This window comes from Peribacillus sp. NPDC006672 (assembly GCF_050274955.1).
GTDB lineage: Bacteria > Bacillota > Bacilli > Bacillales > DSM-1321 > Peribacillus.
The window spans coordinates 1-56,616 of record NZ_JBNNOR010000001.1; the positions used below are offsets into that span (position 1 = coordinate 1).

General features: G+C 39.5%; 63 protein-coding genes, 1 pseudogene and 3 riboswitches (1 of these 67 only partly in view). Of the genes and pseudogenes, 36 read left to right on the top strand and 28 right to left on the bottom strand.

Annotated elements, in window-relative coordinates; all coding sequences use genetic code 11:
• Nucleotides 1-380 precede the first annotated feature (380 nt).
• Entirely contained in the window at nt 381-1,352 is a 972-nt protein-coding gene (locus tag ACQKKK_RS00005) for a DMT family transporter (RefSeq protein ID WP_427613119.1), read from the bottom strand.
• Nucleotides 1,353-1,885: 533 nt separating this feature from the next.
• Here ACQKKK_RS00005 and ACQKKK_RS00010 point away from each other — a divergent pair.
• Nucleotides 1,886-2,170 (top strand): AbrB/MazE/SpoVT family DNA-binding domain-containing protein, encoded by a 285-nt coding sequence (locus tag ACQKKK_RS00010; RefSeq protein ID WP_427613120.1) that lies wholly within the window; start codon nt 1,886-1,888, stop codon nt 2,168-2,170.
• Nucleotides 2,171-2,234: 64 nt separating this feature from the next.
• Here ACQKKK_RS00010 and ACQKKK_RS00015 read toward each other — a convergent pair whose 3' ends face one another.
• Complete coding sequence (locus ACQKKK_RS00015) at nt 2,235-2,672, bottom strand: GNAT family N-acetyltransferase (RefSeq protein ID WP_427613122.1); 438 nt, start codon at nt 2,670-2,672, stop codon at nt 2,235-2,237.
• A gap of 904 nt (nt 2,673-3,576) precedes the next feature.
• Here ACQKKK_RS00015 and ACQKKK_RS00020 point away from each other — a divergent pair.
• From ACQKKK_RS00020 to ACQKKK_RS00030, 3 genes are read left to right on the top strand one after another with little or no spacing between them, the layout of a single operon-like run.
• Nucleotides 3,577-4,095 carry a YfiT family bacillithiol transferase gene (locus tag ACQKKK_RS00020; protein ID WP_427613123.1) on the top strand — a complete coding sequence of 173 codons (519 nt, stop codon included), beginning with the start codon at nt 3,577-3,579 and terminating at the stop codon, nt 4,093-4,095.
• 22 nt (nt 4,096-4,117) lie between these two features.
• Complete coding sequence (locus ACQKKK_RS00025) at nt 4,118-4,630, top strand: N-acetyltransferase family protein (protein WP_427613125.1); 513 nt, start codon at nt 4,118-4,120, stop codon at nt 4,628-4,630.
• Between the two features lie 39 nt (nt 4,631-4,669).
• Complete coding sequence (locus tag ACQKKK_RS00030) at nt 4,670-5,155, top strand: SRPBCC family protein (RefSeq protein WP_427613127.1); 486 nt, start codon at nt 4,670-4,672, stop codon at nt 5,153-5,155.
• 149 nt (nt 5,156-5,304) lie between these two features.
• Here ACQKKK_RS00030 and ACQKKK_RS00035 read toward each other — a convergent pair whose 3' ends face one another.
• Entirely contained in the window at nt 5,305-5,700 is a 396-nt protein-coding gene (locus ACQKKK_RS00035; protein WP_427613129.1) for a winged helix-turn-helix transcriptional regulator, read from the bottom strand.
• A gap of 137 nt (nt 5,701-5,837) precedes the next feature.
• Here ACQKKK_RS00035 and ACQKKK_RS00040 point away from each other — a divergent pair, with 137 nt between their 5' ends.
• From ACQKKK_RS00040 to ACQKKK_RS00060, 5 genes are all read left to right on the top strand, one after another.
• Nucleotides 5,838-6,356 carry a DJ-1/PfpI family protein gene (locus ACQKKK_RS00040; protein ID WP_427613130.1) on the top strand — a complete coding sequence of 173 codons (519 nt, stop codon included), beginning with the start codon at nt 5,838-5,840 and terminating at the stop codon, nt 6,354-6,356.
• Nucleotides 6,357-6,825: 469 nt separating this feature from the next.
• A complete protein-coding gene (locus ACQKKK_RS00045) occupies nt 6,826-8,907 on the top strand; it encodes a methyl-accepting chemotaxis protein (protein WP_427613131.1) in 2,082 nt (693 codons plus the stop codon).
• A gap of 277 nt (nt 8,908-9,184) precedes the next feature.
• On the top strand, nt 9,185-10,540 hold the full coding sequence (locus ACQKKK_RS00050; RefSeq protein WP_427613132.1) for an arsenic transporter: 1,356 nt from the start codon (nt 9,185-9,187) through the stop codon (nt 10,538-10,540).
• A gap of 24 nt (nt 10,541-10,564) precedes the next feature.
• Nucleotides 10,565-11,230: a DUF2642 domain-containing protein gene (locus ACQKKK_RS00055; protein ID WP_427613134.1), complete on the top strand. Its 666-nt coding sequence runs from the start codon at nt 10,565-10,567 to the stop codon at nt 11,228-11,230.
• Nucleotides 11,231-12,010: 780 nt separating this feature from the next.
• On the top strand, nt 12,011-13,213 hold the full coding sequence (locus ACQKKK_RS00060) for an NlpC/P60 family protein (protein WP_427613135.1): 1,203 nt from the start codon (nt 12,011-12,013) through the stop codon (nt 13,211-13,213).
• A gap of 63 nt (nt 13,214-13,276) precedes the next feature.
• On the opposite strand, the gene ACQKKK_RS00065 is transcribed toward ACQKKK_RS00060, so the two are convergent.
• The 8 genes from ACQKKK_RS00065 to ACQKKK_RS00100 form a co-directional block, all read right to left on the bottom strand.
• The gene (locus ACQKKK_RS00065) at nt 13,277-13,900 is read right to left on the bottom strand and encodes a poly-gamma-glutamate hydrolase family protein (protein ID WP_427613137.1); all 624 of its coding nucleotides are present in this window, start codon (nt 13,898-13,900) and stop codon (nt 13,277-13,279) included.
• Between the two features lie 85 nt (nt 13,901-13,985).
• Nucleotides 13,986-14,135 carry a CapE family protein gene (locus ACQKKK_RS00070; RefSeq protein WP_427613139.1) on the bottom strand — a complete coding sequence of 50 codons (150 nt, stop codon included), beginning with the start codon at nt 14,133-14,135 and terminating at the stop codon, nt 13,986-13,988.
• 70 nt (nt 14,136-14,205) lie between these two features.
• Nucleotides 14,206-15,786, bottom strand: coding sequence for a gamma-glutamyltransferase family protein (locus tag ACQKKK_RS00075; RefSeq protein WP_427613141.1), 1,581 nt, complete (start codon nt 15,784-15,786; stop codon nt 14,206-14,208).
• A 70-nt stretch (nt 15,787-15,856) separates the two neighbouring features.
• Nucleotides 15,857-17,158: a CapA family protein gene (locus ACQKKK_RS00080; RefSeq protein WP_427613142.1), complete on the bottom strand. Its 1,302-nt coding sequence runs from the start codon at nt 17,156-17,158 to the stop codon at nt 15,857-15,859.
• Between the two features lie 10 nt (nt 17,159-17,168).
• The gene (pgsC, locus tag ACQKKK_RS00085; protein ID WP_427613144.1) at nt 17,169-17,618 is read right to left on the bottom strand and encodes a poly-gamma-glutamate biosynthesis protein PgsC; all 450 of its coding nucleotides are present in this window, start codon (nt 17,616-17,618) and stop codon (nt 17,169-17,171) included.
• 15 nt (nt 17,619-17,633) lie between these two features.
• Nucleotides 17,634-18,815 (bottom strand): poly-gamma-glutamate synthase PgsB, encoded by a 1,182-nt coding sequence (gene pgsB / locus ACQKKK_RS00090; protein WP_427613146.1) that lies wholly within the window; start codon nt 18,813-18,815, stop codon nt 17,634-17,636.
• Between the two features lie 794 nt (nt 18,816-19,609).
• Nucleotides 19,610-19,822, bottom strand: coding sequence for a hypothetical protein (locus ACQKKK_RS00095; RefSeq protein ID WP_427613147.1), 213 nt, complete (start codon nt 19,820-19,822; stop codon nt 19,610-19,612).
• A 490-nt stretch (nt 19,823-20,312) separates the two neighbouring features.
• Nucleotides 20,313-21,992: a methyl-accepting chemotaxis protein gene (locus tag ACQKKK_RS00100; RefSeq protein WP_427613149.1), complete on the bottom strand. Its 1,680-nt coding sequence runs from the start codon at nt 21,990-21,992 to the stop codon at nt 20,313-20,315.
• 172 nt (nt 21,993-22,164) lie between these two features.
• A riboswitch (PreQ1 riboswitch) is annotated at nt 22,165-22,207 on the top strand.
• Between the two features lie 55 nt (nt 22,208-22,262).
• Here ACQKKK_RS00100 and queC point away from each other — a divergent pair.
• The 3 genes from queC to queE are packed head-to-tail and all read left to right on the top strand — an operon-like array spanning nt 22,263 to nt 24,119.
• The gene (queC, locus tag ACQKKK_RS00105; RefSeq protein ID WP_427614025.1) at nt 22,263-22,928 is read left to right on the top strand and encodes a 7-cyano-7-deazaguanine synthase QueC; all 666 of its coding nucleotides are present in this window, start codon (nt 22,263-22,265) and stop codon (nt 22,926-22,928) included.
• Complete coding sequence (gene queD, locus ACQKKK_RS00110) at nt 22,928-23,398, top strand: 6-carboxytetrahydropterin synthase QueD (RefSeq protein WP_427613151.1); 471 nt, start codon at nt 22,928-22,930, stop codon at nt 23,396-23,398. Before queC ends, queD begins: the two co-directional genes overlap by 1 nt.
• Nucleotides 23,391-24,119, top strand: a complete 729-nt coding sequence (queE, locus tag ACQKKK_RS00115; protein WP_427613153.1) for a 7-carboxy-7-deazaguanine synthase QueE — start codon at nt 23,391-23,393, stop codon at nt 24,117-24,119. Before queD ends, queE begins: the two co-directional genes overlap by 8 nt.
• Before the next feature lie 53 nt (nt 24,120-24,172).
• Here queE and ACQKKK_RS00120 read toward each other — a convergent pair whose 3' ends face one another.
• Together ACQKKK_RS00120 and ACQKKK_RS00125 are read right to left on the bottom strand one after the other, a co-directional pair.
• Nucleotides 24,173-24,520: a DUF4260 domain-containing protein gene (locus ACQKKK_RS00120; RefSeq protein WP_427613155.1), complete on the bottom strand. Its 348-nt coding sequence runs from the start codon at nt 24,518-24,520 to the stop codon at nt 24,173-24,175.
• A 53-nt stretch (nt 24,521-24,573) separates the two neighbouring features.
• Nucleotides 24,574-25,146, bottom strand: coding sequence for a TetR/AcrR family transcriptional regulator (locus tag ACQKKK_RS00125; protein WP_427613156.1), 573 nt, complete (start codon nt 25,144-25,146; stop codon nt 24,574-24,576).
• Between the two features lie 161 nt (nt 25,147-25,307).
• Between ACQKKK_RS00125 and ACQKKK_RS00130 the strand changes: the two genes are divergently transcribed.
• The 3 genes from ACQKKK_RS00130 to ACQKKK_RS00140 are packed head-to-tail and all read left to right on the top strand — an operon-like array spanning nt 25,308 to nt 27,237.
• The gene (locus ACQKKK_RS00130; protein ID WP_427613158.1) at nt 25,308-25,910 is read left to right on the top strand and encodes a hypothetical protein; all 603 of its coding nucleotides are present in this window, start codon (nt 25,308-25,310) and stop codon (nt 25,908-25,910) included.
• Between the two features lie 38 nt (nt 25,911-25,948).
• Nucleotides 25,949-26,233, top strand: coding sequence for a hypothetical protein (locus ACQKKK_RS00135; protein ID WP_427613160.1), 285 nt, complete (start codon nt 25,949-25,951; stop codon nt 26,231-26,233).
• 32 nt (nt 26,234-26,265) lie between these two features.
• Nucleotides 26,266-27,237, top strand: a complete 972-nt coding sequence (locus ACQKKK_RS00140; protein WP_427613162.1) for an HD domain-containing protein — start codon at nt 26,266-26,268, stop codon at nt 27,235-27,237.
• Nucleotides 27,238-27,484: 247 nt separating this feature from the next.
• Here ACQKKK_RS00140 and ACQKKK_RS00145 read toward each other — a convergent pair whose 3' ends face one another.
• Nucleotides 27,485-27,925 (bottom strand): SRPBCC family protein, encoded by a 441-nt coding sequence (locus ACQKKK_RS00145; protein WP_427613164.1) that lies wholly within the window; start codon nt 27,923-27,925, stop codon nt 27,485-27,487.
• A gap of 1 nt (nt 27,926) precedes the next feature.
• On the bottom strand, nt 27,927-28,259 hold the full coding sequence (locus tag ACQKKK_RS00150; RefSeq protein WP_427613166.1) for an SRPBCC domain-containing protein: 333 nt from the start codon (nt 28,257-28,259) through the stop codon (nt 27,927-27,929).
• A 448-nt stretch (nt 28,260-28,707) separates the two neighbouring features.
• Nucleotides 28,708-28,750, top strand: a riboswitch (PreQ1 riboswitch).
• A 51-nt stretch (nt 28,751-28,801) separates the two neighbouring features.
• Here ACQKKK_RS00150 and ACQKKK_RS00155 point away from each other — a divergent pair.
• Entirely contained in the window at nt 28,802-29,344 is a 543-nt protein-coding gene (locus tag ACQKKK_RS00155; RefSeq protein ID WP_427613168.1) for a VUT family protein, read from the top strand.
• A gap of 20 nt (nt 29,345-29,364) precedes the next feature.
• Nucleotides 29,365-29,520 carry a hypothetical protein gene (locus tag ACQKKK_RS00160; RefSeq protein WP_427613170.1) on the top strand — a complete coding sequence of 52 codons (156 nt, stop codon included), beginning with the start codon at nt 29,365-29,367 and terminating at the stop codon, nt 29,518-29,520.
• Between the two features lie 149 nt (nt 29,521-29,669).
• Here the strand turns inward: ACQKKK_RS00160 and ACQKKK_RS00165 are convergent, their stop codons facing one another.
• The 4 genes from ACQKKK_RS00165 to ACQKKK_RS00180 all read right to left on the bottom strand — a co-directional run bounded on the left by ACQKKK_RS00165 (nt 29,670) and on the right by ACQKKK_RS00180 (nt 32,232).
• Nucleotides 29,670-29,810, bottom strand: coding sequence for a hypothetical protein (locus tag ACQKKK_RS00165; RefSeq protein WP_427613172.1), 141 nt, complete (start codon nt 29,808-29,810; stop codon nt 29,670-29,672).
• Between the two features lie 194 nt (nt 29,811-30,004).
• On the bottom strand, nt 30,005-31,036 hold the full coding sequence (locus tag ACQKKK_RS00170; RefSeq protein ID WP_427613173.1) for a TolB family protein: 1,032 nt from the start codon (nt 31,034-31,036) through the stop codon (nt 30,005-30,007).
• A gap of 12 nt (nt 31,037-31,048) precedes the next feature.
• Nucleotides 31,049-31,912 carry a permease prefix domain 1-containing protein gene (locus ACQKKK_RS00175; protein WP_427613174.1) on the bottom strand — a complete coding sequence of 288 codons (864 nt, stop codon included), beginning with the start codon at nt 31,910-31,912 and terminating at the stop codon, nt 31,049-31,051.
• Nucleotides 31,912-32,232, bottom strand: coding sequence for a PadR family transcriptional regulator (locus ACQKKK_RS00180; protein WP_427613175.1), 321 nt, complete (start codon nt 32,230-32,232; stop codon nt 31,912-31,914). Before ACQKKK_RS00180 ends, ACQKKK_RS00175 begins: the two co-directional genes overlap by 1 nt.
• Nucleotides 32,233-32,542: 310 nt before the next feature.
• Here ACQKKK_RS00180 and ACQKKK_RS00185 point away from each other — a divergent pair, with 310 nt between their 5' ends.
• Nucleotides 32,543-33,289: an alpha/beta hydrolase gene (locus ACQKKK_RS00185; RefSeq protein ID WP_427613177.1), complete on the top strand. Its 747-nt coding sequence runs from the start codon at nt 32,543-32,545 to the stop codon at nt 33,287-33,289.
• Nucleotides 33,290-33,491: 202 nt separating this feature from the next.
• On the opposite strand, the gene ACQKKK_RS00190 is transcribed toward ACQKKK_RS00185, so the two are convergent.
• Entirely contained in the window at nt 33,492-34,196 is a 705-nt protein-coding gene (locus ACQKKK_RS00190) for a DUF421 domain-containing protein (RefSeq protein WP_427613179.1), read from the bottom strand.
• Between the two features lie 345 nt (nt 34,197-34,541).
• A riboswitch (purine riboswitch) is annotated at nt 34,542-34,646 on the top strand.
• A gap of 173 nt (nt 34,647-34,819) precedes the next feature.
• On the opposite strand from ACQKKK_RS00190, the gene ACQKKK_RS00195 reads away from it, so the two are divergent.
• A complete protein-coding gene (locus ACQKKK_RS00195) occupies nt 34,820-36,013 on the top strand; it encodes a NupC/NupG family nucleoside CNT transporter (RefSeq protein WP_427613181.1) in 1,194 nt (397 codons plus the stop codon).
• Nucleotides 36,014-36,104: 91 nt separating this feature from the next.
• Here the strand turns inward: ACQKKK_RS00195 and ACQKKK_RS00200 are convergent, their stop codons facing one another.
• The gene (locus ACQKKK_RS00200) at nt 36,105-37,244 is read right to left on the bottom strand and encodes a CAP domain-containing protein (protein WP_427613183.1); all 1,140 of its coding nucleotides are present in this window, start codon (nt 37,242-37,244) and stop codon (nt 36,105-36,107) included.
• A 39-nt stretch (nt 37,245-37,283) separates the two neighbouring features.
• The gene (locus ACQKKK_RS00205; protein ID WP_427613185.1) at nt 37,284-37,595 is read right to left on the bottom strand and encodes a hypothetical protein; all 312 of its coding nucleotides are present in this window, start codon (nt 37,593-37,595) and stop codon (nt 37,284-37,286) included.
• Between the two features lie 257 nt (nt 37,596-37,852).
• Between ACQKKK_RS00205 and ACQKKK_RS00210 the strand changes: the two genes are divergently transcribed.
• On the top strand, nt 37,853-38,059 hold the full coding sequence (locus tag ACQKKK_RS00210) for a hypothetical protein (protein ID WP_427613187.1): 207 nt from the start codon (nt 37,853-37,855) through the stop codon (nt 38,057-38,059).
• A 105-nt stretch (nt 38,060-38,164) separates the two neighbouring features.
• Here ACQKKK_RS00210 and ACQKKK_RS00215 read toward each other — a convergent pair whose 3' ends face one another.
• Nucleotides 38,165-38,536 carry a winged helix-turn-helix transcriptional regulator gene (locus tag ACQKKK_RS00215; RefSeq protein WP_427613188.1) on the bottom strand — a complete coding sequence of 124 codons (372 nt, stop codon included), beginning with the start codon at nt 38,534-38,536 and terminating at the stop codon, nt 38,165-38,167.
• A 188-nt stretch (nt 38,537-38,724) separates the two neighbouring features.
• Between ACQKKK_RS00215 and ACQKKK_RS00220 the strand changes: the two genes are divergently transcribed.
• The gene (locus ACQKKK_RS00220) at nt 38,725-39,942 is read left to right on the top strand and encodes an MFS transporter (RefSeq protein ID WP_427613190.1); all 1,218 of its coding nucleotides are present in this window, start codon (nt 38,725-38,727) and stop codon (nt 39,940-39,942) included.
• 121 nt (nt 39,943-40,063) lie between these two features.
• Nucleotides 40,064-40,906, top strand: a complete 843-nt coding sequence (locus ACQKKK_RS00225) for an aldo/keto reductase (protein ID WP_427614027.1) — start codon at nt 40,064-40,066, stop codon at nt 40,904-40,906.
• A 178-nt stretch (nt 40,907-41,084) separates the two neighbouring features.
• Here the strand turns inward: ACQKKK_RS00225 and ACQKKK_RS00230 are convergent, their stop codons facing one another.
• A complete protein-coding gene (locus ACQKKK_RS00230; protein ID WP_427613192.1) occupies nt 41,085-41,528 on the bottom strand; it encodes a MarR family winged helix-turn-helix transcriptional regulator in 444 nt (147 codons plus the stop codon).
• 193 nt (nt 41,529-41,721) lie between these two features.
• Between ACQKKK_RS00230 and ACQKKK_RS00235 the strand changes: the two genes are divergently transcribed.
• From ACQKKK_RS00235 to ACQKKK_RS00250, 4 genes are all read left to right on the top strand, one after another.
• Nucleotides 41,722-42,750, top strand: coding sequence for an NADH:flavin oxidoreductase/NADH oxidase (locus ACQKKK_RS00235; protein WP_427613193.1), 1,029 nt, complete (start codon nt 41,722-41,724; stop codon nt 42,748-42,750).
• A 236-nt stretch (nt 42,751-42,986) separates the two neighbouring features.
• Complete coding sequence (locus tag ACQKKK_RS00240; protein WP_427613195.1) at nt 42,987-43,298, top strand: rhodanese-like domain-containing protein; 312 nt, start codon at nt 42,987-42,989, stop codon at nt 43,296-43,298.
• A 299-nt stretch (nt 43,299-43,597) separates the two neighbouring features.
• Entirely contained in the window at nt 43,598-44,680 is a 1,083-nt protein-coding gene (locus tag ACQKKK_RS00245) for a tartrate dehydrogenase (protein ID WP_427614029.1), read from the top strand.
• A gap of 66 nt (nt 44,681-44,746) precedes the next feature.
• Nucleotides 44,747-44,932 carry a sporulation protein Cse60 gene (locus ACQKKK_RS00250; protein WP_057913195.1) on the top strand — a complete coding sequence of 62 codons (186 nt, stop codon included), beginning with the start codon at nt 44,747-44,749 and terminating at the stop codon, nt 44,930-44,932.
• Nucleotides 44,933-45,095: 163 nt separating this feature from the next.
• Here ACQKKK_RS00250 and ACQKKK_RS00255 read toward each other — a convergent pair.
• Nucleotides 45,096-45,239 (bottom strand): annotated as a pseudogene (locus ACQKKK_RS00255) (SDR family oxidoreductase); the annotation flags it as partial.
• A gap of 93 nt (nt 45,240-45,332) precedes the next feature.
• On the opposite strand from ACQKKK_RS00255, the gene ACQKKK_RS00260 reads away from it, so the two are divergent.
• Nucleotides 45,333-45,635, top strand: coding sequence for a hypothetical protein (locus ACQKKK_RS00260; RefSeq protein ID WP_427613197.1), 303 nt, complete (start codon nt 45,333-45,335; stop codon nt 45,633-45,635).
• 74 nt (nt 45,636-45,709) lie between these two features.
• Complete coding sequence (locus tag ACQKKK_RS00265) at nt 45,710-46,039, top strand: MGMT family protein (protein ID WP_427613198.1); 330 nt, start codon at nt 45,710-45,712, stop codon at nt 46,037-46,039.
• A 231-nt stretch (nt 46,040-46,270) separates the two neighbouring features.
• Here ACQKKK_RS00265 and ACQKKK_RS00270 read toward each other — a convergent pair whose 3' ends face one another.
• Nucleotides 46,271-47,536 carry an NAD(P)/FAD-dependent oxidoreductase gene (locus ACQKKK_RS00270; protein ID WP_427613200.1) on the bottom strand — a complete coding sequence of 422 codons (1,266 nt, stop codon included), beginning with the start codon at nt 47,534-47,536 and terminating at the stop codon, nt 46,271-46,273.
• 205 nt (nt 47,537-47,741) lie between these two features.
• Between ACQKKK_RS00270 and ACQKKK_RS00275 the strand changes: the two genes are divergently transcribed.
• Both ACQKKK_RS00275 and ACQKKK_RS00280 read left to right on the top strand, forming a co-directional pair.
• Nucleotides 47,742-49,343 carry a putative polysaccharide biosynthesis protein gene (locus ACQKKK_RS00275; protein ID WP_427613201.1) on the top strand — a complete coding sequence of 534 codons (1,602 nt, stop codon included), beginning with the start codon at nt 47,742-47,744 and terminating at the stop codon, nt 49,341-49,343.
• A 123-nt stretch (nt 49,344-49,466) separates the two neighbouring features.
• On the top strand, nt 49,467-50,189 hold the full coding sequence (locus tag ACQKKK_RS00280) for a pseudouridine synthase (protein WP_427614031.1): 723 nt from the start codon (nt 49,467-49,469) through the stop codon (nt 50,187-50,189).
• Between the two features lie 89 nt (nt 50,190-50,278).
• Here ACQKKK_RS00280 and ACQKKK_RS00285 read toward each other — a convergent pair whose 3' ends face one another.
• The gene (locus ACQKKK_RS00285; RefSeq protein WP_034309346.1) at nt 50,279-50,500 is read right to left on the bottom strand and encodes a DeoR family transcriptional regulator; all 222 of its coding nucleotides are present in this window, start codon (nt 50,498-50,500) and stop codon (nt 50,279-50,281) included.
• Between the two features lie 539 nt (nt 50,501-51,039).
• Here ACQKKK_RS00285 and ACQKKK_RS00290 point away from each other — a divergent pair.
• A complete protein-coding gene (locus tag ACQKKK_RS00290) occupies nt 51,040-51,390 on the top strand; it encodes a hypothetical protein (protein ID WP_427613202.1) in 351 nt (116 codons plus the stop codon).
• A 169-nt stretch (nt 51,391-51,559) separates the two neighbouring features.
• Complete coding sequence (locus tag ACQKKK_RS00295; RefSeq protein ID WP_427613203.1) at nt 51,560-51,952, top strand: hypothetical protein; 393 nt, start codon at nt 51,560-51,562, stop codon at nt 51,950-51,952.
• A 179-nt stretch (nt 51,953-52,131) separates the two neighbouring features.
• On the opposite strand, the gene ACQKKK_RS00300 is transcribed toward ACQKKK_RS00295, so the two are convergent.
• Nucleotides 52,132-52,890: a DeoR/GlpR family DNA-binding transcription regulator gene (locus ACQKKK_RS00300; RefSeq protein WP_427613205.1), complete on the bottom strand. Its 759-nt coding sequence runs from the start codon at nt 52,888-52,890 to the stop codon at nt 52,132-52,134.
• A 238-nt stretch (nt 52,891-53,128) separates the two neighbouring features.
• Here ACQKKK_RS00300 and ACQKKK_RS00305 point away from each other — a divergent pair, with 238 nt between their 5' ends.
• The 4 genes in view from ACQKKK_RS00305 to phnW are tightly spaced (at most 21 nt apart) and all read left to right on the top strand, a layout consistent with a single transcriptional unit that may run on beyond the window.
• Nucleotides 53,129-53,881, top strand: coding sequence for an ABC transporter ATP-binding protein (locus ACQKKK_RS00305; RefSeq protein ID WP_427613207.1), 753 nt, complete (start codon nt 53,129-53,131; stop codon nt 53,879-53,881).
• Nucleotides 53,874-55,490 carry an ABC transporter permease subunit gene (locus ACQKKK_RS00310; protein ID WP_427613208.1) on the top strand — a complete coding sequence of 539 codons (1,617 nt, stop codon included), beginning with the start codon at nt 53,874-53,876 and terminating at the stop codon, nt 55,488-55,490. The genes ACQKKK_RS00305 and ACQKKK_RS00310 overlap by 8 nt, the downstream gene beginning before the upstream one ends.
• Nucleotides 55,491-55,503: 13 nt before the next feature.
• Entirely contained in the window at nt 55,504-56,493 is a 990-nt protein-coding gene (locus tag ACQKKK_RS00315; RefSeq protein ID WP_427613210.1) for an extracellular solute-binding protein, read from the top strand.
• A gap of 21 nt (nt 56,494-56,514) precedes the next feature.
• Nucleotides 56,515-56,616, top strand: partial view of a 2-aminoethylphosphonate--pyruvate transaminase gene (gene phnW / locus ACQKKK_RS00320; RefSeq protein ID WP_427613212.1) — the beginning only. 993 nt of this gene lie beyond the right edge of the window; 102 of the gene's 1,095 nt are visible here — the first part of the coding sequence; its start codon is at nt 56,515-56,517; its stop codon lies beyond the right edge, outside the window.

Below are 56,616 nucleotides of genomic sequence, written 5' to 3' on the forward strand. Positions count from 1 at the left end.
TTTCAAGATTTTTCATTCCTTTCTTATTCAAGAATATGGCCCAAGTGTTGAATAAAGATCAAACAGCACTCTTCAACTAAACTGCCCCGTTAGTTTAAGTACATTTCTTCACAATCTTATAGTGATATTACCATAAATATCCAATAAAAAATCATCTCACCTCTAAGAAACCTATAGAGGTGAGATGATTTTAATCAAACTTTTTTACAAAGCTACATCTATTGCAAAAAGTTTAATGATAAAAATGGATGGTGAGCTTTTTGCCACTTTAAAATCATCAATTTATCATGACTTGTCAATGGAAAAAAGAACGTAGTCAGTTTCTGTTTTCAGGTCGAAAAAGCCCCGAAATCTTATCCGGGGCTTTTTTGACTTTTTATTTAGGCACTCACTGTCCGTTTCCGGGATGAACCTTCTTTTTTATGTGATACATAGCTATGAAGGATCATTCCTATGATAACGATAAAGATACCGAACCACGATAACGGAGAAGGAATCGGTAACGATAGGAATAGTAATTCGCCAGCTAAGGCAAAAAGCACCTCCATTGATTGAGTAGCTTCAACTGAAGCTAATTTCTGCATATTTCCACTTACCAAATCAGTCGCTTTGAAAAAAAGGACCGTGGCAATGACACCAGAAAATAGTGCTACCAAAAGGGATTGAAAACTCTGCATCTTCGTCGGAGCTCCTACTGTATAAAAACCGTACAATGAAAGCAGAAACCAGAAAGGCAGACTCGCCAACGTCATTCCTAGTACACGTTGATAAGCATCTAAACGTCCTTCGGATACTTCCATCATTTTGCGATTTCCCAAAGGGTATGCAAACGAGGCGATGACGATGGGGATCACTCCCAACCAGAGATTGGCCATTGAAATGTGCTTGGTGTGTTCCAGTTGCATCAGGATGATCCCAAGCAGAATGATCATGGACATGAGGAGGCCTTTCATAGAAACCTTACCTCTTTGCTTTTCGAGCCCATTTTTTGTTTGGACATTTTCAAAAAATAGCGGGGCAAGTAAAGCACCCGAAATAATCGTGATTTGCCAAGTGCCGGCGATTAGCCAGCCAGGTGAGTAGGCGGATGCAAAGCATAAAGGAGCATAGAACAACCCAAATCCTACAAAACTCCAAAGCAACCAAGGTCCCGGCCGTTCTCTCATCACCCGTAAAAGAGGGCGCAGGTTTTTTCTGCTTAATACGATACACAGCAGAAAAGGCACCATAAAGATATACCGAAGCGATGCACTCCATATCCAACTTCCACCAGACAACTCCATGGATTGATTTAAAACAAACGTGAATGCAAAAAAGAAAGCAGAACAAATACCTAATATAATCGGACGCAATTGACTCACCTCAATCTGTTTAATGAGCCAGTAATTAGCCAAGACTTTTTAAGTGTGGCAATCGTTTCGGCTTTCTTCTTACTATAAAAGACTTTAAAACATTAAGTATCACGTTCCACTGCATCAAAGGCAGAAGAAAAGGTTTTCAGAATATTAAAATCAATCAATTTAAATTGTCCTTCAAATGCAAAAGAAAATCAACTGGATTCTTTTAGACTAGTGATATTCCTTCCCTATAATTCGACATGGAATGATGGGAGTCGTTGTTGAAAAGAAAATGGAAACGTTGTAAATTTAATTATAAAATTAGTAATAAATACCATTAGTATAAACAGAAAATAGCGGTATGACGGGCTTTATGAAGGATTTACTAAAATATAATATAAAAATGTTATAGAGGCAGATAATATATGAAGATACGAGAATTGACGAATATGGTAGGGAGTGGTATCTTTATAAGTGCAAATAATGTCGAATGTTGACGAAATATATATAGAAGCAACATTCGAAAGAAAATTAGTGAGGTAAATTAAATGAAATCTACAGGTATTGTACGTAAAGTTGACGAATTAGGACGGGTAGTCATTCCAATTGAATTACGCCGTACATTAGGAATTAATGAGAAAGACGCTTTGGAGATTTACGTAGAACAAGAGCGTATAATCCTTCAAAAATATAAACCAAACATGACTTGTCAAGTAACAGGTGACGTTTCCGATGACAATATGAAACTTGCTGACGGTAAATTAATACTTAGCGCTGAAGGTGCTGAACTTCTTATTAAAGAAATTCAAGCCAGCCTGGTAACTGCTAAATAATTAGTTTTCTAGATGAATATAAAAAAGTGTAGGGAAAAGAAAATTTTCCCTACACTTTTTTATATTAAATGGTGAAATGATAAAAATGATTCGATTCACGAACGAAACCAATTTTCTCGTAAAGTTTTTGTGCGTTTACATTATCCTTGCCTGTCTCGAGTAAAACCCCGTTGGCACCTGTTTCCCGTGCGAAAGTGATGGCCGCCTTCAATAACTCCTCGCCAAAACCTTTTTTGCGGGCGGACTCCTTCACGAATAAATCGTTCAATACCCATGACCGCACCATATTTACAGATGAAAAGGAAGGGTATAATTGAACAAAACCAATAGGATTCCCTTCTTCAAATGCCATAAAAACCACAGACTCTCCATTCGTCAGTCTTTCTCTTAAAAACTCCCTTGCACGTTCAGGATCGGATGTTTGCTCATAAAACACTCTGTATAAATCAAAAAGTTCTGTCAGAGATTCAAGCTCAAGTACTGTCGCTTTCTGAATGCTCATATGTGGACCCCCTATTGCTAGAATACTCTTAATTTACCATTTATTTACGGTTTATGATATAGATCCCGCTGAAAAATGAATAGTTCTAACGCAAACTGAATTTTTTCATAACCAAGAGGGCTTTTAAACACAAAATGAGCAGCAAACTCATGAAATAAGAGCGTTTACTCGTGAAAAAAGTCGATTTACTCGTGAAATTGGGTCAAATACTCGTGAAAAAAGAGGATTTACTCGTGAGTTTGAGTCAAATACTCGTGAATTGATGTTTACGCGCATGAATGAGCAGCAAACTCATGAGATAAGAGCGTTTACTCGTGAAAAAAGTCGATTTACTCGTGAGTTTGGGCCATTTACTCGTGAAAAAAGAGGATTTACTCGTGAGTTTGGGTCATTTACTCGTGAGTTTGAATCAAATACTCGTGAATTGATCTTTACGCGCATGAATGAGCAGCAAACTCATGAGATAAGAGCGTACTCGTGAAAAAAGTTGATGTACTTGTTATTGAGCATTAACAATAGTATTGGGCACTACAATCATAAATTCTCTTTTCTTCATTATTGCAGTGGTTTAGCTTCTAAACCTCCAGCGTTAAGGCCAATTGATAAAAAGAAGATGCTAAGGGTTTGTATTGAACTAATAATTTTCTTCATGATGATCCTATCCCATTTCATTGTTTAAAAGAACGGGATTGATTAACATGCCATTATTCATGGATGCTAAATGTGGGAAATAGTATACTGATTATGATATGGATGAATATTCCTGAGCGAGTCGAGATAGGCTGCAGGGTGGATTAATTAGAAAAGCGATCAAGATCAAATTAAGGATTGCAAGTATAAAGGACTTGTCAGCATCGATAAAGAATATATATGGATGCATTGAACATAAAGGGGGAGAATGAAGATGGATTTGAGATACCCGATTGGAAGGTTTCAGTTTGATGGGGAAATTACTAGTGGTGTGGCCGAGGGCTGGATCAAGGAGATTGAAGCTTTGCCTGGAATGCTGCGGGAGGCAGTAGGTAGCATGGATGATGAACAGCTTGACACGGCTTATCGTCCTGGAGGATGGACGGTCCGCCAAGTCGTGCATCATGTTGCTGATAGTCATATGAATGCATATATTCGCTTTAAATGGGCCCTTACGGAAGAAAGCCCGGTCATTAAACCGTATGAGGAGGGGCGATGGGCAGAGCTGCCCGATTATGATTTACCGATTGAAATTTCTCTATCACTAATCGAAGCTGTACATATCCGCTTATACAAACTTTTATCGGTCCTTCATGCAGACGACCTGAGCAGAACATTCATCCATCCTGATTCGGGAGAGGTGACAGTCGGTGAAAATATAGGTATTTATGCATGGCACGGACGCCATCATCTAGCTCATATTACTTCTTTATCAAAGCGCCAGGGATGGTAAATCTTGAAAGGTTGTGATTACTGTGAATGCAAAAGTGAAAATCGAACAATTAACATCACTCCGCGACCACATTAATGAACTTTCCGACCTTTTGGTGCAAGTGGTGGATGATGGCGCGTCCATTGGTTTTTTACCTCCGGTGAAACGTTCTGAGGCCATTGATTATTGGGATGGTGCCCTAAATCCTGATGTGATTCTGTTTGTCGCGAAATTACAAGGTGAGATAGTCGGGAGCGTACAGTTACATGTATGTTCAAAGCAAAACGGCGGCCATCGTGCGGAGATTGCAAAGTTAATGACGCATACTGGTTATAGACGAAATGGCGTAGGGCGTTCACTCATGCTAGAGGCTGAGAAGAGGGCCAAGCAGGAGGGACGGACATTATTGGTCCTTGATACAAGGGAAGGGGATCCTTCGAACTCCCTGTATACTTCATTGGGATATATTCAGGCAGGCAAGATTCCTGATTATGCGAAGTCTGCAAATGGTGAATACCATCCGACCATTTTTTATTATAAAAATAAGATCAAGTAGGCCGGAACATTTGGACGAATTGAATGAGGAGGAATGTATATGCAAGCTGCAATCGAAAAAGAAGGAAATGGAATTATCGCAAGATTCGATCGCCAGCTCGATCATTCGGTGGAAACGGTATGGGGTGCTTTAACTGAGAATGATCAGGTGGAAAAGTGGATGTCCAACTTGGAAATGCAGGACCTTCGAAAAGACGGGACCATAAAATTCAATATGAATGATGGGTCAGGGGAATCCTTTGATATGAAGATCAGGGACTTCCGGGAATCTGCCGTTTTAGATTTTGAATGGGGTGACGGCTGGGTTCGTTTCGAGGTATCCCCTGAAAAGGAGGGTTGCTCATTAGTATTGAAAGAATCCATCCGGCCAGTTAATGATCATACATCAAAAGATTTGGCAGGCTGGCATGTGTGCCTAGATATGTTAAGTGATTTACTGGATGGTCAATATAAGGATTTTCCAATGGATGAATGGGAAAAATGGCATAAGGAATATACGGTCGCCGTCAAACGTCTTGATGGATGAATGGCATGCAAGCTGATACATAAGGATTATAATAGGTGCAATATGTCAGCCATTCCCCATAGGTGGGCAATCGCTTTTATGGAAATGATCAGCATTTAAAATCAGCAGACCGGCATTTCATCAGTCGGTCTGCTTTTATATTAAATGAATTATTTGTTCGGATCATTTTCAATGGTACCCATTTCTTGTTTAATTTCATTCATTCTGTTTTTTCCCCATTCATACATCATTTCAACGATTGGCAGCAAGGTCATTCCAAGGTCGGTCATGGAATATTCAACTTTTGGAGGGATTTCAGGATATACTTCCCGATGAACCACACCATCTTCCATAAGTTCACGCAATTGATTTGTTAAGATTTTATGGGATATTTTTGGGAAAAGCCTTTGGAGATCACTGAATCGGTGTGGGCCTTCTACACCTAAATGCCATAAAATGACGATTTTCCATTTGCCGCTGAAAATGGATAAAGTAAGTTCTTTTTCGCAGTTATAATGGCCGTTTAAGATTTTTTCTTTGATTTCATCTCTTAATGTTTCTGACATGGACTTTAGCTCCTTTTTTATTTTACCAGTAACCTATAGGTAACCTGCGCACATTAAAGTGCGTTCTTCACAGTGCCGATAACCAGCGATACAATATGGATAGTCATAGAGACAATCGAATTTAGGAGGCAATATATATGAGTAAAAAAGCATTACTAATTATACCACCAGAACGCTTTAATGAAGATGAATTATTTCAGCCAAAAGAAGTTTTGGAAAACGCAGGAGTGGAAGTGACGATAGCCAGTACGAAAACTGGTGAAATAACTGGTGACTATCAAGGAAAAGCAACGGCTGAAGTGATCTTTTCTGACGTCTCAGCCAGTGATTATGATGCAGTGGCTGTAATTGGAGGATCTGGTACGAACGATCATCTATGGGGCAACCAAGAATTGCAAAGCTATTTGAAACAAGCGCATGCGCAAAAGGTTCTTGTAACGGGAATTTGTGCAGGATCTGTAACTGTAGCGAAAACGGGTTTACTTTCTGGTCGAAAAGCTGCTTGTTACCCAGTTGATGTTCAAATTGACGAATTGAAGGCTAATTCCGTTGAATATGCTGAACAGCACGTCGTTGCACATGATGATATCATCACTGGTGATGGCCCGGATGGCGCTAAAGAGTTTGGAGAAAGCTTAGCTGCAGCGTTACGCTAATTCCGATTTTTACTGAATAACCCTATTATTACCCATTTGACCCTTGGATTCTACAGAATCCAAGGGCTTTTTTGATGCATCAAAATTGGAAACCGCTTTCAAATCATCATACTTCAAAGCCTTGGATAGATTCGTGAACGTCTAATGGAGTGAAATAATTAGGGCGGAATATGGAAAATGTCAGCGGATTGAAGTCATGAAAATAATAGTGAATTAGTCCAAAAAATCTTGATATAGGCAGTTTTAGCACTATTTGGAACGATTGAATGCAATTGCGGGTGAATGAGGAGTTCTTTGGACCTGTTATTTTATCACGAATTGGTAATTGACAATGGGAAAATAGGTATATAGTATGTTTATATGGAAAAATAAAGTAAATGGCCGTGAATAAGGATGGGTCCATTTTGATCTTAGATTGAACTTTGTTTTCACAGCAAGGTGCTGGTCAAATAAAAGGAGGAAATTATTAATGGGAAGTTCACCGATTAACAAGAAAGAAAAAGTAAAGAGAAGGATATCGCTCCGGATAAAATGGTTATTATTTATATGTACATCCGTTTTTCTTGCTATAGTCGTATCCGTTTCAATAATGGGGGTAAAAGTAACTTCCATTTTTAAAGAAGATAGTATATCCATCAACAAAAGCTCGGCCCAAAATGCAGCGGCGCAAATCAATTTGAGCGTTGCCACGTATGAAAATTCGCTGGAGCAATTATCACAGCTAATTTCCAATCAGATCAAGAATGGTGATTCAGTCAAGGATATCCAAAAAACGATAGGGGCATTTCAAAAGAACAATGAAGATTTAATTTCTGTTTATTTTATGGATGGATCGGATGGTTCCTTGTATGCTTCGCCCCAAATGGATTTCAATCAGGATGCAAGGGAGACTAAGACCTATACGCAGCTAACCGAAAGACCCGAAACGAAATGGATGGATGTGTATAAGGATAATGCTTCAGGGACAATCATGACTTCCGTTGTCACTCCTGTTATATTGGACGGGAAAATGGCAGGGGCCTTGGGTTATGATATTGACCTCTCGACAATCGGGAAAATGAGGGCCAATATCGAAAAGGATTCTACTAGCAATCTGGTAATAATGGATTCACAAGGTTTTATTGTGAGTTCCTTCATCAAGAATATGGACGGAAAGAATGTGAATCCTGAAAAAAGCGGCATGGAAGAGGGGGTGGAGGATTACATTAAGGACACTTACCGATTCAATTCAGAGTTCAAGTGGGTGGCCGACATATATAATGGGGCGGACAAGGAGAATCAATCCTTGAAGTTGGATGAAGAAGATTATACAGCTGAATTGAGTACGGTCCCTGAAGTGAAGTGGAAAGTGTTGGCACTCACTCCAGACAAAATACTGCAATCCAAGCTGGCTGATATTAATAGAATCGTATTGATATCAGGTATTTTAGGCCTCTTATTCGGGACGGTATGTGCTCTTTATCTAGCAGGAAAGTTAATGAAAATCATGGCTGAATTCCAAAAAGTCATAGAAAAGACGGCGAGTGGGGATTTAGTGACCGAATTTGCCTTTAAATCCAATGATGAGATTGGGGACTTAAGTAAAAGCTATAACTCGATGCTGGCGAAATTAAGAGGATTGGTTGCCAAGGTAAACGGCAATGCGGAATTGGTGACAAACGCAAATGCCGGCCTAAGCCAAATAGCTGCTGAAAATAGTACAGCCATTACAGATGTTTCCCGTGCGATAGAAGAGATTGCAGCGGGTGCATCGAATCAATCTGAACAAGTGGAGCACGGGGCGAGTACCATCCAGGTTCTTAGTGAAGAAATCGATGGGTTATCAAAACAATCGAGGGAGACCCAATCCGTTTTGGAACTTGCATCTGTAAAAATAGAATCAGGAAAACAGCAGGTCAGTGGTTTGGAAACTTCATACCGGAAATTGGAAGTGGCATTTACTGCAGTCACCAGCATGAGCTTAAGACTTGTAGAAAAATCAAAAACCATTTCAGATGTCACGAATGCCATTTCGAAAATATCGGAACAAACCAATTTGTTATCTTTGAATGCATCTATAGAAGCGGCCAGGGCAGGTGAGTCCGGCAAAGGGTTTGCTGTCGTGGCAAATGAAGTTCGGAGCTTGGCGGATGATTCAAAAGAAGCTACAAAAAACATTCAAGCAATCATCCAAAGCATTCTATCAGATACAGAGGAATTGCTGAAAACGACCAATGAAACGAATCAAATCAGCAAGGATCAGAAAAATGCCGTAATCACGGTAAGTGAAGCCATGAAAGAGCTGGAAGATTCTGTTGGCAGGATATCCAATTCGATTCAGGAAGAAACACGATCCATTGAAAGCATCAATCTACAAAAAGAAACGGTCGTTAAAGTGATAGAGGAAATAACCGCCGTATCTCAGCAAACGACGGCTTCATCAGAAGAAATTGCATCTTCAATGGAAGAACAAGCGGCTTCTTCCAATGAACTTGCGCAATATACGCAGCAGCTTACACAGTTAATAAATGATTTGGAGCAGACGCTGGGGGGATTCCAGATAAAGAATTAGAAGACCGGAAAACATAAGCTTTGCAAAAAGGGAGGCCACTAAAGTGGTTTCCCCTTTTTCGTGGGTTCGATGGACCGCCATTCTATCATTCTGTAGGCACTTAACCATGAGTCTTGGAAAGGGGCATCTCTCTTTAGTGGACAAAATAACTAGAAGTACAAAGGTACAATTTGGAGGGACTGGTTAAGTATCCATGCCTTTTTTACAAAGGGGAATAGTATATAGGAATCGGACAAGTAGGGTCCAATGGCCCAAGGCCCAAAAAGGGGAGAACAACATGCATTTCGAAATTGGAATGACTATTTTGGTGTTCGTCATGACAATGATAGTTATATTATGGAGGCCAGGAGGAATAAATGAAGCATGGCCAGCTTCAATCGGTGCTGTGATAATTTTGCTGACTGGCATAGTATCCCATGACGATATTTTGGATATTATCAATAAAATCGGGGGCGCATCGATTACCATCATGGCAACGATTGTCATGGCTGTTATCTTGGAAAGTTTTGGATTTTTTCACTGGGCGGCTGCAAGACTTGCCATCCTTGCAAGAGGATCGGGGTATCGCCTGTATTGGTACATTCAATTATTGTGTTTTTTAATGACCCTGTTATTCAATAACGACGGCAGCATCATGATTACGACCCCCATCTTGATCTTACTTCTGAAAAATCTCAGATTAAAACCGCATGAGGCCATCCCGTATCTTTTGAGTGGGGCATTGATTGCAACAGCTTCAAGTGCGCCTATTGGCGTGAGTAATATTGTTAATTTAATCGCATTGCAAATCGTGCATATGACGCTTTATATGCATACTGCCATGATGTTTGTACCTGCTACTGTGGGGTTGGTCTTCATGTCATGGTTGATGTTCGTAGTGGTCAAGAAAAAATTGCCTAAGAAATTACCGAATATTTCTTATGACATTGAGGAAAGTTTCTTCACTAAGAATTTCCATCCTTTAAAGGGGAAAATGACGGTTGAAACAAAAAGGCAACGCACAAAGTTCATGTTGAAAGTATTGCTCTATGTGTTCGTGGTGCGCTGTTTACTCTTTGTAGCTTCTTACTTTTCCATTCCAATTGAGTGGGTTGCTGTACTTGGTTCTTTATCTTTACTGGTCTGGAGATGGTATCATTTACGGACAAATCCTGTCGATATCTTAAAAAAGACCCCATGGCACATCCTGATATTCGCATTCTCCATGTATGTCATCATTTATGGTCTCCACAATGTAGGACTTACAAACATACTTGTAGAGATATGCGAACCGATTGTTAACCAAGGGTTAATGAGTGCGAGCCTTGTCATGGGAGGATTGGTTTCAATCCTATCAAACATCTTCAACAATCATCCAGCATTAATGATAGGCACCATTACCTTAACGGAAATGGGACTTGATCCAATCACCTTAAAAACCATCTATCTAGCTAATATAATCGGTAGTGACATGGGATCATTGTTATTGCCCATCGGTACTCTTGCCTCGCTTATCTGGATGCATATCCTGAAACAGAACAAAATGAAAATAAAGTGGAAAGATTATTTAAGCGTATCCCTGATAGTCATACCCATAACAACAGTGGTGACACTGCTATTATTATATTATTGGGTGCAAATGATTTTTAGCTGAATTAACCCCTAGGAGGAGATAGTAATGAGTGATGCTGCTGCATTACTGGGTAAACAGATTGATGTTCAACTCTCAGGAAAAAAAACTTTCAAAGGAATTCTGACTGATCTGAGCACGGATATTCTAGTGTTGTTCAATGGACAGCGGTATTTGTATTTTCCAATGCTGCATGTCCATAGATTCAATCTGAGTACAGAGATTGATAACGAGATTAAATATCCTATTGAGTCCCCCATGATGGAAGAGATGGCGTCCATTTCCTATCGTAAAACACTAATGAATGCAAAAGGGGTTTTTTCAGAAATCCATGTTGCGGGGCATATTCCTTTACACGGTTATATCACAAATGTTTTCAATGATTACTTTGCGTTCTACTCGCCTGTATATAAAATGATGTATGTATCGCTGCACCACCTTAAATGGCTTACTCCGTATTATCAACATGCCACACCCTACACCCTCAATAAAGAGAGTTTCCCCATCAATCCAACAGGTGTGCCAATGCTTCGTTCTTTGGAAGACCAATTAAAGAAAAATGCAGGAAAACTTGTAGTATTTGATGGGGGAGACGATCCTATGAAAATCGGTGTGCTTAAAAAGGTTGAAAACAACTTGGCTGAGTTAACGACAGCTCCTGGGAATAATGTGTTTTTGAAGCTTTCACATATTAAGACCGTGTATATGCCTTAGATTAATAGAACTGAGGGGGAAGCCAATTATGCTTTCCCCTCAGTTTCATCTTCTGCTAGATGATGGGAGATACCAACGGATTCGGGTTCCTGTAAAACAAGTATTTCCTCTTGCTCCTTTTTAGAGCTTGCCAAGCTTAAAGAGTAGTTCATCTGGTTACAGCAAGGCCTGTTTATACCACCAAACCTCAAATCCGTTTCCTCTCCACTGCTATGTTGCCTATCTTTAATTGCCTGCCGGTCTTTCTCTCTGTCAGTTTTATCAAGATGTTCACTCCAATGCCGTTAGGCTGTTCATAAATAGGGCGAGCGGTATATGTACCACGTTATCATGACTGGGATAAACACCGATGACGTTCGATCTTCACGGTTAAAGGACCGCGGGCGTACAAATAAATAAATAAATTTCGCTGTTCCATAATCCTTTGGATTGCTCCGATTTCCAACGTATTATCCACTATGCACTTTCCTTATCTCATACGCTTTCAAAATACCTCCATTTTTAAAAGGATTATTTTGAAAGCGATTCCATTAAATTGCTCGTATGGGCATAATGGTTCATTTCAGAACGTATTATAGAGTATGATCATAAAAAAATGATTTTATCTTAAAAAAATAGGCTAAAAGTTATATGTGTTTTGTCCGATAACACTATTGTAGTGAGCAAAAAGATTCGCTTTTCCATATGATGGTAGGTCAAAAGATTCACGAAAGGGTTTATTTTACTTTTTTTGAAAATAGTGAATTTTAAAATATTTCAACGTATAAAGGAAGGGTTAAAATGTTTAAAGGAAGATTAAGCTATATGGTAATTTTATTGGTATTTATGGTTAGTTTCACGTTTTTACCTGGTTTAAAGGTCGAGGCGGCAGATCATGTGCACACTGTAATTTCTAACGAAACGGTGGAATCGATTGCCAAGACTTATGATATACCGACGGAGCAATTAATGAAGACGAATGGTTTACCGGATGATCAGTTATATGTGGGCCAAAAGTTGACGATCATTCAAACGGCTTATACTCCTTCCATTTATCAATGGTCGGAGAGAGGAAAACAAATTGCGAATTATGCGAAATCCTTTGTAGGGTTTAAAAAGACAGCAGGAGAAGAAACGCCTGAAAAAGGGTTTGATTCCAGCGGACTGATTCATTGGGTGCTTTCCCGGCAAAGTGTGCCCATCGACCGTTTGACAGTAGATGGCTTTTATAAGCAAGGGATGGATACCACAACTCCGAAAACTGGAGATATTATATTCTTTCTGGAAAAAGACAGCTTAAAAGTTGTGACTGCAGGTATTTATCTCGGTGAAAACCAATTTGTCAATTCCGGATATGGTGCAGAAACGGTTCAGGTGAGATCCAGCACAGAAAATTATTTTGCAAAATATCAAGTTGAGTATAAAACATACACTCCTAAAGGTGAACATATCGTCCAAAATGGTGAAACGCTTAAAAGTATTTCGGAAAAGTATGGCATTTCCATGAATACGATTAAAAATCGTAACGCTTTACCGACTGATGAGTTGATGCAAGGACAGTATCTACAACTATACAGCAACCCGTTGTATCCGTTTTATGTAGACCAAGAAGCTGCATATGATAAAGCATATGATGTCATTAAGTATGGATACACCCTACGCGGATTCCCCTTTGTTTTCGGGGAAGAGGATCCGATGATCGGAATGGATTGCAGCGGCTTCATCTATTGGGTCATGAAAGAGCAGGGCCTTTCAGTAAAACGGGGTTCCGCAGCGAACTACTTCTCATTGCTGCCCAAAATCGAAGAACCAAAGGCAGGGGATTTAGTATTTTTTAGGGATACAGGTACAAGGCTGGGCGTGACCCATGTAGGCATTTTCCTAGGGGATGGCCGTTTTCTCAATACAACGGAAAAAGCAGGCGTTCATATTTCCAACCTTTCGTCAGGTTATTGGGCCGAGAAGTTCGAAGGTTTCGGTCAAGTTGAAAGCCTTATGAACTAAGAAGAATAGGAAGCCTGCTTGATTGTTTCTGGTAGTCTCTTTTTAAAAAAGACGATAGGAAGATCATTCAACCTGTTTATATTCCAGAGTCGCTTTTTCAAGGGCACGAACGAACCGATTAAAAAGATCCAATGGATTTACCCTGTTTTTACTGGTAAAGTCATTACCTTTGAATAAGCTTTTTCTAAGCTTCGTGGAAAGTTCCAATTGCACGCCTGCACCCGTTTTGGATGTGTTGGTGATGTTGTTTCTATTCAAGCCTGAAAGGTGCTGCGGTGCGTCTTCAGTTTGAAATCCAGCTTCATTGAGTGAATGCTGAATCAAGTTCTTATAGGGCTCATTCCGTCCTCCAATGTACACCAGCGCGTTATGTACGTCGTAGTGGCCATGGATGGAAAGGGTGGTCTGTGCGTTCGCTGCCATTGAAACGCCGATCGGTTCATTGAATAAGTTGGATGTTATATGAAGTACCTGATTCCCCCTTGGTTTAAGACCTTCGAATAGGTATGTGCTTGCACAAAGCCTTTCTCCAAGGGCGGCAGCAATTTCGCTAGTGCCTGGTTCGATATTCCCGCCATGTATGGCTAAGACTGCAATATCAGGTATCCTATGATGAACGATGATGCGGTAATCGAGGTATTCGTGTTCATTTTGCTGCAGTTCAGCAAAATCAGTATAGCTTTTCATGATTATCCTCCCGTATTTGTAGCCAATTTACATTCTATACCCTTTGAAAGCAAAAATAAAAAAAGCGGGGTTGCCCCAGCTTTTTTTATTTTTCGATAGTCGTATATTGTTCTATTTTCTGTTGCTCGTCGGGTGTTAAAGTTTCCGTGCGTTTGAACATATTCATGGTTACAAGCAGGGCTGCTATAAGAACAACAGGTATAACCCAGCTTGTTATTTTTTTTACGATATTCATATTCTAAGTCCCCTTATGCATTACTAAAATTCATATGGTGTTCGAAAGGAGAGGCTTGATAAGCATTTTATTACTGCGCTTTCCAGCTTCCATTTCTTCTTTTATCCCCAGCTCCGGATAGTCGTCCGTCTTTCTCGTTTTTAACGAGTACTTGAACCCCGCCATAAAACATGGGGGAAATCTTCTGAATAACTTCATATCCTGAATCTTCCAAGTTGGATATTATTTCATTCGAAAGCCTGGATTCCGTATAAATTTTCTTTCCATCAAAGACGAACCGATTACGGTCGATGATATCCTGAAATGAGCCTTCATTCTCTGTATATGAATAAAGGACCTGCATCAATACTTGAGGAATCCTATCACCACCGGGTGAGCCGATTCCAATCGATTCCTTCCCTGGTTTCTTGAGAATGGTTGGGGCGGTGAAAGTTCTTGACCGTTTATATGCCTCTTGAGAATTCAGGCCGGAACGGAAATTTTTCAATTGATCGTTAAGGAAAAAGCCATTCGTATAGTCACCAGATCCGAAAAAGTTACTGAGCGTATTTGTTGCGGAAACGACAGTTCCATATTTGTCCATGATCACAAAATGTGTCGTGCTTTCATGTTCTTCGGAACCATTCGCTTCTTTATTTTCCCAACTTTCACTTTTGATCTTATTTTTAAGATTATTCAAGTGAATGGGTGAGAGCAACTGTTCAGCCTTAGAGTGACTTATTCCATCACCCGTATGTGCTGATCGATCTTGATAAGCGGTATTTGTGATGCCCCCCAGGATTTTCATATAATCTGATTTGCTTGAAGAATCACCTAGGTTCGTTTCCTCGGCGAGCTTTAACATTTCAAGAACTGTAATCCCGGAAAAGGGAGGAGGGGCGGTAAAAACGTCATAACCGGCAAATGTTCCTTGGACCGGCATACGTTCTTTCACCTCATAGCGCTTTAAATCCATCAAGTCGATGTCTGTTTTTCTTTTAATATCCCGTGCAATTTCCCCTTTATAAAAACCATCAGGACCTTCCTGTTGAATCTTCTTCAATGTTTCAGCAAGTCTTTTTTGGATGAGGGTTTTGCCTGGTTCAATGGCATCACCATCAGGATAAAAAAGTGAAGTGTTATCGGAATAGACCCTTGGCTGAGCTGCTTTTAAGCGTGATGATAACGGCCCGTCCACTTCAAACCCGCCTTCAGCCAAATCTATCGCCGGCTGAAGAAGGTCTGCCATTGGTACGCTCCCATACTTATCGCTTATAACCTGCATGCCGGCCACTAAGCCAGGAATCCCCGCATTGTGTCTTGGACTTGGGTCTTCCGGAGAGGATTCACGATAATCGATAAAAATAGGGTCTCCGGATTCAGGGGCAATCAGCATACCGCCGCCGCCACCCACGCCAGATCCAAAAGGTTCGACTACACCTAATACATAGGATACCGCAATTGCGGCATCAGCCGCCGTTCCGCCGTTATCCAATATTTCCATCCCGACATCTATTGCGATTGAGTTTGAAGCACTGACCCCATATGATTGTTCCGTTTTACTCTTGATCGGATCATTCGTGTCAGAAATAGGGGGTGTCTTCGAACATCCAGCTAAATATATGAGCATGCAAAGGGAAATGAATACTTTTCCCGTCATACTGTTAATCATCGATTTTTCCCCCTGTTAGGTTGAGCTTCCAAGTTGTTTCACTTTTCACATAGTAGTATCCAATCGTTCCTTACTGAATGGGTTGTATGTTCTGTTGTACAGGTTTTACTTCTTTTTTCTCTTGTGCTGCTTTCTTTTCTTTCGCTGCTTTTTCTTCTTGTGCAGCTTTCTTTTCTTTTGCAGCTTTTTCTTCTTGCTCACGTTGAGCCTTATGATCGATTACCTTCTTGTGATCCAATGTAATTTCGATATGATCTTCTTTTTTCGACCATTGGGTTTTTTCACTCGTTTCCTTCGTCAACTGACGGTAAACACGTGATTTGTCGATTGAAGAGGTAGCTGGCCTTGGTGTTGCTTCTTCAATTTGCAGTGGAACCACATCGACTGTAGCTTTTCCGTCTTCCGCTAAATGGTATTGAACCATGGCTGAATCCTTTGTGCGTGTCCAGCCTTGATCGAACACGAAGTTTCCTAAGCTATAGAAAATGATTCCATCTTTATAAACATCAAACGATTGAAGCACATGGGGGTGATGGCCGATGATGATATCAGCTCCTGCATCGATTATCGCTTTAGCCAATTCTGTTTGACGAGCGGTTGTTGATGTTGAATACTCTATTCCCCAGTGAACATTCACGACAACCAAGTCTGCATTGCCTTGCTTGTCATCCTTAGCTTTTTCAATCATTTCAAATAATAAATCAGGGTTGGTATTCAATATCCCGGCTTTATTACTTTTTGGCACGGCATCCTTACCGTAAACATCTGTGAAGCCAAGTGTTGCGACACGCACGCCATTAACATCCGCATAGTCGATGCTATTTTTAGCTTCGGCAGTGTTCGATCCAGCACCGACATAATGCATATCCGCAGTTTTGAATTCATCAAGCGTGTCAAGCAGTCCTCGTTCTTCGAAGTCCATCATATGGTTATTGGCCAAAGTCATCACTGAGAAGCCAGCATCTTTAACGGCTTTCACACCATCATTATTGGAGTTTAACCTGATGGCCGTGTCTGCTTCCTTGTAGTTGGATACCTCTTCTTTTAAAGCGGGATGTTCATAATTCCCACTGACATAGTCTGAATCGGTAAAATAGGGCTTCATATAACGGAAGAGGTAATCATACCCGTGCTTTTCCGTTACTTCATCAACAAAACGTCCCATCATCACATCACCGACCATTGTCATCGTCAATGGTTGATCAGTTTTTGAAGCGTTTGTTTTCACTTCTTCAGCCCGTCCCATCCAAGTGGTAATGACTAAAGCGATTAGTAATATAGGTAGTATGATTCCAGTGTATTTAAGATTCTTTTTCTTCGTGCGTTTAATAAAGATAAGTGTTTTTTCTTTTGCATTTAAAGTTCGTTTCATTTTTTGCACCTCAGAATAGGTAGTACACGTTCATTAATCCGAACGTTAAGCCGGATAATAAAAGCGTGCTGCCAAGTGTCAATGGCATTCCTTGTCTTTGAATGGTATTCGCTATCAAACCGGGTACGATTATACCGATTCCCCGAAACTCGAATATTTCAAATGGCATGACGGGATAGACTAAGTCCAATAGGAGTTTCAAGCAAATCCCGGTCACCATCATGGCTGCGAATTTTCTTCTTCCATATAAAATCACCCATCTTGAAAGGCCGTGAGTGACGATTAAATAAGTTACTATACTAATGGTCAAGATGACCAGCATGATTTCCCATTGATCAAATACTAATGCCAAATAACCTGGCACAATAAGTCCTGCGGGTACGACACCCGTTTTTTCTGAAAATATAAGGCTAAGCGTTACTCCCAGTACTAGGGCTACATATAAATCCGATCCAAACATTAAGGTTCCTCCTACTTAACTTGCTTTTTGCTTTGTTTTAGATTTCATGAATGCTTCAATTAATGGTTCCGCTGCGCCGTGTATATTCCCGACACCGTAGACGATGCGATTTTTCATCAATGGGCGAAGACGGGCCACGATTTCTTCAGTTGACCAGTTTTCCAAATCCCAATATTCTTTTGTATCCAAGTTACCTTGCTCGAATACCCTTGTTATTGGTGATGTGGTTTCACCAATGGCAATGACGATTGTAGATTTAATGTACGGCAATACATCTCTTGCAAACTGCTCTGTACGGTCCACACGGTCAGCACGGCAGTTCATGATGACGATAGGAGGTTCTGGGCTGTATCCGAACGTTTTGACACGCTCCCAGATGTTCAGCGTCGATGCCGCGTCGTTTGCAGCAAAGCCATTGACAAAGAAAGTTGGCTTGATTGGATCTCCAAACCTGGTGATCCGCATGGCCCCTGGATCGGGATGCGCATTTAACATGCCGCGAAAAGCTGTTTTTTCATCAATGCCTAAAGCTTCTGCAACGGCCAAAGCCAGTGATGCGTTATCCGGAAATACCATATAGTCGAATTCGCGCAAGAAATCTTCCGAAATTCTTGAATTATCTGCAACGATCACTTTTGAGTTGCGTTCTTTGGCAATTTTCTTGAAAAAGTCCAAATACTCACTTTCGATGGTAATCAAGTGACCATTATAGGGTATTGTAGCTGTAAAGGCTTCTGCAACCTCATCCATTGTCGGTCCCATGACATCCATATGGTCTTCTAGTACATTCACGATGACCCCAATGTTTGCTTGGATCATTTTATTTTGGAAGATTAATTGATAGTCAGGCTGAACGGCCATACATTCACAAACCAGTGCTTCCGTTCCTAAATCGGCAACTTCTTTAACTACACGCCGTTGTTCTCCAATGTTCGGTCCCTCTGGGCGGCGTTTAATTGGTTTTTCTTTGTCGGTAAACCAGTAGATCATTCTTGCTGAAGTTCCCGTTGTTTTACCTACTGTTTTGTACTTAGCTTCCTGGATCACACCTGTAATTAGACGCGTTACAGTCGATTTGCCTCGAATACCATTTACATTCACACGTACCGGAATGGAGTCGAGACGCTTCTGATGGCGTCTTTGTTCAAAGATGCCATAGCCAAGCAAAAAGATCGCACAAATAAATATTGGTGCCATTTTTTAACCTCTCTTTTTTTAAATATTTGATTTACTGAATACACACTACATGATTTTAAACTTAATAGGCAAGAGGCAATTATTCTATCGTAATATAATTTTTGTAAGCTTTTTGAAAAAAATGTATATAGGAGTGTAATAGTATCTAATGGAATAAAATGTTTTATGAGTACAAAGATATGGCTGAAAGTCGAGTAAAACCTTGATTTGTTTACACTAAATTATGGAAAGTTTAATAAAGACCCATTTTGAATAGAATTAAAATAGTTTTATAGGCATTTGAACCCGATTCTTACTGGCTATATTTGAATAATAAAGTGTTTTTAAAAGTGAGGTTTATTACACTTTATTGATTGTTTATACCCATTAAATTGACCAAAACGTAACAATATTTATGGATTTGTCATTCAATGTAAGATAGTACACCTATCGACTCATTTAGTTGGACTTATTTGAATATGAACAAAGATGAGTAAAAGAACACATCTCTTTTTTTTGAAAGTTTTGGGTTTTTTTCTAGAGAAATACCCATGGGCCTATAATGTGACCTTTACCTAAAACATGAAATAAACTAAAGTTAATCCAATTTTTTAAAAAATACCTAGTTACTTCTATTAATATAGTGTTAATAGAAGAATGAAAAATAAAAAAAGCTCAGAAGTATATCTGAGCTTTTGGCATGTATATTTTAAATGAATGATATGGGTAATGAATCTCCTTTATTCATGGAGAACCTGTGACGTTTGTAGGGTATGAACTGCAACATTAGTAGCTGATCATTTGAAGGGATCAGGTTAACTTGATTTCTTTCTGTCAGAAATTTCAATGTTGGGGCCTTTTTTACCGCCTTCAATCACATAAAGTCTAGGAGCTAATCTCCTTCTACCTTGATTTTCAGAATTCATCTTCATATAATTTTCGTATTCTTTGCGAAAGAAATCGTTGTTTTCCCGTTCGAGTGCTTTTCTTTCGTTAAAATCTGCTATGAATTTGAAAAAACGTTTCATATGAATTCCTCCTTATGGGGTTAAAAGGTCTTGGTTTAATAGTAACACATTATTGGTGAAATTTAACCTTTTTTACAATTTTGGAGTGAAATTTATGTTTTTCTGTGAAAAAAGTTGTGAATTGTTTGATTTTCAAGAAAGCGTGCAATGGAACCTACTGAGTATAAGGGCCCGTGCATTGGGTTGAAATGAGATGTTGGGATTAAGTGAGTTCGTGTACTGGGAATTTCCAGCAAGTGGGTATTGGAAGTGAGAAGTATTTCAGTTTAAATATTTCTAATAAATTCATTATACACTAAATATTCTGAAAACGAAAGAAAATATTCACTTCCAACCACTTTTGATAGTTTTATTTTTTCATGAGTATTTTCTTTTCATGAGTATTAATGTGTATAGTCATCTATACCCTGAATACACGAAAACGAAACAATCACCATGAAGGAGAGAAACAGAAAATTTCCCGCGTTTAAGTGACGGGAAATTTTCTGTATCATAATTGGAATTTTTTGACCTGTTCGGTTAGCAGTTCAGCAGAAGATGCGAGTTCACAGGCATGATTAGTGATTTCATCCATCGAAGAACTGGATTGTTGAGCGGAGGCAGAGACTTGTTCGATTCCTGCCGCGGACTCTTCAGTAACGGCTGCGATATCTTCGATGGCCTGATTGATTTCTTTACTATTTTTGGAGATATAGTTCAATTCAGCTGTAATATGCTGTACTTTCATTTCCATATTCCCGACAGAGTGATTGATTGTTTCAAAGGTTTGGCCGGTGAGCGTAATCTGTTTCGTGCCTTCATCAACCTGTGTATAACCATCTTCAAGGGAGTGAACGACCGTTTTTGAATCCGTTTGAATAGCGGAGACAATATCGGTGATATCCCCAACGGATTGTGTGACCCCTTCAGCGAGTTTCCGCACTTCAGCTGCGACGACGGCGAAGCCCTTGCCATGTTCACCAGCGCGTGCTGCTTCTATGGCTGCATTCAGCGCCAATAGGTTGGTTTGATTGGATATATCCTTGATGACCTGTACTAGCTGTGAGATTTCCTGTGATTGAGAATCGAGTCTTTTCACTTGCTCGACGGCATTTTTGACAATTCCATCAATCATTTTCATTTGTTGGACTGAACTGCGCATTAAAGTGGTGCCCTCCTTGGTCAAGGATAGGATCTCGGTCGAACTTTGAGATACTTCCATTCCTTCAAGATGGGCCTGCTCGATCTTGCCGGTGAAATCATCCATCATGCGAACCATTTCAGCTGCCCGGTTGGCTTGTGACTCCGAACCTTCCGAAAGTTCGTACATGGTAGTCGCTATCTGTCTGCTGCCCTGTTGCACTTCATTTGCTGATTGAGTCAGATCCTCGCTTTGGTTGGAAATGGATTCGGATACAACCAGCATTTTTTCAATCGTATCACGAAGGTTTTTCTGCATTTGGTTGGCGGATACCGTTAATTCGCCCATTTCATCATTTGACTTCTGCTCCAGGGGCTCATGGTTCAGTTCTCCGTCAGCAACCATTTTCATCCTGTCCCTGACTTTAAGGAGGGGGGTGGTAATGAGGTTGGCAGTCACAAGTGCAAGCACAAGGCCGATAAGGACTGCCGCAATGGATATGATGATACTTGTAGACTTAACCGATTCCCCGCTTGCGATGACGGTTTCACCTGAAGCGACAATCGTTTTCTCGCGTTCGGAAGCTAGCTCTCTATACCCATCCATCAATTCAGTGCTTATTGGTGCAACTTCATCCTTTAGTATTTCTATAGCACGTTCTTCATTTCCTTGATCATATTGTGTAAATACGCGTTCTAGAATAATGGTTCTCCAATCCACGCTTTTCTCAATCAATTCCTTCGCTTTTTCAGAATCACTTAAGGCTAAAAGATCCTCCTGAATGGCTTTGCTTTCTTCGGTATATTTTAAGAACTTCTCTTTATTACTTTTGTCGCCAAATAGAATATAGCCTCTTGCAAGTGCGCTTCTTTGTGCAACATTATTGAGTAGTTGTTCTTCATCAATAAGAATCGGCAATTCATGGCTAATAATATCTTTGGAATGTACAAGTGACTTGTTGCTGTTATAAATATTAAATGCTCCTAAGATGATACACAAAGATATGGTCAGTGAAAATGCTACCAATATCTTTCCTTTAATACTTTTCAAATTAATGAACCCCTTTATATTTTATTCACTCTTTTTTTATCGGATAAAAAATGGGCTATTTAAGCAGATGAGAAGTTAACCAAGTTTTCAGTTAGGTATAATTTAAACATCTTGATTTCTTCTTGTTTTCAAGTTACTATTGACTTGGAAAAATATAATAATCCGCGTTATGGCGGAAGAGGTTCTAGCTACCCTCTCAAAAAAACTAAGGAGAAACAGTACTCTATTCTTAGGGTGCTGTTTTTTTCCGTAAAAAGGAGTTTTATAGAAATGAAGAAGAAAGAAAAGGCAGTGGTTGTGTTTAGCGGAGGTCAGGACAGTACGACGTGCCTGTTCTGGGCGATGGAGAGATATGAGGAAGTGGAAGCGGTGACGTTTGATTATAATCAGCGGCACAGCTTGGAAATCGAATGTGCTCAAGAAATTGCCAAAGAATTGGGCGTGACCCATCATATCCTTGACATGTCGCTGCTGAACCAACTGGCACCGAATGCTTTGACGAGAAGTGACATTGCAGTGGAGGACGGAGAAGACGGGGAATTGCCGTCGACGTTCGTACCAGGGAGGAATTTACTGTTCCTTTCGTTTGCCGGAGTGCTGGCCAGTCAGATTGGCGCTAAACATATTGTCACCGGTGTCTGTGAAACGGACTTCAGCGGATATCCGGACTGCCGCGATGTATTCATTAAATCGTTGAACGTGACCTTGAATTTGTCGATGGACCAGTCATTCGTGATTGATACGCCGCTTATGTGGCTTAATAAAGAGGAAACATGGGAGCTTGCCGATCAGCTTGGCGCGTTCGACTTTGTCCGCGAAAAGACCCTGACTTGCTATAACGGGATCATCTCCGACGGCTGTGGAGATTGTCCGGCATGTAAGTTGCGGAAAAAAGGATTGGATGACTATGTAAGCAGACGGAAGGTGCTTTCGTGATGTACGGTTTTACTATAGTAGATAAACTCCAAAAAATAGATCAAGATATTCAGCGCAGCCAATTGAATTATACATCTAAAAGGGTCATGGTCAGTAAGGAATTTACCTTTGACGCAGCACACCATCTACATGACTATGAAGGAAAATGCAAGAACTTGCATGGCCACACGTATAAGGTCATTTTCGGATTGAGCGGGTATACGGATTCACGCGGTTTGATGATAGATTTCGGGGACATCAAGGATATATGGAAAAATGAAATTGAAATCCACCTTGATCATCGTTATTTGAATGAAACCTTGCCGCTCATGAACACTACGGCTGAAAATATGGTTGTCTGGATCTATGAAAAGATGGCCGAAGCCCTTTCATTAAAGGAATATGAGGGTGCTAGGGTCGAATTTGTTCGGCTATACGAAACGCCGACAAGTTATGCTGAAGCCAGACGGGAGTGGATGGAAAGTGAGTAAACTACCGGTTATGGAAATCTTCGGACCGACCATCCAAGGAGAGGGAATGGTCATTGGTCAAAAAACCATGTTCGTTCGGACGGCAGGCTGCGATTATTCATGTGCCTGGTGTGATTCCGCATTTACTTGGGATGGCACTGGTAAGGAAGATACCGTCCAAATGACTGCCGAGGAAATATGGGATGAGCTGAAGCGGATTGGGGGTTCCGGTTTTTCCTTCGTGACGATATCAGGCGGAAACCCGGCACTGCTGAAAAACTTAAACAGCTTGGTAGCAATCCTACATGAAAATAAAATGAAAATAGGTGTCGAGACACAAGGGAGCCGATGGCAGGATTGGTTTCTCGATATTGATGAACTGACCATTTCTCCTAAGCCGCCGAGCTCAAAAATGAATACAGACTTTACGGTGCTCGACCAAATCATCTCGAACCTTGCCAATCGAAACCCTGAAAACCATGTCTCATTGAAGGTAGTCGTCTTTAATGAAGAGGATTATCAATATGCTAAAAATGTACATGGCCGTTACCCCGATATTCCTTTTTATCTGCAGGTCGGCAATGACGACAGCAGTACGGCGGATGATCGTCAATTGATCAGCGGGCTTTTGAGGAAATATGAAGAGTTAATTGATAAAGTGATAGCCGATAATGAATTAAATGATGTGAAAGTGCTGCCACAGCTGCATACCTATATATGGGGCAACAAGCGGGGCGTGTAAAGATAAGAGACAGAAGGCGGTGTGATGCGTAATCACACTGCCTTTTAAGCTTATTACAGCCTTTGAATGTGTGTAGCTTTGAAGGATGATGTGTATTTAAGGCCATACCCAAATAAGCGATCCATCCCAATATGCGCTGTCCAAATTAAACCAATCATCATAAATGCATCAGACTTTAGAAAAATGGCGAGCAAAATCATGAAGATGGACAGGGTATAAGTATGAAAAAAGTTATAAACCTTTGCTCCAACTCGATCATCAATCAGGTAGGCAAACATTGAAACATCAGGGGATAAAATCAATAAAAGGAAAATCAACCAGCTGAATTCATATAACGAATAGATGTAAATCATTGCTAAAAGGACCATGAGTCCTTCGATATGAAGGAATTTCTTTACCATTTTCAAACCTCCCGAAAATTAATTAACCACTGGTCAATAATATTGGTAAAAAATCAAACAATGTTCCTGATGATATTTTTTACGTGAAAATAAGCTAAACCTTTTACATCTGGATAGGATAGTTCAGAATTAATATAAAAAGTTATGAATCCGTGAAGAGAAAGGAAAATGGACCATATGGATGCAGGATTCAGTTTGTTGTCGGTTAATTCTGTCAAAGATTGGATTAGCTTTTCATAGGTTTTATTAGAATCGAATTGAAGCAACTGCTGAATCTCTTTTTCCTTGGATAAAAACATGATGGAATAATGATTCTGTTGGGTTAAACCAAACTCAATGAAGCATAATAAAATCTTTTCAATTTTTTGAGAAGGGTCATTTTCCGACATGATGATATCATCGATTAAATGATTTAAAACGGAAAAATCCGTTTTCACCAAACTATAAAATATTTCTGCCTTATTTTTAAAGTGATAATAAATGGCACCATGGCTGCAATCCAATGATTTAGCCAATTGTCTCATTGAGACGTTCGAATACCCTAAGGTTGCAAAAAGGTTTCTAGCTTCAGTCAATACCATTTCCCTGGATAATTCTTTACCTGCTGATTTCCTTGGCGACATCATTTTCCCCTCCTTTATTTATTGACCACTGGTTAATTAGAATGATACCGTGCTGATTTACAAATGTCAAATATTAGACAATTTTCTAAAGGGTTTACCATTAAATGTAACTAAAATTAAACGATAACGTCAAACATAGTAAATCTGAAACTGAAAGGAGCACTATGAAACTACACAATATTGTAGTACTCATTCTGTTAGTAAGCTGCCCCACGGTTCAAGTGGGGGACAAAGTTGCGAAGGCAGCGGTACGCGATAATGCAGGATCAATCTCCATTTCCCCTAACAACCGTTTAAAACAAACACCAACATTCACAGTAAATGAAAAAGTAAAAGATGTAATGATGCTGTATGTATTGAGGGGGATGAAGCAAAAATTCGGTTTTATCGATAAACCTTTAGTAACGGGTGAAGAATGTGTATTGGAATGGCTTTTTTGGAGGAAGAATGAAAAGCTTCCTTTAGGCGAACTAAAGATAACGGCCGTTCATGCAGGAAGTGGAAGCCGTCTTGCAGCTAATGGAAAGTTGACGATTAAAAGAACTCCAATTAGAGAATTGCCTAAGGGTTATTCCCCGCAACCAGTTAGCTTAAATACAAGTGGGAATGATGTTCCCGTATCCATAGCAACTACGTTAATTACATTCAATGAAACAGGTATTTGGAATTTACAGCTATTTTCAAACGGTGAAATGATAGGAAATATGAATGTCTTAGTAACTGAAAAAAAGAATCCACTATTAACCAATGATATCCTCTTATGGTAAAATGAGGGTAAAGAAAACCCGTTGGAAGGGATGAATAGATGAAAAGGAAATTAGGTATTTTTGCTTCAATTATCATAGTCTTGACCGGCTATTTTTTATTCAATAAACCTTTTAAAAATAAAACAAAACCTATGGAAGACATTATAATGGTGTATCCAACAAATCGAGTAATATCAAATGAAGTAATACTCATTGGAGATAAGGTTGAGGGCAATCTACCTGATATCGATTTGAATGATGAAGAGGAAATAAGAAAATTGGCAAAAAAGCAATATGAGCAAGGTGAAAAGGGGGAAATAATTTTTACAGAAGAAAATCAGTGAAATCACCAACCTGATGAGGGAGGCAGCAGTTATTGCTAGTTTCGGATAGTATCTATGGGAAACACATTGTAGAGGGAGTTCTGGAAGAGCTGATAGTAAGCAAACCGGTCCAAAGACTGAAAGGAATACATCAGGGCGGGGCAAGTTATTTAGTTAATGAGAAGTGGAATGTCACACGATTTGACCATTCAATTGGTGTGATGCTGTTAATAAAGGAGTTTGGTGGTTCATTAGAGGAACAAATCGCGGGCTTGCTTCATGACGTATCCCATACTGCATTCTCACATGTTATTGATTTCGTTCTGGATTGTAAGGATGAAGATTATCATGAAAAGATATATGATCATGTCATTATGGAATCTGAAATCCCATTTATACTGAAGAAATATGGATATGATTGTAAAGCTATTGTTCAATCAAAATGGGAATTGCTTGAACAGCCAGCACCTGAGTTATGCGCCGATCGGATAGATTATACTCTTCGGGATATGCATCAGTATGGATATATCACACTTGAATCCGTTCGTGACTTTCTTGAGCATATAATCATAATAAATGGAAGAATGTATCTGGATGATATTGAATCGGCGGAATGGTTTGTGCAAACGTATTACAGCGAAGTTATTGATTTTTTCATGAACCCGCTTAATATATATGGCTATGATATCTTGGCAAAAACGTTAAAATTGGCTTTGGCTAAAAACCTGATCAGCCTTGATGGCTTACTTGGTACAGATGAAGAAGTCATATCCTTGTTAAGCTCCACTGAAGACGATGAAGTGCAAAATCTGTTAAAAAGGATCCATGGTAACGTAAAGGTGAAAGAAGATCAATTGGACTATGATTTACATCGGAAAAATAAAGTGCGCCTGATGGATCCTTCCGTCATTCAAGGAACCCAAGTGGTGAGAGCATCCAGTTTATCTGAAAAAGTGAAGAACATGGGAATAGAAGCCTATGAAAAAGCTTCCAAGGGCATGTATCTAAAAGTGCTTTCCGATTGAATTTCGGGTCAAACCAAACGGAAAGTGAAAAACTCAAGGAATCCATCCTTGAGTTTTTCTCGGAAACATTACCCGTATAATAAGTCGAAATAATGAATTTAGACTTGTAAGCCGCTTTCTTTGATTTTCGAGTGGTGGCATTTTATTGACATTTACCATTAAATGGCAGATGGTTTATCAGGTGCAACATAGAGGCGGCACGCCCAACTGCCGGTTTTAGAGATCTTTTTTCAGCTGAACCAGCACCCTAAAAAATTAATGACGCTCTCAAATTATTAACGCCATTTTCTAAATAACCCTTTAAACAGGTTAAAGTATAAACCCAGCCTTCTTTTTGTCCGATCATTTTGTTTATTATTTCTGGGTCGTCTTCTTTCAAACCTGACTCGTTTACTTCAATGATTGAACTTGTATTATCCAGCTCTTTTAGTGTAATTGTAACGACTGTTTCTTGGTCGTTGCCTCCCCACGAATACACGATTTTCCTATTTTCCTCGACTTCTAATACATGGATAACCACTTCAGCATCGTATTCGTTATATCTCAATGTAAGAGTCCTGCCTTGCTCCCATCTTTCAGAACTCGATGAGAACCAAAAATTCCCGATTTTTTCAGGGTTTACTATGGCTTCAAACACCTCATTAGTTGGCTTGACTATTTTAAATTTCGTAGTTATTTGAGTATCCATACTATATCAGCTCTCTTTCGATATGTTTTAATAGTTTCCCACTAACACCTAATAAACCCGATCTACATATATTGGCGACAAGTTTTGTCCGGTTCTTCATGTTACTTAGAATAGCTGGCCAACCATAATCTATGCCTTCAAAGGTATTATCACCATATACGAAATCTTTCTCCAATAGCTCATGCGAAAGTGTGAACTTCACAGTAGAATCATCCATTGGCTGCAGTTGAAAAGTGACCCGAGTAGGATGGTCGCGGGGTGTTTTGTCTCCTGCCATGTTCCATGTAAACGAGAGCGGGTGCAACGGCCCACACGATATAAATAGGATAGACAAACGTTGGTTTTTTCATTATTCTTTTGCCTCCTCGCGTTTATATTTCTAGCATTCCTTTTCAAGTCCATGCCAAATAAAAACAATAAGGGCTGCCTCCCCTTAATAATGCGAGGTGCTTTGTTACTGCTTGTCTAGATATCAAAATCGTAACATAACTCTATCAATGATTGTCCGCTTTTCATACAGCCCGTCAAGCAGTTTTCTGCGACAGGAATCGGCAAAAGCTTTAAAAATCCTTTGGCATCAGAGGAACATTTGCTAAGTGCTAAGCTTTGGAAAAGTGGATAATCCGTGGATTCGCGCCATTCCCAGTGACTAAAACGAAATCAAGAAGGCGATTTTTGAAAGGGTATTAGCCTGAATTCATTTTAGAATCAGCCATATGGAAACTTCTTGATTTCCGACCGTTTTCAAGCTACGATAAATAAGGAAATGATAATCCGTTCCGGCGGAAGAGGTTCTAGCTACCCTCTCAAAAAAACTAAGGGGAACAGTGCTCTTTCTTAGGGTGCTGTTTTTTCTGTATAAGGAGAATGAATTAAATGTTAAGAATTCTATTGTATTTAGTATCCATTGTCACGGCGAATGTGGTTACAGCAGCTTTTGATCCATTACATTTGGGCATGTTCATCATTCCGATGGGTACATTGCTCATCGGGGGAACCTTCATCTTTCGAGATCTGGTCCAGAATAAATTCGGCCGTGCGAAAACCTATATGTGTATCGTTACCGCACTTATTTTATCTGCATGTGTATCATTTTTATTAGAAGATACGTTATTGATTGTATTTGCTTCCGCATTATCGTTCGTTGTGGCAGAAACAGCGGATACGGAAATTTATACCCGGTTAAAGCTCCCGATGAGTTGGAGGGTGTTCTACAGCGGGATCGTTGGAGGGTTTTTCGATTCGGTGATATTTGTCGTGATTGGCCTAAGTCCACTAGGTGCCAATATATTGCCATGGGAAGCCGTACCCGCTGCGATTATCGGCCAAATCATCGTTAAAACAGTCATTCAGTCAATCGGTGCCGTACTGTTGGGGCGAATCAACGTAAGGCTGGAGAAGCGCGTAGTCTCCGGTTGAATTCTAGGAGGGATACACCGATGGATGAAACCAAAAAGGAAGAAGAGAAATGCTATTGCCTCGAGGCCTTTCGTGAAAAATACGGTCCGCATGTCCAGGGGGAATGTATGAAGCTCTCCTGCGCCAATTATCGGAAACATAAAGGAATAGACAATCATGATAAACGTAAAACGTAAAATTCAGGATATATTCCATATGGAGTCCATCAAACATTAATATATATAGGAAACAATCGGTTAAATAAAAGAGAATAATTTGAGAAAGAAGGACCAAATTTGGTTCTTTTTTTGTGGGACTGGAGTAACCCATGAGTAAACGCGCGGAATTAAGAAAGAGTGAAGCATGAATTCACGAGTAAATCGTGGTAATTCACGAGTAAAACAGCAAAACTCACGAGTAAAGTTGCGGAATTCACGAGTAAATAGACCAAACTCACGAGTAAATGTGCAAATCTCCGAGAAAACAAGCCGAACCCACGAGTAAACAGCGCGAAATCAAGAGTGTAGCATGAATTCACGAGTAAATGTGCAAATCCTACGAGTAAACAAGCCGAACCCACGAGTAAACAGCGCGAAATCAAGAGTGTAGCATGAATTCACGAGAAACCCCATAAAAAAAGCTTCCGGCACCGTTAATAATTGGTGTCGGAAACCTTTTTCGTTAATTAGGTAACAAAATTTCTTCGGGGTTGTCTCCATCAATCTCCACTTTATATAGGTGATACTGTGGATCGCTTTTGCCGAATTTCTTATCTACCATAAAGTAGACATTTTTTGAGTCGCTGCTGATGACTGGGCGATCTGTGTATCCTTGAAGATGGGTCAGCTGCTTTTCGGTCTTGGTTTTGAGGTCATAGCTATATAGTTCATAAATATAGGTACTGCCTGATTGCTCATTGGAGATAGACTGGAAAATCATCGTTTTTTCATCCGGGGTAATTGTGAAATCAAAAATGTCGACATCACGTTTAGAGTCGGTGACAGTTTCGATACCTGTTTGATCAAATTTCACTTTGAAAATCCGTTGATGCGTTTCGAAAATATCATCAGCCGTTTTAGCATCCGCATCATCATCGGTTTGATAATAAGCGGCTTTTCCATCAACGGTGACATTTAGGGAACTAAGACCATATTTCTTAAAAGAGGTCAGTTGGATGGACTCCTTTTTTTCTATATCAAACTCATAAATATCGAGATCGTGAGGGCGGGGACCCGTGATTGGCGAATAGTTTTTAAACGTACCGGCTCCGATATAAAAGAGAGAGCGGCCGCTTTTTGCGAAATCGAGTTCTGTGACCAGGAAGTCTGCTTTGAATAATTCACTGATTTTCTGTGATTTTATATCAAGAAGGTGAATGGAACTGGTTGAATCTTCTTCTTGGTTTTTTTTAGCTACGATAAAGGCAAGCATATCTCCTTCGTAGGAATAAGTCGGGTCGAGGATTTGTTCATCGTTGCTCAATTCAAGGACTTTTTCTTCAACGGATAATGTAGGATTATAGAGCTTTAATTGTGGTTTCCCCTTAATGTGTGTGACGTATGCAATTGTTCCTTGGGTGGATACGTCGTACTGATTGGTTAAGCCCTGCTGCTTTTCATTTTCTTCTTTTTTAAAGATCAATCCGGCGATGACAAACAAGACAGTCACAATCGCAAGCGTGATCAGAATGAGATAGATGTGCTTCTTTTTCATTTGAAGGACTCCTTAACGGTAGAGTGTCATCATCGTAACAATAATGGCTATAACTAGTAATACCTGTAAAACAGCACATATATTTGAAGTCGCAGGATGCTTTTTTAACAGTTTAATCTGTAGGATATATAACGAAATCCATAAAACGGTCGGGACGAAAAATAAAAGCATAAACGGCTGGACTTCACTTGAGAAGATTAAAAAAGCATATAAGAAAAATAAGGTAACTGACAAAATCACGATGCCGAGTGAAATATTGAAAATGTGCAGAAGTTTTGCTTTTTTTAAAGTCTTACCACTATATCCCGGAAGAACCAAGGCTGTTTTGTAAATGAGGTAAAGGGATAGTAGGAGAATTGCTGCCATAATCAAGCTGAATAAAGGAAATAATGTGAAGTCAAGGGCGGAAGCGATTCCCCATCCATATACATAGACAAGGGCATGGGTCACTAACACGGTGTTGACCATAATTTTCCGGTTGATAGAGACTAGGAGGTTAAGTGTAAGTGAGAGTAATGTTGCACTAGTCAGTATCGAAAAAAGAAGCCAGCCGATGTAAGCATCTCCTTTTTGGAATAGTTGCAGCGCATACACTGAAAACGTAAAAAGAATTGAAACGATGGATAAAGTAAGCATAAGCTCTTTTCGGTATGGAAAGATGGCCTGCTGAATTTGACTGCCGATTTCCCATTCGTCGCCAAAAAGGATTAATGCCATTTTCTCGGCTTCTTTTGGTGTCTTCCCTTGCTTTATTAAATCATCCCGGCTCAACTCCAGATGGAGAAGTAGTTCTTCAGACATATCTTCTTTTTCTTCCTTGGTACAATCGGTTTGGTTGACTATTTTTTTTACATACTTTTCAAATGGTGTTTTCATCAGAAATCCTCCGCGCTTTTCCGAACTAAATTTTCAAGGAAGGTAAAGCTGCTGCGTTTACGTTCAAGCTCGGTTTTGCCGCTGTCTGTGATACGATAATATTTCCTTCGTCCGGATTCAGACTCTTTCCAATACCCTTCTATAAATTCCTTTCTTTCTAAACGCTTAAGAGCCGGATATAGGGTACCTTCACTGATTTCGTATTGCCCCTCGCTCATTTGCCTTAGAATCTTCGTCATTTCATAGCCATACAGCTCTTTTTGTGAAAGAAGTGAAAGCAGGAGGAGGTCAATACTTCCCTTCATCAATTCTTTATCCAAATAATCACCTTCTTTTATCATTTGCTTTTAGTGTAATACGATGTACATCGTATTACAAGGTGTATTTTACTTTTCTTAAAAAAAATGGTTAAATGACGATTGCTAAATAAAATCAATCATAGTAAAATGTGCTTCGGAACGGATGAGTTGTAAAGAGTGTGGTAAGGATACTATATACATGATTTAAATGTTTGAATGAAAATACGGAATAGGATAGAAGAAATCCCACTCAAGGGGTATTAATTGATTTTTTTTTGAAAATCATTTAGATTCTATTTATCAACAAGAGCAGAAAGAAGGTCCTAGATAGATGAAAGTGAAAGCACCTGAGTCATTCACATACAGAGGTGGAAATAGAGCAGTTCTTTTACTTCACGGGTTTACCGGAAGTACAGGAGATATGAAGAAATTAGGGAAATACCTGAATGATCGCGACTATACTTGCCACGGACCCCTTTATAGTGGGCATGGAGTATCAGCCGAGGAACTTGCTAAAACAGGTCCAAAAGAATGGTGGAAAGACGTAGTGGAAGGTTATCAATTCCTTAAAGATGAAGGCTACGAGGAAATTGCTGTTGCAGGAATTTCTTTAGGAGGATTATTCTCATTAAAAGTAGGGATTGAACTTCCCGTAACAGGAGTAGTTTCAATGTGTGCACCGACATACGGAAAAAGTAGCGATCGACAAAAAAACCGATTGCTCAGTTATGCACAGGCCTATAAGAAGTTTGAAGGCAAAGATGCAGACCAAATTGCTGCCGAAGTGAAGCTGTTGGAAGCAGACCCTATGACTTCGCTGAAAGATATGGTGAATATAATAAATGAGACGGGTGAAGATTTAGATTTAATCACATCACCAACTCTTGTTTTACAAGGGCGTTTGGATGATCCCGACTATACGAACAGTGCTACAGCGATTTTCAATGAAGTCGATACGCAGCATAAACACTTGATATGGTATGAAAACTCTGGCCATATAATCACATTAGGAAAAGAACGTGAACAGGTTTATGAAGATGTGTACAAGTTCTTAAATACTCTGAATTGGTCGGAGTAATAAGAGAGTTTTTTTGAAGGTCATGAATATGATATGATCCCCTTTTAAGTTTAAAAGTGTAAAAGCCGACATTTATATGTAGGTTTTACACTTTCTTCTTTAGGGGATTTTATTTTGGCTACAAAAAGATATAACTCCAACTTTCACCGGGAAAAAAGTATTTAGAGAATCAGACACTTGGTTGTTTATATTCTTTCGAGCTTTATTTGTAAAAAAAGACCTTTATGGTATCGTTGTTATCAATGGTTGCTAATAAAATATCGTTCACGTCCGCATTATAAGTCATTTTGAGTCTTTTTTTCAGCCATACTTCGTCTTTACCTTCTCGATTTAATTCTTTGAAATCAATCTTCCCTTCTTTAATGATTGTTTTAGGAAAAGTAAAGGCATTTGTTGCTAGGTGCATATCTGCTGGAGTTAACGGTTTATATTGAGGATCTAAAAACAATGAAATAGTACCATCAGGTTCCCATAGTGCGAGTGATACTTTTTGAATATCTTCAATTTTATCTTTTCTTAATTCTGACAGTAAAAAATCGATGGAAATTCGAGCCTTTGCTAAGCTTTTGTAAACGATTTGCCCATTTTCGATAAGAGTAAAGGGTGAGGGGTCAAAGAACCTTCGGAGCTTGCCCCACTTAAGAGATGTGAACACATTAATCATATATAAAATGACTAATACACAGGTCGTTATCATTGAACCCTTCAAACCTGAGTGTGCATCAGCCAAAGGGTGGGCAAGAATGTTTCCAATAAATAATGCCATTATAAAATCAAGTGATCTTAACTGAGAAATGGCTCGTTGCCCCATCAATTTAACCGAAAAAAGTAAAAAGATGAAGGATGTAATGGCTCTCAACATCCACTGAACTGCAGTAAGAGTTTCCTGGCTATAAATAAAATCCACCAAAATCCACGTCCTTATAAAGGAAATATACTATTAGTATGAAGCATTGAATCAAGGATTATCACAGGTGGGAAGTTTATTTTATAAACGGCATGACTCTAAAGGGTAATATGGCGAATTTACTCGAGCAATAACAATTGGTCGATAAATATTACAACACCGCTATAAAGCAGGTGTTTTTTTATTGTTGATGGGTGGGATATACTGCTTCATAAGTATTACCAAACATTGTCCCCTCGGAGACTTCTCTTTAAAATGTTTTCGAAAAATTTATATTAATATAACAATTGTAAAACGTATTGTAATTGAAAATAAACTGATTTAAAATGATAACTTTCCTAAGAAATTTATTTTAAAAAATATCCTTGTATAATTTCAGTAACAATGGTCTGATAGTTTCTACCTGGCAGCCGTGAATAATGCCGGACTACAAGGAAGTATGAAAATAAAAGAGATGAACAGGTTTTTGGTTGGTTCGCTTGAAAACTTGATCCAGCATACCCCCTTTTTAATGAAGGCTCTTACTTTTTCACACTTTCTTCCTGCGGCTGAAAGTGTAAAGGTGAGGGCTTTTTATATAAAAAAAATGAATGGGAAATGATATATCCAAAGGGGATGAAAGCATGTATTTCTTATTGAATATACTGGGTGTTTTAGTTGTAATGGGCATCGTTTACCTTTGTTCACCTAATAAAAGGAGCGTTAAGTGGAAAGCGATTCTAACCTTGCTGGTTATTGAATTGCTTATCACAGGGTTCATGTTATCGACTAAAATAGGGGCGTGGGTCATTAATCTGATTGCTTCATTCTTCACCTGGTTGATTGATTGTGCAAATGAAGGGATTTCATTCGTCTTTCCTTCAGTTATGGCAAATGAACACGTGGATTTCTTTTTCAGTGCATTGATGCCGATTATCTTCATTATCACGTTTTTTGATGTTTTATCGTATTTCGGTATACTTACCTGGATCATTGATAAAGTGGGATGGCTCATCTCAAAAGTATCCGGTTTGCCAAAACTTGAGAGTTTCTTTTCGATTCAGATGATGTTCCTTGGGAATACAGAAGCACTTGCCGTTCTCCGCCTTCAACTCAGCGCGATTAAAGATCAGCGTCTTTTGACATTTGGAATCATGAGCATGAGCAGCATCAGTGGTTCAATCATTGGTGCCTACCTAACCATGGTTCCAGCGACCTATGTTTTTGTAGCGATACCTTTGAACTGCTTAAATGCCTTGCTGATTGCTAACATGCTAAATCCCGTCAATGTCAGTAAAGAGGAAGACGTCGTTTATGTACCTTCTAAAGAGGAACGTAAAGATTTCTTTTCCACCATTTCTAACAGTATGCTGGTTGGGGTCAAGATGGTCTTCGTCATCATGGCAATGGTAATCGGTTATGTGGCGTTAACGGCCAGTGTAAACGGTATTTTCGGTTTCTTTGTGGATGGTCTGACCATTCAAAAAATCTTCTCCGTAATTTTTAGTCCATTTGCATTCCTGCTTGGACTATCAGGACATGAGGCCATGTATGTCGCTCAATTGATGGGAATCAAGCTTGCCACGAATGAGTTCGTTGCCTTGCTCGATTTAAAAGATAAAATCAGTACGCTGTCTCCGCATACAGTCGCTGTTGCTGTCACTTATCTGACGTCATTTGCCAACTTCAGTACAGTGGGCATGATTTATGGAACATTCAATTCCATCCTAAATGATGAGAAATCGAACATTATCGGAAGGAATGTTTGGAAACTGCTGCTTAGCGGGATGGCTGTTTCCTTGTTAAGTGCCATGATCGTTGGATTATTCGTTTGGTGATACATTATAAAAGAGAGGGCATCCATTTTAAAATGGATGCCCGCTCTTTTATTCCGGAGAAAAAAGCTGTGCCTATGCACAGCTTCTTGGTTTATTTCCTCAAATAATTCTCCGTATAATATGGTTTTTCTTCATCATCGAAGGCCACTCCGACACCGAGCGATTCAAAATCCTTCTGTAATTTGTTTTCCCTGTGGCCAATGGAATTCATCAGGCCTTCATGGGCAAAGATACTGCTATTCTGACCGGCAGCCAGGTTTTCCCCAGCCATTCGAAACTTGATTTTGTCATCTTCCATCCTGTCGAACGGGGATTCTCCTTCAAGGTTTGTATGGTTGAAGTATTGATTCACAGCCATATCTGCACTGTGATCCTGTGCAGTGCCCTTCACTTGTTTATCCCATGAAAGCACTGAGAGATCATGATTGACCCGCGATGCATTGGTCAAATCGAATAATTGATATTCAAAGCCTTTCTTTAGCTCGGGGCTGGATTTTGCAAAATAGCCGCTCTTTTGCTTTTCAAGGTTTGCGTCGATGATCTGGATCGATGTGACTGTATTTTTTTCATGTATATCATAAAAAATGGTCACATAGCTCTTATCCATTTTAAACATATCGTATTCGCCATCACTTCGAATCTGGTAGTAGACGTTGCCTTTAAGCAGTTTTGTTACAGGCTCTCCCAATTTCGCAGTCACGTCTTCCTTAGGGGTGCCGCGTTTAATGCCCTCCTTTGAGGAAATCAAATCTTGATTCGTATATAAACCAACAACTTTATTGTTGTTATCGTAGGCAACCATGAAGAAGTTTTGATAATTTTCGTGATAGGCGAACCAGTCTACGCCATATTCATTCCGCGTATTCCGCTTTGCTTCACCAGCCAATTTTTCTACGTCATCCCTTGTTTCGCCAATTTCGATATTACTGACTGAAAAGGATGCTTCAGAAGGTGCTTCCAGTGCTGGTTTTTTCACTTTTTCCGTTTCTTGCGGTTCTTTTTCTGAAGCGGTATCCAAAGTTTCAGCTAACGAACCCATCAGGTTGTTGACTCCGGTATTCAGTTTTTCCAAGGCAGTTGAAACCTCGGGCCCGTTAATAAAGGAACGAACATCGGATGCAAAGGAACTAACCCCCGCCTTGAATCCAGACTCCTGAATATCTTTACCATATCCATACCAAAATCCACCGAGTAGGAGTATGAGAACCACAATATTAAACAAATTCCGCAAATCGTTCACTCCTGCTCTATCTGGGATATAGAATCCCGATTATTGAAATATCATCTGCAGCATACGTAAAACAGGTGGGGCACATAACAAAAAGAGTGAACAGATGATTAGTATTTGGGAGGCCGTTTTTGGAAGCTTTTCCTTCCCTTTTCCCGAATACCAGCCAATGAACTGAAGTTTATTTCTATACCAGACAAATAATAAAATGAGTATCGCAATCGAGCCTAGCCAGCCATACTGATTCGGATTAACTCCTATGTTTAAATATATACCGTTTACAATATTCGAAATGATCGACCCGGCTATCCCGAATATTAATATGATGCGCATCAATTCTAATAAGACCCTCATATGTCACTCCTTGGTTTCACCATTATACTCATTCGTTTACAAAATAAAAACTTTAAGTGATCAACACTGTCCTGCTTGATCAAATACAAGAGTTTAAATATTAAATTGCATTACATATTATACCAAAAATATAGAGAGGAATAAAACGGATGCCTCTTACGATGGTATTTTTATTACCAATTATTTAAATAGGGGTTATTCATTAATGGTAAATAATGTTATTATTTAGTAAATTAATACACTAAGGCGGAATGTTTATGGATAACAAAACTCAGCTAGCTTTCATTCTTGTTTTAATACCTCTCGCAATATCGATTTTTATTTGTTTCAAACCTGAATTATTAATATCTGGAGGATATGATTTAGCTCTTGATGGGTATGTAGTGTCCAGAACAATGATGATCATTTTCACTTTGCATTTATTAGTTAAATTAGGAGAATTCATTATAAACAAAAAAAAATAGCACATTTGAGTTATTCTTTTTTGTTTTATTCTTCATTGATGATGTTTGATCGGTTCAGCAAAAAAAACGGAATCCCCTTAGTGGACTCCGTTTTTTTGTTTTGAATTACTTCAATTGTTCATTCAATACACTTTCCTCAAGAACGGAAAACTTATCCCCATACACTCTGGTTATGTGATTTTCCCCCCACGTACATAATGCGGAAAGGATACTTTCCAGGCTTTGCCCATATTCACTAAGTTCATATTCCACTTTTGGGGGAACTTGGTTGTAAACAATCCGATTGATGACCTCGTCCTTTTCCAACTCCCTCAATTGCTGGGTCAACATTTTTTGGGTGATGTTCGGCATTAGGCGCTTCAATTCACTAGTCCGCTTTTTTCCGTGGGTCAGATGGCAGAGGATTACGCATTTCCACTTCCCGCCCAGTACTTCCAGTGTTGCTTCAACTGATATATTGTACTTCTTTTTTTGCATGATTTGCATACACCCCTAATTTTTATAGGAACTTAAAGGTACCTATATCACTTTAAAGTACGTACTGTTTTTAATTTCTATTATATCTCATAATAACATTTGCACACCGAATTCCACTGTACCATTTTAAAAAAAGTTGCTTAGGCAATTTCGATGATAGTACAAAACGACAAGAAGGAGAAGAGAATATGATTTCAAATAAAAATAGAAGTACATGGGCATTGCTGGCTTTAGCGATCAGTGCCTTTGCAATTGGAACAACAGAGTTCATCAGTGTGGGATTATTACCACTCATTTCTAAAGATTTACACATTACAGTCACGACGGCAGGATTGACGGTGTCCTTATACGCCTTAGGGGTCATGTTCGGGGCACCTATCCTGACATCGCTGACATCGAATATGTCGCGAAAAACCTTATTGCTTTGGATAATGGTCGTGTTCATTGCCGGAAATGCATTAGCGGCCTCTGCGACCACGATCAGTACATTATTGATTGCGCGTGTCATTTCAGCGCTCGCACATGGTATCTTCATGTCAATAGGCGCTACGATTGCTGCTGATTTGGTCCCTGAAAACCGCAGGGCGAGTGCCATCGCCATCATGTTTACAGGCCTCACGGTTGCAACGGTGACCGGAGTTCCATTTGGAACCTTCATCGGGCAGCAATTCGGCTGGAGATTCGCTTTCATCGTCATTGTGGCAATCGGCCTGATTGCTTTCATCGGGAACAGCATCCTAGTCCCGTCCGATTTAAGGAAAGCTTTACAGACCACATTCCGTGACCAAATCAAATTGGTGACAAATGGCCGATTGCTGCTAGTATTCATCATTACAGCTTTAGGATACGGAGGTACATTTGTTGTCTTCACGTACCTCTCTCCATTACTTCAGGAAGTAACGGGGTTTAAAGAAGGAACTGTGGCCTTGATTTTGTTAGTATATGGAGTAGCCATAGCAATAGGGAATACTCTTGGCGGGAAATTGGCCAATCGCAATCCTATTAATGCCCTTTACTATATGTTTCTTATTCAGGCCATTGTACTTGTTGTCTTAACTTTCACGGCACCGTTTAAGATAGCTGGTTTAATTACGATCATTTTAATGGGATTGTTTGCATTCATGAATGTTCCAGGGCTTCAAGTCTATGTCGTCATGTTAGCCGAGCGTTTCGTGCCGAGTGCAGTGGATGTGGCATCAGCCATCAATATTGCCGCCTTCAATGCAGGAATCGCCATTGGTGCCTACTTAGGCGGGCTGATCACGGATTCGATCGGACTCATCCATACAGCCTGGATAGGCGGAGTTATGGTGTTCGCAGCCGTCATTTTAACAGGTTGGAGCCGAGTTCTCGAAAGAAAAGATAGAAACCAGGAAGGGAATAGTAAAATAGGTGAAGCGTGTTAGGTGAAGTAACCAAGGGATCATTGCATCCCTTCAGTGAATGCGGAAGATTCCTTGAAGGGATGTAATGATCCTTTAGGGCATTATATGATTTCAATTAAGAAAATTTGGAGGTAGATGGATGATGGTGAAAAATTTACAAGATACAACAACGTTGCATAACGGTGTTAAAATGCCTTGGTTTGGCTTGGGAGTATTTAAAGTAGAAGAAGGGCCAGAATTAGTAAATGCGGTCAAATTGGCGATTAAACATGGTTATCGCAGTATTGATACGGCTGCCATTTATGAAAATGAAGAAGGGGTTGGACAAGGGATCATTGAAGGCTTAAAAGAAGCTGGAATCTCCAGGGAAGATTTATTCGTAACATCAAAAGTTTGGAATGCCGATTTAGGATACGAATCCACAATCGCAGCATACGAAACAAGCTTAAAGAAACTGGGCTTAGAGTATTTAGATTTATATCTGATTCATTGGCCAGTCGAAGGAAAATATAAAGAAGCTTGGAAAGCATTAGAGACTCTTTATAAAGAAGGAAAAGTAAAAGCAATCGGAGTAAGTAATTTCCAGATTCATCATCTTAAAGACTTAATGAAGGACGCAGAAGTGAAGCCTATGGTCAATCAAGTCGAATGTCATCCACGCTTGACTCAAAAAGAAGTACAAGCATTTTGTAAGGAACAAGGCATTCAATTAGAAGCCTGGTCTCCATTAATGCAAGGTGAATTACTGGATAATGAGGTATTACAAGAAATTGCGACTAAGTATGGAAAATCTGTTGCACAAGTCATTTTACGTTGGGATTTACAAAATGGGATTGTAACGATTCCAAAATCAACAAAAGAACACCGCATTGTGGAAAACTCATCAATATTTGATTTTGAATTGACGGAAGAAGATATGAACCGAATCAGCGAATTGAATCAGAATCATCGGGTTGGTCCAGATCCTGACAATTTCGACTTTTAATTAATGTGGGGAGATGGACGAGAGTGTGCGTCTATCTCCTTTTCATTTATGGTTATTATTTCTTCCCATGATCTTATATAGGAAGTCGGACAAAAGAAAAAAGCCCGCATTTTGATCAACGGGCGCAAAATTTCTTGTAACTTATACAGTGATATCTAGATAGGTCATACGGTGATTATTATTCATTCTCCTGGATACTGTTCTTTACATTAATAAAGAATTTCAGTGCAGTGTCGATATCACTGGTTTTTAAAGATTTTTCAAGTGTTTCATTAACCGTTGCTAGTATTTCTTGGAGTCGCAACTCTCCTCGGTCTGTTATCGTTGCACAGACACCACGGCGATCATCTTCATATCCCAGCCTTTGAATGACACCACAACTTTTATTTTCCATTCTTACAGAAAGTCTTGACATTGCACTTTGGCTTAAGCCTACTAACTGTTGTAATTCTAAAAGCCGTAATTTTTTTTCAGGTGTTTTCGATAAAAATAATAGAACATAAAACTCATTTAAAGTCGTCTGATGCCTTGTTTGCAACACTCTATCAAGATCATTGGAGAGCTCGGCATGAATATGAGTAAAGGATAGCCATGTATTTATAAGGTTTTGTTCACTGGACAATTATTTTCGCCTACCTCTGATTGCTTATTTTAAATATAACATAAATAAAAATAAATGTACCAACAGAGGATAACGTTTACAACATCCGAATTAGGTGTTCAAGAGAATCTGATTAATTGACACAATGTTATCCAAATGATATAAATGCATGTGCATGCATTAAAAAATAATCTGTAAGGGAGATATAAAAAATATGACTCATTTATTTTCACCTTATCGTATAAAAGAGCTTGAACTTAAAAATAGGGTTGTTATGCCACCAATGTGCCAATACTCTGTCGAAGCTGAGGATGGTATCCCGACTAATTGGCATCTTCATCATTATGTAAGCAGAGCAGTTGGCGGAGCTGGATTAATTATAGTGGAAATGACCGATGTAGAGCCGGATGGACGTATTTCGAATGGTGATCTTGGATTGTGGTCTGATGATCAAGTTGAAGCTTTTGCCAAAATTGTTAAAGAAGTTCATCAATACGGTGCAAAAATCGGTATCCAAATTGCTCATGCGGGGCGTAAAGCAGAGGATGCAGAAACACCGGTAGCACCATCAGCCATCGCGTTTGACGAAACGTTTAAGACACCAAGAGCTTTGGAGACGGAAGAAGTTAAGGAAATGGTCGATAAATTCCGAAACTCAGTTAGAAGAGCCGTTCAAGCAGGCTTTGACGTGATTGAATTGCATGGGGCACACGGATATTTGATTCACCAATTCACATCGCCACTTACGAATAAACGTGAAGATGAATATGGAAAAGACTTAACCAAATTTGGAGTAGAAGTAATTAAAGCAGTGAAAAGCGAAATGCCAGCTGATATGCCTTTAATTATGCGTATTTCTGCAAAAGAATACGTGGAAGGCGGATACGGCCTTGAAGAAAGTATTGAGTTTTCCAAAGTCTTTAAAGAAGCCGGTGTGGATATGTTCCATGTCAGCTCTGGCGGAGAGGGCCCGATTGGAGCAGACGGAAGACCGGGCACTCATGCAAGCTATCAAACGCCATTCGCTAGGGAAATTAAAAAAGCTTTGGATATTCCAGTGATTGCTGTAGGTAGATTAGATGATCCAATTCTTGCAAACTCAATCATTGGGAATGAAGAAGCAGACTTGGTGGCCATAGGAAGAGGGATGTTGCGCAACCCTTACTGGTCTCTAGAAGCATCTAAAACTTTGAATAAACAAGTTGATATTCCTAAACAGTATGAGCGAGGTTTCAGCCATTAAGAATGATTCATTAGTTCAAAATAAAACGCTAGCGAAAATGATATTCGCTGGCGTTTTATTTTGAAAAATCAGCTATCCTGTAGGTTCGCTTTTATCAAGAATGAATATAGGTGAACATGCATTTTCCATTAGCGTAGTATGTGTACCTTAAAAGAACACAATCCATAAAGTAATGTTTGGCTGGAATATTTGTTATAATAAATAAGAAAAATTAAACAATAATTCGAGGTGCTATTATGGAAGAAATCAAAATCATTACAACTGAAGAAGTGGAAGCAAAGCTTGAGGCAGGCGAAGCGATTGAACTTGTCGATGTTCGTGAAGACGAAGAAGTGCAAGAAGGAATGATCGAAGGCGCGAAACATATCCGCATGAATGATATCCCAGCTAATCTTGATTATTTTGATAAAGAAAAAGAATATATCTTTATCTGCCGTTCAGGACGCCGCAGTGAAAATGTATGCCATTATCTTCAGGAACAAGGATATAAAGTGGCAAACATGGTTGGCGGAATGCTTGAATGGGAAGGCGAAGTTATCGTTAAGTAAAAAAACTTGTTACTTTTGTAAGCGCAAATCCAAGAACGGAACGTTTTATTACAATAAAGAAAGTAAAAGATTACGGTTTATTCACAATGCCTTTAAATATGCGGAAAGACGCGCATATTTAAAGGCATGACGCAGGGGCCCTTTCACCATGAAAGGGCCCCTTTTTGCATTATGGACCTTTCCGATAAAATTTTTTTGCCGTTCACATTACGCGTTTCCGTTAGGAGAGGGAAATGCAAAAGTTATATGTTAAAATTAGGGTGTTGAAATCAGAAAATATAGATAAAGGATGGGGAAGAATGGATGTTTATAAAATAGCGGTCATTGCGGGAGATGGAATTGGTCCCGAAGTGATCAGCGAAGGCGTGAAAGTGCTAAACAAAGTAGCTGAATTAGCTGGTGATTTTTCTTTCGAGTTCACATATTTTCCATGGGGATGCGAATATTATCTTGAGCATGGTAAAATGCTGCCCGAAGATGGACTGGAACAACTTATGAAGTTTGATGCCGTGTATCTTGGGGCTGTCGGTTATCCTGGTGTTCCGGACCATATTTCACTAAGGGAACTTCTGCTGAAAATCAGAAAGCAATTTGACCAATATGTAAATGTTCGACCCGTTAAATTGCTTCAAGGTGCACCTTGTCCATTAAAAGACGTGACACGAGACCAAATCGATATGATTGTCATCCGTGAAAACAGTGAAGGGGAATATTCCGGTGCTGGTGATTGGCTTTTCAAAGGCAAGCCAGAAGAAGTTGTACTGCAGACGGGGGTCTTTTCGCGAAAGGGAACGGAGAGAATCATCCGTTATGCGTATGAACTGGCGCGTAAAACGGGCAGGACGCTAACGAGTATAAGCAAGGCGAACGCATTGAATTATTCGATGGTTTTTTGGGATCAGGTTTTTGAAGAAATCGGGATTGAGTATCCGGAGGTAGAAACGAATTCCTATTTGGTCGATGCGGCGAGCATGTTTTTTGTCAAACAGCCCGAACGATTTCAAATCGTTGTCACCTCCAATTTGTTTGGTGACATCATCACGGATTTAGGTGCTGCCATTGCAGGCGGGATGGGTCTGGCAGCCGGAGCCAATTTAAACCCAGAACGGATTTATCCTTCGATGTTCGAACCGATTCATGGCTCAGCGCCGGATATTGCACATCAAGGCATCGCCAATCCACTTGCGGCCATATGGTCCGCCAGTCAGATTCTTGATTTCTTCGGGCATGAGGATTGGGGTGCAAAAGTGTTGGACGTGATCGAAAGGGTGATGGTCGATAAAAAGGCACTGACTCCTGATATGGGCGGGGGTGCCTCTACAGAAGAAGTCGGGGATGAAGTGGCCGCATTATTAGCCGCTTTACAAACAAATCAGGTATAATCATCATGAAAAATGGGCATCCTGCACAATAACTATCATTATAGTAAAAAGGGCAGGGGAAAGCCGATGATACAAGTTAAACTATTCGATTATGAGCATGAAAAGGATTTAGAGGACGAAATGAATGTTTTCCTGGAAGACATTCGTGATAATCAAATCGTTGACATCAAATATAATGTCGCCACTACAGGTGAAGAGGAAGAGGAACAAATCTACTGTTTTAGTGCGATGATCATTTATAAGAAAAAATGAAGGCGGGATTCGCCCTATCGTTTTCTGTACATATATCAATATTAGACTACCTATTGCTGTAAGTCGGGCAAATCAAGGTAGTCTTTTTTCGTGAATGCCAAGGAAAGTGGATTTCCAAAATCTTGAGTTCCTGGGAAGGGGGAAGATTATACGATGTGGAAAGTCAGGATGATGTCGTTTCCCCGCCGTTTACATGAAGTGTTTGTCCTGTCACAAAATAGGAATCATCCGAAGCAAGATAAACAAAGGTGGGAGCCAGTTCAAACGGCTGGCCTTGGCGCTCCATCGGGTTCTCTACTTGTGTCACTATTTTTCTAAGAATTTTACAAACACGCTGATAATGGGTAAAGTTAAACGTAATACATAGTGCGGGCTGGTGTATTTTTAGGAGAGATCCATTTTGGATAACAATATGAAACAACTTATTAATAATATACAGCAATCGGGTGGGGGCCATATCTTATACTGTTTTAATGAATTGGAAGCCTACATTGAAAATGAGGCAACATTCATCAGTGCCAGTGTTGAGCAGGGAGAACGTATCCTGGTCGTCGAAAATGACCGTATCCTTCCTTTCGTGTACAAGAAATTGCAATTCATTAGGATGAGGAGCAATTGGAGAAAGCGCATCTTATTAATAATTTTGATTTTTATTATTTTCATGGAGACTTCCATCCTTCAACGATGGTTAATTATTTCTTGAAAAACATCGATACATATTCTGAACGGAATAAAACTCGTGCGGACATGGGCCACGAGAACAAAGGGGCGAGTAATTTGGAAAGTTTTACAGAACGGGTGATTAAGATCATTCAACATATCCCTTCCGGTAAAGTGATGACATATGGTCAAATTGGACAGCTCGCCGGAAGTCAGCAAGGTGCAAGGCAGGTCGTAAGGATTCTTCATTCAAGCAGCAAAAAACATGACCTTCCTTGGCATCGGGTTATCAATTCCAAAGGCGAAATCGGCATAAAAGCGGAGGGAGCCGCAGAACATCAGAAGGCGATGCTGGAGAGTGAAGGCGTCACATTCACGAAGAGGAATACCGTTGACCTTGAAGCTTTTCGCTATCATCCAGAACTTTTTAACGGAAAGCCGGAATAAAAGAGGCAGCGGTCGAATAAATGGCGAGAACGGCCGAATAAAAACGTTATGGGTCGAAAAAAGTGGGAATACGGTCGAATAAAAGCGCTGTGGGTCGGAAAAAGAGCTAGAACGGCCGAAAAACCTGCGCCAGCGCCTGAATTAATGTCCATCAAGCACCGAATGATTATCGCGACATACGAAATCGCATCTAAAAGAGGCTGATCCAAACGGATCAGCCTCTTTAAGGAATTATGAACGGGCATATATGGCAGCATTCATTCCGGCGAGTCTTCCGGTTACTAATGCTGAGGTGATATTGTAGCCGCCTGTGTATCCGTGTATATCCAGAATTTCACCGCAAAAGTACAGACCATCCATTAATTTGGATGCCATTTCTTTTGGGTGGATTTCTTTGACGGATACGCCGCCTCCCGTGACGAAGGCTTTTTCTAGCGGCTGGGTGCCGTGTACTCCAAATTGGAAGTCCTTGCATAGTTCAGCAAAGCGGCGGATTTTTTCATTAGATATCGTCGCTCCTTGTTCTTGAAGATCGATGCCGCTTTGCTCAAGCAGAAAGTGAAGGTATCGTTCAGGAACTAATCCTTTTAACGTATTTTTAATGGCTTTTTTCGGTTCGGCTTTGATTTCTTTCATGATGTCTTGAAAGACCTCTTCCTTGTTTCGGTCGGGAAGGGCATCGAGTTTCATTGTCACTTCCGATAGGTTCCATTTTTTCATCGCTTTCACGACGAATTGGCTGCACCTTAGAACAGCTGGACCGGAGACACCGAAATGGGTGAAGAGCATATCCATTTGGTGTGTGATCAGGGCCTTGCCTTTTGGGTTGAGGACACTCAATGAAACATCCCGAAGTGCAAGGCCTTGAAGTGTTCGATCTTTAATGAATGTTTCATGGCTAAGTACGGGAACTTCAGTTGGGAACAGTTCGGTAATCGTATGCCCCGCCTTTTTAGCCCATGCGTAGCCATCCCCGGTTGAACCGGTGTGAGGAACTGATTTTCCGCCGACAGCAATCACGACTGCATCTGTATCAATGGTCTGTCCATCTTTTAACCGGACACCGCTTGTTTTTCCATGTTCATAGAGAACTTCGGCAACTGGTGAGTTCTTATATGTCGTTACCTTTAAATTCGACAGGCGCGTCAGTAGGGCATCCACGACACTCTGTGCTTTATCGTTAACTGGGAACATCCGGCCATGGTCCTCTTCTTTTAGAGCCACGCCCAATTTTTCAAAGAATTGAATAATGTCTTCATTGTTGAACTCTGAGAAAGCACTGTATAGAAATCGCCCGTTTCCAGGGATATGCTGAATGATTTCATCGATTGAAAGCCTGTTCGTCACGTTGCAGCGTCCGCCGCCCGAGATTGCAAGTTTCCTTCCAAGCTTCTCGCCTTTATCCACTAACAATACATGGGCGCCTTTTTCCCCGGCTGCAATTGCTGCCATCAATCCGGAAGGACCGCCGCCAATTACCACTACATCATATTTCAAATTGATCACCACTTTATCATTTTCAGTCCCTTCATTATATAGCAAGAGCCCGTCAGATTGCGAATGTAGAAAAAGAGAAAATATTTGTTTGTGTATTATCTTCGAAAACGATAAACTTGAGAGTAGTTTTCTATAGAAAAATTACTTTATTATGATAAGATAAAAAGCGTGTAAAACGTAACTGACAGAGGCAGGATGGGATTAGATGTCGTCTAAATTTTTAAAAGGGGCTTTTATATTAACGCTGGGAGCGATCATTTCCAAGGTTCTTGGTTTATTTTATGTCATCCCCTTTGAACATATGGTTGGGAATAAAGGGGCTACCCTCTATCAATATGGGTACGTTCCATATACCATTTTCATCAGCTTTGCAACGGCAGGCATGCCGCTTGCTGTTTCTAAATTCATTTCGAAGTATAATGCGCTCGAGGAATACGCAGTCGGTGAGAAGTTATTTAAATCGAGCCTGAAATTAATGGCTGTCACCGGTTTTCTTGCCTTCTTGCTCCTTTATACGATGGCACCGCTGTTTACTGAAGTATTTGGTGTAAAGAAGGAAGATGTCGGGGATGTCACGGAGATCATACGGGCAGTAAGCTTCGCCTTGATCTTTGTACCGTTCATGAGTATCATCCGTGGCTTCTTTCAAGGTCATGAAGCGATGGAGCCAACGGCCATATCTCAGGTTGTTGAACAAATTGTCCGCATCGTGTTCCTTCTGGCCGGTGTGTATGTTGTTTTAAATGTCATGGATGGAGAGTTAGTGAAGGCCATCCAAATAGCTACATTCGCGGCGACGGTCGGGGCCATCGGCGGTTTAGTGGTATTATTTTGGTATTGGAAAAAACAAAAACCCTATTTGGACAGCTTGATGGAGAATGACCGGGGTACGATGGAAATTTCCCTGAAGGAGATCTACAAAGAAATATTTCTATCGTCGATTCCTTTCATATTTGTCGGTATCGCGATGCCAATGTTTCAGTTTGCGGACTTGTTATCTTTCAATAAGGCGATGTCGTCGATCGGGCTGCAGCATGTCGCAGAAGATGCCCTTGGGGTTTTGAATGTATATGCCCAGAAGCTTGTCTTGATTCCGATGACGCTTGCAACCGGGTTTTCAATGGCGCTTCTTCCCTCGGTGACGAAGGCATATGTTAGCGAGGATTCGGAAGAGTTAAACCGCCAGCTGAACCAAGCCTTCCAAATTTTATTGTTCATTACGATCCCTGCGGTCGTTGGCATGTCGGTGCTGGCCGATCCAATCTATAGTGCCTTTTACAGCCATGATCCGCTGGGAATCAGTGTCCTGAAGGCATATGCACCCGTTTCCATCTTGTTTGCGCTTTTTTCCGTTTCGGCGGCTATTTTACAAGGCATCAATCAGCAAAAATATACGGTGCTCAGCCTGCTTGTAGGCTTTTTAATCAAATTGAGCTTGAATATCCCGATGATCAAGTTGTTTGAAACGGAAGGGTCCGTTTATGCCACGGCATTCGGCTACTTGGCAGCTGTCCTGCTGAACTTGTATGTCATTACCTACTTTACTGGCTATCGTTACAGCCTTACCATCAGAAGATCAGTATTGATCACTGTATTTTCAACGATAATGGGACTGGCTGTATGGGGCTTGAACAGTTTATTATCGCTGTGGCTTACAACGGAAGGGCGCTTCCAAGCGATTTTGATCGTGGCCGTTTGTGCAACCTTTGGAGCTCTCATTTATGCAGCGCTATCCTTGAAAAGCAAGCTTGCCCATCGTTTGTTCGGTACCCGGATCGATCGGTTAAAAACTAAATTAGGATTATAAAAGATAGAAGTTTGATGTGTAAAAAAAAGGGTATGATAAAGTGAATCCCGGATTAAATATTTTGGCCTTGCCTGTCATTATAGTGGGCAAGGCCTTTTACTGAAAAGGCTTTAGGAGGAAATGATGAGAATTGATAAGATATTATCCAATATTGGTTATGGAAGCAGGAAAGAAGTGAAAAAGCTCCTGAAATCTGGCGCCGTCAAGGTCAATGAAAGACTGCTGAAGGATCCGAAAGAACAAGTGGACCCTGATACGGAAATTGTGACGGTTCATGGTGAACGGGTTGAATACAGGGAGTTCATATATTTAATGATGAATAAACCGCCAGGCGTATTGTCGGCAACGGAGGACAAACACCAAGAAACGGTCATCGATATCTTGGAGCCAGAGGATTCGGTGTTCGAGCCATTCCCTGTGGGCCGTCTGGATAAGGACACAGAAGGTTTATTGCTGATCACGAATGACGGAAAGCTTGCCCACCAACTGCTTTCCCCGAAGAAACATGTTCCTAAAACATATTTTGCGGTCATTGATGGCGAAGTAACGGAACGGGATATCGAGGCATTCCGCAACGGCGTGACCTTGGATGATGGGTACGAGACAAAACCAGGGGAATTGAATATTTTAAAATCAGGCCTGACATCGGATATCGAGCTGACGATCATGGAAGGAAAGTTCCATCAGGTGAAGCGGATGTTTGAGGCCGTGGGCAAACGTGTCGTCTACCTAAAGCGTCTTTCCATGGGAAGTTTACAACTAGATGAGGAACTTGAGCTTGGTGAATACCGTGAGTTAACGGCGGAAGAGCTTGAACAGTTAAAGGCGGGCCAACCTGCTGAATGATAAATAAGCATGAAAAAATGAGGCGGACAAATATTGTCCGCCTCAAAGTATTTTTTTACATATCGATTTTGTTCGGGTGGTCTTTCTTTTTACGATGACATCTTCACCTTTTTACTTGTTGTCGTCCAAAGGCCACGGCTTGGGCTTTGAACAAGGTCATTGTACGCTAAGACATTTAAATCGCGCTGCACAGTTCGAGGAGTGATGCCAAATTCTTCTACAAGCTCTTGAGTAGAAACCGTACCGTTATTACTAATGAACATATAAACGGATTTAATACGGGTTAACATGCGATTTGTTGAAGGTTTCAAAAAATCACTCCTTATTCTTTTCATTGTTATTCTGAACAAATGAAAACAACCGATATGTCGGACAGCATTTCAGCTGTCACTATGTACTTGCTTACCCACCCTATAACTCCTCGGAAACATTAGAAAAAATAAGATGTCATTAGATTCATTTTACCCCTTTACAAAAGCAAATTCTATAAAAAGATGCCAATTTACTAAATATTACATTTATTATATCAAATTTTAACAAAATTATTCTCTTTACATATATAAAAATTAATAAAGGTTGTGTTGCTCCATTTGTTCATACTCATATTTTGCCAAAAAGGATGCTAAATATACATCAAGAGATGTCATACAACACCAACGTTGAATATGAGGCATATACATGTTACTTTACTTAAAATGGATTATAAATCGTATTTATTATGTTTTGTGTCTGGATACAGGAATTGCTTGATGGCTTGCGGTTACGGTGTCATAATGAGGTGTTGAGCAGTGTAGCCTTTCATACATGTTCTCAAGGAATGTAAATATAAACAAATTCGAGGTAGAGCCACATGAACGAAAGATTAATGGAGTTTTTATTGCGCGACGAAGTGACCAGACTTTCTGGCGTGAAAAAACAAGTGTATGAATTCATCGTAAACGAGGAAGATTATCTTGCTTCGAAAGCGGACACAGTCGATCAATTCATGAGATTGCTGGTAAAGCATTCTCCGCCCCGGCTCGCAGCCCGTCATTTCAATATGCCTTATGGGGAAATCATTCGTTTCATGAATGAAATAGAAGATGAGCTGAATGAGAGATTAGAAGAAAGGTGTAAGAAAGTGAAGTGGATGGACTACACGGAAAAGGATCAGCAGGCATTTGTGGAATATCATAGAAAGTTATATCTATTTATTAATTAAATTTGATTGAGCGAATGTCCTTGGTAACAAGGGCATTTGTTTATTTTTTGGATGAAAATGAATGAATAACTAATACCCAAAATAGATGTTGGCTGGAACACTTAATAGTAATACAAAGCCATATTCAGTAACGAAAGATAATTCCATACGTCTAATTGAATGGAGGTGTATGATGAAGAAAAACATAGTGGTTTTCATGTTAATGGTTTGCATTTTTAATTTGTCGGGTTGTGTTAAAACAGAAATCAAAACCGTGACATCTAAAAATCCAGATGCAGAAGAAGTTTTAAATCTTGATAAAAATGCAGATATTCTCCAATGGGAAAAGATCATATATAAAACGGATATTGAATGGGTGAATGAGCTTAAACTTACTAAGAACGAATCTGTTGGAGAAATTACAGAGGTATTCTCAAACGATTCCAGTAAATCTTTTAAAGATGGTATGGCCAATAAATTACCCATAGGAACAAAAATATACACCACAAAAGAGCGAGATGATGTGCTAATCGTTGAATATAACGGGAAAGTAAAGCATTACTTAGCACTTACCGAAGGCTAACTACCCGTAGTCGTATTATTTAGTGGATGTGCAAAACCAGATGCTGATAAAACAGAAAATTCTGATATACAACTGTGTCATATCTCCATTTACACACCGAAAGCTGGAGCACCTATAAGAGGGAATAAACAAGCAAAAAGGAAATTATACAACAAAGTATAATTTCCTTTTTTATGCATTTAAGAAATGATTAAATCTGTGTTCGTTTCTTTATACGTATTGATGAAATCTTTGTGTAAATGATGATCTGTGATAATGTAATCAATTTTATCGAGTGAGGCAATCCCAATGGTTACGTCTTTCCCGAATTTAGTGCTGTCAGCGGCAACATAAACTTCTTTAGATAATTCAATGATTTTTTTCCGGGTGTTTGCTTCATCTAAATTATAGTCGGAAATACCTTTTTCAATTGTAATGCCACTTGCACATATAAAGGCTTTCGATATATTCAATTCGCTAAAATTAAATAAGTAATCAAAAGCTACAATAGACTGTTCATTTTGCCTTACCTTTCCCCCGATAATCAATAACTCAATATCACTATTGATCAGTTCATTTATAACAGGGATCGAACTGGTTATTACGGTTAGTTTCTTTTTCTGTTTGATATATTTAGCTATTTGATATGTTGTTGAACCGCTATCGATATAAATACAATCACCATCGTTGATATACTCACTGCATCTTTGTGCGATCATTTCTTTTTCTTCTAATTGACTAAACATACGTTCATCTATTGTCGATTCACCAAACTGTGATTTAACTAGCTTAACTCCACCATAAATTTTTTCTATTTTTCCTTGTCTTGTAAGGAGGTTTAAATCTCTTCTAAGGGTTTCAATAGAAACTTTTAGTTCTTCTGTAAGCTCAGCTATCTTCATAACTTTTTTTATCGTTAATAATTCAATGATTTTTTTTTGCCTTTCAAGTGGAAGCATGGATTCACCCGCCTATTCAACGTAATCTTTTTCCCTTTATTGATTTTAGTTTACTGTTTACCCATAACATATTCAACATGTCGCTAGAGGATTTAATGATAACTATATCACCAGTTGGTCAAAATGTAGTAATAAATTAGTAACAAAGTGTTCAATATTTACAAAGCATTTACATAAATCTCAAATTCGATTTACATATAGCTTTTATACTGAGGGTGTATTAAAGGAGGTGAACAGTTTGCTAAAATTACAAAATATTAGCAAGCATTTCGATGATAAATTAGTTTTAGACAATATAAATCTTGAAATTAAAACAGGGGAGATCGTTTCACTGCTAGGGCCAAGTGGAAGCGGTAAAACTACTTTATTGAATATTATCTTGGGATTAACAAGTATGAATCATGGAAAAATCATTTTTAATGATACCGATTTGAGTAACGTGCAAATGAAGGAGCGGGGATTTAATATAGTCTTCCAAGATTATGCACTCTTTCCTCATTTAAATGCATACGAAAATATTGTATATGGTTTAAGAAATAAGAAGGGGGTAGTGTCTGAGATAGAATTGCAGGAATATATTGAATTCTTAGAGCTAAAACCTCATTTAACAAAGAGAATGGGCGAATTATCGGGTGGCCAAAAACAGCGGGTAGCGCTTGCAAGAACACTCGTAATGAAACCCAAAATTTTATTACTAGATGAACCATTGAGTGCATTGGACGGTGTTATTAAGGAATCCATAAAGCAACGTATTAAATCTATTGCGAGAGAATTTAAGCTAACGACAATTATTGTGACACATGATCCAGAAGAGGCCTTAACGATGTCCGATAAAATTTTAATTATTAATCAGGGGAATATTTCTCAATTTGGAACACCTCAAGAAATTATAAATCAGCCAGCCAATGATTTTGTAAAGGAATTTATACTTAAGCAATTACAGATCAAGCGAGGAAATATACTTAACTTATTTGGTGAAAAGTATGCCTGATGTAAAACCGGCAATGCGAGTAATTTATATACCTATCTTATTGTTATTTACCGCCTTTCTATTACTGCCCTTAGGCATATTGTTTGTCCGTTCTTTTGAAACTAGCGAAGGATTCAATCTATCAAATTATCTTTCATTACTTTCAAATAAAGAACTGATGGAGTCAATTGGGAACAGCATAAAAATATCCAGTCTTACTGCTCTTATTACGACTGTTTTAGCATTTTCGCTTGCCTATTCCATCCATTGTACAAGAATATATAGGCCATTAAAAAGTGCGATTAAAACGGGAATCCTTGTTCCAATGCTACTTCCAACAATCACATTTGGGTTTGCGATTATCTATTCTTTTGGTAATCAAGGGCTCATAACAAAGATATTTGGTAGAAATCTCTTTGATATATATGGGTTTAATGGATTATTGATTGGCTATGTAATTTATACATTACCATCAGCTTTTCTTCTTATTAATAATTCTTTCAAGTATATTGATAAAAAGTTTATGGTCGTTTCAAAGTTAATGGGTGACGGAACAATAAGAAGTTTTATGAATACAATCGTTCGTCCGTTATTGGGAACCTTGGGCGGAGCATTTGTACTTTCCTTTATTTTGAGCTTTACGGATTTTGGAATACCGGCTTCAGTCGGCGGGACGTATTCCGTAGTAGCGACTCAACTGTATCAAGTAATGCTTGGTTCCATCCCAGATTTTAATAATGGTGCGGCCATTGCTGTTCTTATGCTAATTCCGGTAGTATTTGGCGTTTTACTATTAAACTATCTTGAAAAACTTAATTTTCATTATGACAAGTTTAGCGATATAGAATTGTCTCAACATAAAGGTAGAGATTTATGTTTTGGGATTGTCTCACTACTGGTTTTAATAGGGATGCTTTCCGTTTTTGCTGTCATGTTCATTGCACCATTTTTAAACAGTTTTCCATACGATCTTTCGTTCACACTTAAACACTTTATTGACACATTCCAATCGAGCGATTTAACTGCGGTTTATAAAAACTCCTTATTTGTTGCCATTATGACGGCAGTATTTGGCACGTTAATCGCATTTTGCTCAGCCATATTAAATGTCCGTACACCGCTAAAATGGAAATCGTCAATTGATGTTATATCAATGTTGACGAATACAGTACCGGGCATGGTCTTAGGTTTATCGTATTTACTGCTTTTTAATGGAAGCAGTTGGAAGGGGACTTTTACAATTATTGTTCTATGTAACATTGTCCACTTCTTTACGACACCATATTTAATGGCGAAAAACTCTTTATCTAAAATGAATCCTGGTTGGGAAACAACTGGAGAGTTATTAGGAGATAGCTGGATTAAGACTGTCTATCGGGTCATTCTTCCAAACTCAGCATCGACGGTGATTGAGATGTTTAGCTACTATTTTATCAATAGCATGGTCACCATTAGCGGGATTATTTTTTTAGTCACAGCTCAAACCTCATTAGTAGCGAGCAAGATAAAAGAGCTGCAGCATTTCGCCAAATTCAATGAAATATTTATATTATCTTTACTCATCTTTTTTACAAATTTAATCGTAAAGTTGCTTTGTGATCATTATCAAAAAAGACAATTCAAACATTAATGAGGGGGATATTATGTTTAAAACGATGAAGGTAGCATTATTATCTCTAGTTGCTATAGGTTTGATTTTTTTACTTGTAGGTCGTAACAGTAGCAAAGCAGATGAAGGAAAAGTGGTCATCTACACAAATGGTGATGAAGAAGCTACTGAAGCTATAGAAACATCATTGAAAGAAGCTGGATACAAGGGGAAATATGTCCTTCAATCATTAGGCACGTCTGAATTAGGCGGGAAGCTGATGGCAGAGGGAGATAAAATTGAGGCTGATATCGTGACGATGAGCTCTTATTTCATCGAAAGTGCTCAGCAGCAGCATTCCATGTTTGAAGACCTAACGTTTAGTACAAAACCATTGGAACGAAATCCAGCCTATTATACGCCGATTTTAGCTAATACGGGTTCAATTTTTGTAAATACCGAAGTACTCAAACAAAAAGGATTACCTATGCCAACCTCAGTGAAAGATTTAACAAAACCAGAGTTTAAAGGGTCCGTCTCGATTCCAAACATATTGGACTCTTCAACAGGGTGGCTGTTAGTTCAAGCCATTATCAGTCAATACGGTGACGAAGAAGGGAAAAAGGTTCTTCATGACTTAATAGCTAATAGCGGTCCGCATCTTGAGAGCTCAGGTTCAGGTCCAATCAATAAAGTGCAAGCAGGGGAAGTGGCTGTTGGTTTTGGTTTACGCTACCAGGCAGTGATGGCTAAAGAGTCAGGCTTACCGATCAAGTATATTGATCCGATTGAGGGGGATTTTTCCTACACTGAATCAGTGGCAGTCGTTGATAAAGATGATGCAACAACGAATTTAGCAATGAAAATGGCAGAAACAATCACTAAAGATGCTAGAGAAGATTTGTTGACACATTATCCCGTCGCGCTTTATGAAGGTGAAAAGGTTATGGATAAGAATAAACCCGCTCATCCTATGAAATTTAAACAACCATTAACAGTTGAGCTATTACAGCAGCATCAAGATTTCTTTAAATCAGCTAAATAATTCTGTGAGGAGTGAAGGAATATGAATAACTATAAACTTTTAACGCCTGGTCCATTGACTACTACAAGTACGGTGAAACAAGAAATGCTTGTTGACCGTTGCACTTGGGAGAAGGATTATAAA

Excerpts from the sequence above, each read along its gene's own strand:
- ACQKKK_RS00275 (WP_427613201.1), top strand. The coding sequence starts at position 47,742 with ATGTCGTCTAAATTTTTAAAAGGGGCTTTTATATTAACGCTGGGAGCG.
- ACQKKK_RS00240 (WP_427613195.1), top strand. The coding sequence starts at position 42,987 with ATGGAAGAAATCAAAATCATTACAACTGAAGAAGTGGAAGCAAAGCTT.
- ACQKKK_RS00045 (WP_427613131.1), top strand. The coding sequence starts at position 6,826 with ATGGGAAGTTCACCGATTAACAAGAAAGAAAAAGTAAAGAGAAGGATA.
- queD (WP_427613151.1), top strand. The coding sequence starts at position 22,928 with ATGTACGGTTTTACTATAGTAGATAAACTCCAAAAAATAGATCAAGAT.
- ACQKKK_RS00210 (WP_427613187.1), top strand. The coding sequence starts at position 37,853 with ATGGATAACAAAACTCAGCTAGCTTTCATTCTTGTTTTAATACCTCTC.
- ACQKKK_RS00290 (WP_427613202.1), top strand. The coding sequence starts at position 51,040 with ATGAACGAAAGATTAATGGAGTTTTTATTGCGCGACGAAGTGACCAGA.
- ACQKKK_RS00160 (WP_427613170.1), top strand. The coding sequence starts at position 29,365 with ATGGATGAAACCAAAAAGGAAGAAGAGAAATGCTATTGCCTCGAGGCC.
- ACQKKK_RS00235 (WP_427613193.1), top strand. The coding sequence starts at position 41,722 with ATGACTCATTTATTTTCACCTTATCGTATAAAAGAGCTTGAACTTAAA.
- ACQKKK_RS00135 (WP_427613160.1), top strand. The coding sequence starts at position 25,949 with ATGAAAAGGAAATTAGGTATTTTTGCTTCAATTATCATAGTCTTGACC.
- ACQKKK_RS00220 (WP_427613190.1), top strand. The coding sequence starts at position 38,725 with ATGATTTCAAATAAAAATAGAAGTACATGGGCATTGCTGGCTTTAGCG.
- ACQKKK_RS00170 (WP_427613173.1), bottom strand. The coding sequence starts at position 31,036 with ATGAAAAAGAAGCACATCTATCTCATTCTGATCACGCTTGCGATTGTG.
- ACQKKK_RS00125 (WP_427613156.1), bottom strand. The coding sequence starts at position 25,146 with ATGATGTCGCCAAGGAAATCAGCAGGTAAAGAATTATCCAGGGAAATG.
- ACQKKK_RS00010 (WP_427613120.1), top strand. The coding sequence starts at position 1,886 with ATGAAATCTACAGGTATTGTACGTAAAGTTGACGAATTAGGACGGGTA.
- ACQKKK_RS00280 (WP_427614031.1), top strand. The coding sequence starts at position 49,467 with ATGAGAATTGATAAGATATTATCCAATATTGGTTATGGAAGCAGGAAA.
- ACQKKK_RS00015 (WP_427613122.1), bottom strand. The coding sequence starts at position 2,672 with ATGAGCATTCAGAAAGCGACAGTACTTGAGCTTGAATCTCTGACAGAA.
- ACQKKK_RS00145 (WP_427613164.1), bottom strand. The coding sequence starts at position 27,925 with ATGGATACTCAAATAACTACGAAATTTAAAATAGTCAAGCCAACTAAT.
- ACQKKK_RS00245 (WP_427614029.1), top strand. The coding sequence starts at position 43,598 with ATGGATGTTTATAAAATAGCGGTCATTGCGGGAGATGGAATTGGTCCC.
- ACQKKK_RS00035 (WP_427613129.1), bottom strand. The coding sequence starts at position 5,700 with ATGTCAGAAACATTAAGAGATGAAATCAAAGAAAAAATCTTAAACGGC.
- ACQKKK_RS00075 (WP_427613141.1), bottom strand. The coding sequence starts at position 15,786 with ATGATTAACAGTATGACGGGAAAAGTATTCATTTCCCTTTGCATGCTC.
- ACQKKK_RS00155 (WP_427613168.1), top strand. The coding sequence starts at position 28,802 with ATGTTAAGAATTCTATTGTATTTAGTATCCATTGTCACGGCGAATGTG.
- ACQKKK_RS00065 (WP_427613137.1), bottom strand. The coding sequence starts at position 13,900 with ATGAAAAGCTATACTGATTTTGCTGAACTGCAGCAAAATGAACACGAA.
- ACQKKK_RS00250 (WP_057913195.1), top strand. The coding sequence starts at position 44,747 with ATGATACAAGTTAAACTATTCGATTATGAGCATGAAAAGGATTTAGAG.
- ACQKKK_RS00120 (WP_427613155.1), bottom strand. The coding sequence starts at position 24,520 with ATGGTAAAGAAATTCCTTCATATCGAAGGACTCATGGTCCTTTTAGCA.
- ACQKKK_RS00300 (WP_427613205.1), bottom strand. The coding sequence starts at position 52,890 with ATGCTTCCACTTGAAAGGCAAAAAAAAATCATTGAATTATTAACGATA.
- ACQKKK_RS00095 (WP_427613147.1), bottom strand. The coding sequence starts at position 19,822 with ATGAAACGTTTTTTCAAATTCATAGCAGATTTTAACGAAAGAAAAGCA.
- ACQKKK_RS00055 (WP_427613134.1), top strand. The coding sequence starts at position 10,565 with ATGAGTGATGCTGCTGCATTACTGGGTAAACAGATTGATGTTCAACTC.
- ACQKKK_RS00040 (WP_427613130.1), top strand. The coding sequence starts at position 5,838 with ATGAGTAAAAAAGCATTACTAATTATACCACCAGAACGCTTTAATGAA.
- pgsC (WP_427613144.1), bottom strand. The coding sequence starts at position 17,618 with ATGTTTGGATCGGATTTATATGTAGCCCTAGTACTGGGAGTAACGCTT.
- ACQKKK_RS00310 (WP_427613208.1), top strand. The coding sequence starts at position 53,874 with ATGCCTGATGTAAAACCGGCAATGCGAGTAATTTATATACCTATCTTA.
- ACQKKK_RS00130 (WP_427613158.1), top strand. The coding sequence starts at position 25,308 with ATGAAACTACACAATATTGTAGTACTCATTCTGTTAGTAAGCTGCCCC.
- queC (WP_427614025.1), top strand. The coding sequence starts at position 22,263 with ATGAAGAAGAAAGAAAAGGCAGTGGTTGTGTTTAGCGGAGGTCAGGAC.
- ACQKKK_RS00070 (WP_427613139.1), bottom strand. The coding sequence starts at position 14,135 with ATGAATATCGTAAAAAAAATAACAAGCTGGGTTATACCTGTTGTTCTT.
- ACQKKK_RS00175 (WP_427613174.1), bottom strand. The coding sequence starts at position 31,912 with ATGAAAACACCATTTGAAAAGTATGTAAAAAAAATAGTCAACCAAACC.
- ACQKKK_RS00050 (WP_427613132.1), top strand. The coding sequence starts at position 9,185 with ATGCATTTCGAAATTGGAATGACTATTTTGGTGTTCGTCATGACAATG.
- ACQKKK_RS00205 (WP_427613185.1), bottom strand. The coding sequence starts at position 37,595 with ATGAGGGTCTTATTAGAATTGATGCGCATCATATTAATATTCGGGATA.
- ACQKKK_RS00295 (WP_427613203.1), top strand. The coding sequence starts at position 51,560 with ATGATGAAGAAAAACATAGTGGTTTTCATGTTAATGGTTTGCATTTTT.
- ACQKKK_RS00315 (WP_427613210.1), top strand. The coding sequence starts at position 55,504 with ATGTTTAAAACGATGAAGGTAGCATTATTATCTCTAGTTGCTATAGGT.
- ACQKKK_RS00185 (WP_427613177.1), top strand. The coding sequence starts at position 32,543 with ATGAAAGTGAAAGCACCTGAGTCATTCACATACAGAGGTGGAAATAGA.
- ACQKKK_RS00060 (WP_427613135.1), top strand. The coding sequence starts at position 12,011 with ATGTTTAAAGGAAGATTAAGCTATATGGTAATTTTATTGGTATTTATG.
- pgsB (WP_427613146.1), bottom strand. The coding sequence starts at position 18,815 with ATGGCACCAATATTTATTTGTGCGATCTTTTTGCTTGGCTATGGCATC.
- ACQKKK_RS00225 (WP_427614027.1), top strand. The coding sequence starts at position 40,064 with ATGGTGAAAAATTTACAAGATACAACAACGTTGCATAACGGTGTTAAA.
- ACQKKK_RS00195 (WP_427613181.1), top strand. The coding sequence starts at position 34,820 with ATGTATTTCTTATTGAATATACTGGGTGTTTTAGTTGTAATGGGCATC.
- ACQKKK_RS00030 (WP_427613127.1), top strand. The coding sequence starts at position 4,670 with ATGCAAGCTGCAATCGAAAAAGAAGGAAATGGAATTATCGCAAGATTC.
- ACQKKK_RS00020 (WP_427613123.1), top strand. The coding sequence starts at position 3,577 with ATGGATTTGAGATACCCGATTGGAAGGTTTCAGTTTGATGGGGAAATT.
- ACQKKK_RS00080 (WP_427613142.1), bottom strand. The coding sequence starts at position 17,158 with ATGAAACGAACTTTAAATGCAAAAGAAAAAACACTTATCTTTATTAAA.
- ACQKKK_RS00215 (WP_427613188.1), bottom strand. The coding sequence starts at position 38,536 with ATGCAAAAAAAGAAGTACAATATATCAGTTGAAGCAACACTGGAAGTA.